Origin of the sequence: Saccharicrinis aurantiacus, from assembly GCF_001660705.2 — a bacterium.
Classification (GTDB): domain Bacteria; phylum Bacteroidota; class Bacteroidia; order Bacteroidales; family Marinilabiliaceae; genus Saccharicrinis; species Saccharicrinis aurantiacus.
In genome coordinates this window covers 1-57,671 of sequence record NZ_LYBV02000041.1, presented here as the reverse complement: position 1 = coordinate 57,671, position 57,671 = coordinate 1, and the positions used below count along the sequence as shown (strand labels likewise).

Annotated in this window: 34 protein-coding genes and 2 pseudogenes; 21 read left to right on the top strand and 15 right to left on the bottom strand. The window is 34.8% G+C overall.

Annotated features, from left to right (window positions below; genetic code table 11):
• Positions 1 to 627: 627 nt before the first annotated feature.
• The gene (locus A8B35_RS20965) at positions 628 to 2,265 is read right to left on the bottom strand and encodes a helix-turn-helix transcriptional regulator (protein WP_139314963.1); all 1,638 of its coding nucleotides are present in this window, start codon (positions 2,263 to 2,265) and stop codon (positions 628 to 630) included.
• Between the two features lie 421 nt (positions 2,266 to 2,686).
• Between A8B35_RS20965 and A8B35_RS20960 the strand changes: the two genes are divergently transcribed.
• The 4 genes from A8B35_RS20960 (at position 2,687) to A8B35_RS20945 (ending at position 12,215) form a co-directional block, all read left to right on the top strand.
• Positions 2,687 to 3,349 (top strand): T9SS type A sorting domain-containing protein, encoded by a 663-nt coding sequence (locus A8B35_RS20960; RefSeq protein ID WP_075603938.1) that lies wholly within the window; start codon positions 2,687 to 2,689, stop codon positions 3,347 to 3,349.
• Between the two features lie 515 nt (positions 3,350 to 3,864).
• Positions 3,865 to 4,968: a T9SS type A sorting domain-containing protein gene (locus A8B35_RS20955; RefSeq protein ID WP_075603937.1), complete on the top strand. Its 1,104-nt coding sequence runs from the start codon at positions 3,865 to 3,867 to the stop codon at positions 4,966 to 4,968.
• Positions 4,969 to 5,086: 118 nt separating this feature from the next.
• Positions 5,087 to 8,020, top strand: coding sequence for a hypothetical protein (locus A8B35_RS20950; RefSeq protein WP_083634632.1), 2,934 nt, complete (start codon positions 5,087 to 5,089; stop codon positions 8,018 to 8,020).
• A 487-nt stretch (positions 8,021 to 8,507) separates the two neighbouring features.
• A complete protein-coding gene (locus A8B35_RS20945; RefSeq protein WP_083634629.1) occupies positions 8,508 to 12,215 on the top strand; it encodes a T9SS type A sorting domain-containing protein in 3,708 nt (1,235 codons plus the stop codon).
• A 376-nt stretch (positions 12,216 to 12,591) separates the two neighbouring features.
• Here A8B35_RS20945 and A8B35_RS20940 read toward each other — a convergent pair whose 3' ends face one another.
• The 6 genes from A8B35_RS20940 to A8B35_RS20915 all read right to left on the bottom strand — a co-directional run bounded on the left by A8B35_RS20940 (position 12,592) and on the right by A8B35_RS20915 (position 26,883).
• Positions 12,592 to 13,158 carry a hypothetical protein gene (locus A8B35_RS20940; protein ID WP_075603935.1) on the bottom strand — a complete coding sequence of 189 codons (567 nt, stop codon included), beginning with the start codon at positions 13,156 to 13,158 and terminating at the stop codon, positions 12,592 to 12,594.
• Between the two features lie 279 nt (positions 13,159 to 13,437).
• Positions 13,438 to 15,132 (bottom strand): hypothetical protein, encoded by a 1,695-nt coding sequence (locus A8B35_RS20935; RefSeq protein ID WP_075603934.1) that lies wholly within the window; start codon positions 15,130 to 15,132, stop codon positions 13,438 to 13,440.
• 18 nt (positions 15,133 to 15,150) lie between these two features.
• On the bottom strand, positions 15,151 to 16,932 hold the full coding sequence (locus A8B35_RS20930; protein ID WP_171973248.1) for a RagB/SusD family nutrient uptake outer membrane protein: 1,782 nt from the start codon (positions 16,930 to 16,932) through the stop codon (positions 15,151 to 15,153).
• Positions 16,933 to 16,943: 11 nt separating this feature from the next.
• Entirely contained in the window at positions 16,944 to 20,036 is a 3,093-nt protein-coding gene (locus A8B35_RS20925) for a SusC/RagA family TonB-linked outer membrane protein (protein WP_075603932.1), read from the bottom strand.
• Between the two features lie 95 nt (positions 20,037 to 20,131).
• Positions 20,132 to 22,021 (bottom strand): right-handed parallel beta-helix repeat-containing protein, encoded by a 1,890-nt coding sequence (locus A8B35_RS20920; protein ID WP_075603931.1) that lies wholly within the window; start codon positions 22,019 to 22,021, stop codon positions 20,132 to 20,134.
• A 722-nt stretch (positions 22,022 to 22,743) separates the two neighbouring features.
• Positions 22,744 to 26,883 carry a hybrid sensor histidine kinase/response regulator transcription factor gene (locus A8B35_RS20915; protein ID WP_075603930.1) on the bottom strand — a complete coding sequence of 1,380 codons (4,140 nt, stop codon included), beginning with the start codon at positions 26,881 to 26,883 and terminating at the stop codon, positions 22,744 to 22,746.
• Between the two features lie 779 nt (positions 26,884 to 27,662).
• Between A8B35_RS20915 and A8B35_RS20910 the strand changes: the two genes are divergently transcribed.
• The 10 genes and pseudogenes from A8B35_RS20910 to A8B35_RS23940 all read left to right on the top strand — a co-directional run.
• Positions 27,663 to 27,998 (top strand): TfoX/Sxy family protein, encoded by a 336-nt coding sequence (locus A8B35_RS20910; RefSeq protein ID WP_075603929.1) that lies wholly within the window; start codon positions 27,663 to 27,665, stop codon positions 27,996 to 27,998.
• Between the two features lie 427 nt (positions 27,999 to 28,425).
• Positions 28,426 to 29,295: an SDR family oxidoreductase gene (locus A8B35_RS20905; RefSeq protein WP_075603928.1), complete on the top strand. Its 870-nt coding sequence runs from the start codon at positions 28,426 to 28,428 to the stop codon at positions 29,293 to 29,295.
• Between the two features lie 353 nt (positions 29,296 to 29,648).
• A complete protein-coding gene (locus A8B35_RS20900) occupies positions 29,649 to 30,461 on the top strand; it encodes an SDR family oxidoreductase (RefSeq protein WP_075603927.1) in 813 nt (270 codons plus the stop codon).
• A 137-nt stretch (positions 30,462 to 30,598) separates the two neighbouring features.
• Complete coding sequence (locus A8B35_RS20895) at positions 30,599 to 31,747, top strand: iron-containing alcohol dehydrogenase (protein WP_075603926.1); 1,149 nt, start codon at positions 30,599 to 30,601, stop codon at positions 31,745 to 31,747.
• 157 nt (positions 31,748 to 31,904) lie between these two features.
• Positions 31,905 to 33,023 (top strand): NADH:flavin oxidoreductase, encoded by a 1,119-nt coding sequence (locus A8B35_RS20890; RefSeq protein ID WP_075603925.1) that lies wholly within the window; start codon positions 31,905 to 31,907, stop codon positions 33,021 to 33,023.
• Positions 33,024 to 33,039: 16 nt separating this feature from the next.
• Positions 33,040 to 33,183 carry a hypothetical protein gene (locus tag A8B35_RS23435; protein ID WP_171973247.1) on the top strand — a complete coding sequence of 48 codons (144 nt, stop codon included), beginning with the start codon at positions 33,040 to 33,042 and terminating at the stop codon, positions 33,181 to 33,183.
• A gap of 66 nt (positions 33,184 to 33,249) precedes the next feature.
• Positions 33,250 to 34,161: pseudogene (locus tag A8B35_RS20885) on the top strand (oxidoreductase).
• Positions 34,162 to 34,426: 265 nt separating this feature from the next.
• A complete protein-coding gene (locus A8B35_RS20880; RefSeq protein WP_075603924.1) occupies positions 34,427 to 35,164 on the top strand; it encodes an SDR family oxidoreductase in 738 nt (245 codons plus the stop codon).
• A 709-nt stretch (positions 35,165 to 35,873) separates the two neighbouring features.
• Positions 35,874 to 36,782 (top strand): helix-turn-helix domain-containing protein, encoded by a 909-nt coding sequence (locus A8B35_RS20875; RefSeq protein ID WP_075603923.1) that lies wholly within the window; start codon positions 35,874 to 35,876, stop codon positions 36,780 to 36,782.
• Between the two features lie 429 nt (positions 36,783 to 37,211).
• Positions 37,212 to 37,352: pseudogene (locus A8B35_RS23940) on the top strand (transposase); the annotation flags it as partial.
• A 357-nt stretch (positions 37,353 to 37,709) separates the two neighbouring features.
• On the opposite strand, the gene A8B35_RS20870 reads toward A8B35_RS23940, so the two are convergent.
• The 3 genes from A8B35_RS20870 to A8B35_RS20860 form a co-directional block, all read right to left on the bottom strand.
• Complete coding sequence (locus tag A8B35_RS20870) at positions 37,710 to 38,324, bottom strand: fumarylacetoacetate hydrolase family protein (RefSeq protein WP_075603922.1); 615 nt, start codon at positions 38,322 to 38,324, stop codon at positions 37,710 to 37,712.
• 20 nt (positions 38,325 to 38,344) lie between these two features.
• Positions 38,345 to 39,112, bottom strand: a complete 768-nt coding sequence (locus tag A8B35_RS20865; protein ID WP_075603921.1) for a 3'-5' exonuclease — start codon at positions 39,110 to 39,112, stop codon at positions 38,345 to 38,347.
• Between the two features lie 153 nt (positions 39,113 to 39,265).
• On the bottom strand, positions 39,266 to 40,822 hold the full coding sequence (locus A8B35_RS20860) for a tetratricopeptide repeat protein (RefSeq protein ID WP_075603920.1): 1,557 nt from the start codon (positions 40,820 to 40,822) through the stop codon (positions 39,266 to 39,268).
• Positions 40,823 to 40,970: 148 nt separating this feature from the next.
• Between A8B35_RS20860 and A8B35_RS20855 the strand changes: the two genes are divergently transcribed.
• Positions 40,971 to 41,696: a superoxide dismutase gene (locus tag A8B35_RS20855; RefSeq protein ID WP_075603919.1), complete on the top strand. Its 726-nt coding sequence runs from the start codon at positions 40,971 to 40,973 to the stop codon at positions 41,694 to 41,696.
• Between the two features lie 137 nt (positions 41,697 to 41,833).
• Here A8B35_RS20855 and A8B35_RS20850 read toward each other — a convergent pair whose 3' ends face one another.
• Complete coding sequence (locus A8B35_RS20850) at positions 41,834 to 42,082, bottom strand: hypothetical protein (RefSeq protein ID WP_075603918.1); 249 nt, start codon at positions 42,080 to 42,082, stop codon at positions 41,834 to 41,836.
• Between the two features lie 107 nt (positions 42,083 to 42,189).
• Positions 42,190 to 42,408: a putative signal transducing protein gene (locus A8B35_RS20845; protein ID WP_075603917.1), complete on the bottom strand. Its 219-nt coding sequence runs from the start codon at positions 42,406 to 42,408 to the stop codon at positions 42,190 to 42,192.
• Between the two features lie 141 nt (positions 42,409 to 42,549).
• On the opposite strand from A8B35_RS20845, the gene sfsA reads away from it, so the two are divergent.
• Positions 42,550 to 43,242, top strand: a complete 693-nt coding sequence (gene sfsA / locus A8B35_RS20840; RefSeq protein WP_075603916.1) for a DNA/RNA nuclease SfsA — start codon at positions 42,550 to 42,552, stop codon at positions 43,240 to 43,242.
• A 742-nt stretch (positions 43,243 to 43,984) separates the two neighbouring features.
• Here sfsA and folD read toward each other — a convergent pair.
• Together folD and ffh are read right to left on the bottom strand one after the other, a co-directional pair.
• Positions 43,985 to 44,863, bottom strand: a complete 879-nt coding sequence (gene folD, locus A8B35_RS20835) for a bifunctional methylenetetrahydrofolate dehydrogenase/methenyltetrahydrofolate cyclohydrolase FolD (protein ID WP_075603915.1) — start codon at positions 44,861 to 44,863, stop codon at positions 43,985 to 43,987.
• Between the two features lie 71 nt (positions 44,864 to 44,934).
• Entirely contained in the window at positions 44,935 to 46,269 is a 1,335-nt protein-coding gene (ffh, locus tag A8B35_RS20830) for a signal recognition particle protein (RefSeq protein WP_075603914.1), read from the bottom strand.
• A gap of 309 nt (positions 46,270 to 46,578) precedes the next feature.
• Between ffh and A8B35_RS20825 the strand changes: the two genes are divergently transcribed.
• The 4 genes from A8B35_RS20825 (at position 46,579) to A8B35_RS20810 (ending at position 52,356) form a co-directional block, all read left to right on the top strand.
• Positions 46,579 to 47,700: a glycosyltransferase family 4 protein gene (locus tag A8B35_RS20825; RefSeq protein ID WP_075603913.1), complete on the top strand. Its 1,122-nt coding sequence runs from the start codon at positions 46,579 to 46,581 to the stop codon at positions 47,698 to 47,700.
• The gene (locus A8B35_RS20820; protein ID WP_075603912.1) at positions 47,690 to 48,589 is read left to right on the top strand and encodes a DMT family transporter; all 900 of its coding nucleotides are present in this window, start codon (positions 47,690 to 47,692) and stop codon (positions 48,587 to 48,589) included. Before A8B35_RS20825 ends, A8B35_RS20820 begins: the two co-directional genes overlap by 11 nt.
• Positions 48,590 to 48,642: 53 nt before the next feature.
• Entirely contained in the window at positions 48,643 to 51,537 is a 2,895-nt protein-coding gene (locus A8B35_RS20815) for a DEAD/DEAH box helicase (protein ID WP_075603911.1), read from the top strand.
• Positions 51,538 to 51,675: 138 nt separating this feature from the next.
• Positions 51,676 to 52,356, top strand: a complete 681-nt coding sequence (locus A8B35_RS20810) for a head GIN domain-containing protein (protein WP_075603910.1) — start codon at positions 51,676 to 51,678, stop codon at positions 52,354 to 52,356.
• Positions 52,357 to 52,579: 223 nt separating this feature from the next.
• On the opposite strand, the gene A8B35_RS20805 is transcribed toward A8B35_RS20810, so the two are convergent.
• Positions 52,580 to 53,830, bottom strand: a complete 1,251-nt coding sequence (locus A8B35_RS20805) for a hypothetical protein (RefSeq protein ID WP_075603909.1) — start codon at positions 53,828 to 53,830, stop codon at positions 52,580 to 52,582.
• Positions 53,831 to 54,634: 804 nt separating this feature from the next.
• On the opposite strand from A8B35_RS20805, the gene A8B35_RS20800 reads away from it, so the two are divergent.
• Positions 54,635 to 57,238, top strand: a complete 2,604-nt coding sequence (locus A8B35_RS20800; RefSeq protein ID WP_075603908.1) for a glycoside hydrolase family 3 C-terminal domain-containing protein — start codon at positions 54,635 to 54,637, stop codon at positions 57,236 to 57,238.
• Positions 57,239 to 57,671 lie beyond the last annotated feature (433 nt).

The window sequence follows — 57,671 nt, the reverse complement described above, 5'->3', positions numbered from 1 at the left end:
TTGATTAAGCTGTTTTTAAAACATTGATATATAGCAAAGTAAGTGAAGGGTTCAACATCCTCACTCTCCGCTGATACAGATGTCATAAATAGACACTAAACGGACAAGTCCCACAATATGAGAGTATTGTGGGACTTTTTTTATACGTCAATATTTGCTATGTCTGGCCTAAAATGGGATCACCGGCAAAAGTTGGGTCTGAAACAAAAAGTACATAGTTTTGCAGTATGTCCGAATTAAGCACACAATTATTAGTACTTATCCTACCGGAAGGAATACTTGATTATTTTAAAATTACTGACTTCAAGCAAGAAAAAAGTGGTCAATGTATTATTTCAATTTCATCAGTTTTTGAATTTTGGTTCTCAGCACCTTAGTTGAAAAAAGTCTAATATAACCAGTTGGGGTGCTGAGCACTTCTACTAAAAAACTGTTTTCATTAGAACAAACCCAATCTTATAGACCACCAACCTATAATATGTCCCGTTTTCTAACATTACAACAACACTTTATCTTTCAACAAATACAATACACATTGTAATTTCAATATTATATTCCGAACCTAACAAAGTATTTTCTCAAAATACATTTTGAACATTTGAGCTTGAAAAACATTACCATTATTAATCAAATCGAATGGATAAAGCTATTCAAGTTCATATCTTTTTCCATGTTAATCTTAGCTCGAAGGCGATGCCTTCCCATACGAATACTGCCCACTGATATACCAAGTAGATGTGACATTTCTTTACTCGTAAAGTTCAATTTTATGAGGGCACAAATTTTAAGATCTGCGGGACTTAAGCCAGGAACTTTTTCTTTTAAACGTTCGTAGAAACCTTCATTTACGGACATAAATCGAGTATTAAACTCCTCCCACAAACTTACACTTTGATGATTAATTGAGGTCAAAAATGAATTGGTGGTTTTATTATTTAAATTTTCCTTTAAGTAGGAGCTAAGTTTTTTAATTACCTCTTCTTTTTCAATCAACTGCAACATTGTACTAGTTAACTCCTTATTCTTAGTTTCTAATAGTGCAGCCGACTCTTTCTGTTTTTCCTCATTATCTAATTTTTCTCTCTGATGTTTTTTATTCATCATTCTGCTACGCAGGATTAATCCAATGATGATAAGCAGAAATATAGAGGAATAAAGAATAATCCTAAAACCTAGGATTTCTTTCTTTTGCTCTGCAAGCAATAAATTTTTCTGAACGAGTTCTGTATCTCTTTTTCTCAACTCTTCATTATAGCGATTACGGATGGTTAAGAACCCTTTATTTTTAGTATTTTTTGCACTAAATAGCCTATTATCTATTAGTTTAGATTTTTTTATATAATTATATGCATTGGAACTTCTGCCGGTTCGTATCAGCGAAAGTGAGAACTGTGTATAGAGTTGCGATTTATGAGAGGTTTCTTTATTAATCGAATCGTATAACTTAATGGCATTTCTATAGTAAGGCAATGATATTTGATAGTTACCAATACCTTGGTTTACATTACCCAAGGTAGTGTAAACATAAATTTTTGAGTAGATATATAAGATGTCTTGTTGCGTATTTACATCGGCCTTTAAAAGCTGTTGCTCACAATTTAAGAGTAAATCTAATGCCTCACTCGGCTTTTTTTGATGATAGAGTAATGTAGCTTTTCTTTCCAATAAAATAATCCGATTGGGTAAGGGTAAATCTATTGAATCGGCTATATAAAAACACGTATCAAGATAACACTTCGTGATCTCAATATTTCTTAAGCGCTGGTTAGTAAGAGCTAAGTTGTAATATGGGCGAATTAGCTCTGACGAGGTAATGATTTTGTTTTGATAAGCTTTTAAGTAATAGTTACATGATTTCCTAAAGTGCTCTTTCGTTAAGTCATACTGATCAAATGTATTGTTTAACAATCCTAATTCTTCATGCGCTTTAGCCTGAAAATAAATATCATTAATCTCTTCGGCCAAAAAGAGTGCCTCTCCAGAATAATTAAATGCCGAACTATAATTTAGGTTTACTCGTTCAACTGAACTGAGAGTGATTAAGCTTTTAATAAGTTTAACTGTATCCTGGTTATTTCTAGCATTACGATGCACCTTTTCCATCCTGTTTTTTATCACATCATATTCCATTTCTAATATCGATTCATTAGAAATTAAATTTGTTTCCTGATGCTGACTAAGTAATAAGTCCGGATTAATAATGTTATAAAGTAAAATCAACAAAAACGCCCTTGATATCCTTGAGTAATAGTATCTAAATATCATATTATCAACCTATTTCGATCATTATAATTTATTTCATAAAAACTAGCATGTTAATACTTTGTGACGCTGTTTTTTTTAAATGTTATAACTATGTAACGGTAATTTTTCTACTTATAAAAACATTGTATTTAACATTGCAAGCATACAATTCCACAGGCAAATATATGTTTTTTGAAGTTTAATATTCTTCGGATGATTAAAATGTTCTTGTATTTGAACTTCTTCTTAAAACACAATTAAAATATAAAGATGAAGAAATTACTATTTGTTTTCAGTTTGGCGCTTTTTAACCACAGTTTCTCAAACTCAAAAATACAGTATTACTAATAATTCTAATAATCCAACGCCTTCAGAGTTTAAATAGCCCGAAGGTGTTCATTTCAATAAATTCATTTTTTTTAAATCTTTAAATTACAGTATTATGATTAAAAATTTACAAAGATCAATTATCATTTTAAGCATCATTTTAGGTTTTAATACTAGCCTTTCAGCGCAAGGAGTAACATCAGTTTCTGTTCCCCAAGGAATACATTATGTAGGAAGCACTATTCCTGTAACTATTGAATACACTACAAGAACTGGTGAAGGTCTGCAAGATAAAATAGCTATTGCAGTTCAAGTTACACAGGTAGAAGGAGAAGCTCCTGTTTGGATTTTTGCACAAAAGCCTCAAGTAACACAAGGTACAACATCAATCACAGTAAATATTACTATTCCAACAGATGCAGGTGCTATTACCGGACCAGCATTTTTTAATGCAAAAATGCAACCCGTTGAAGGAGGTGCCACTATAGGTAGCCAAGTAAATTATGAATATACTTTGTCTGATATAGCATTAGATGTTGCGAAGAAAGAAACTGTAGATTTTACAGTATCACCTAATCCTGCATCTGAGTATTTAACTATCGCTACTCCTGAAGGAGCTACTATTGAAGTGATTAATTCAACAGGAGCTACGCTAAAGAAATTAGATAAAGCAAGTGCTTCAACAACATTATCAATTTCGGATTTATCCCCAGGAATTTACTTTGTTAAGGTAAGCTCATCAGGTGCAATATCAATTAAAAAAGTTTTAGTACAATAATTTAGCGTTTACAGTAGGTGCAGGGATCCCCAGTCTCTGCACTGTCTATAATTTTCTTAAAATAAAATAATGTAATATTAGTTACCTCACCCACTCCTATGTTATGCGAAATAGTGATCATATTATTTTATTGTTGTAGTGTGTAAAAACAACAAATACTATTTAGAACAGAAGTAATTATGAAAAAGACGTATAGCATAAACACAATAAGGTTAGTAATATCAGATGCGAGAAAGGTAATTCAGTAGTAATATTTTTCCGTGTCCGGCAAATGACAAGGCTATACAAATAGTCACTGCTTATTTGTATTATGCTTTAGGAAAAAACTCTGAACGACTTAGATATCCAAAAATCTAAATCTGATATTCACATCATTATTTCGAAATACAAGGAAATATCTACTATATAGATAAAAGACTACAAATTTCATCGTGTACTTGTAAAATAAAGACTTTAAAAAGGTTTTCATAAAAAATAAAATACTCATACTAATGCATAAATATAAAAGAATACTCATGCTTATATTTGCAGTTAGTTCTATCATAACTTCTGCAAAGGCTGATATTGTAAATTTTCTAACTGATGATAATTATGGTTTCGAAAATGGAGGTCAAGCGTTATATTTTCAACATGACACATGGAGTGTAACTCAAGAAAAGGCTGCCCCCTCTGGCAATTACAGTTTAAAATACGAAAGCGACGTGGCTGTTACGAGTCAGAATAAAGTTAATGGGGGATCAAATGGATCTACAATTTCATTACCCGCTGGAACCTATAAATTTAAAGTGAAGGTATGGCTACAGTCTGCTGCTGAGATATCAGGTTTTACCTTTGTTTTAAAAGAACCATTTACAACTTTTAATTACAGTTTTAATGGTATAGAACGTGAACAATGGGTAGAGCTCGAAATAGAACAAACATTTAATACTGAGGTGATCGATTCTGAATGTCTTTTTAAAATTGAAAGTTCACATGGTGGAAAGGGTGTTTTTTACATTGACGATTTTCAGATTTGGGGTGAAGCTATTATTCCACCAGTAGAAGTGCCCTATTCCAGTATTATAGAAACTGTAGAATCCAACAATATTAGCTTACCTGCTGCTGATTATAATATGCATTTGAAAGTATGGGTAGAAGAGTCTACCTCCATATCCTCCTTTTATACTCAGCTAAAAGAGCCTTTTGTTAGCTTAAAATGGGATATAGCAGCAGTTGCAAAAGGTGAATGGGTTGAGCTAAAACAAGAAATGAGCTTAAGTTCAGATTGCGAAAATACTTCATTTGTATTACAAGTGGCAAACAATCCAGACTACGGTGGAGGAATCGGAACATTTTACATTGATGATATCGTTTTTATAAAAAAAGATGATACGGGTGTCGATGATGACACTAAATTCTCGTACAGAGTATTTCCTAACCCTGCTTCTCAATTATTGCAAATAGAAAGTGAAATACCTGCTGACTATATTTTATATAATGTTTCAGGAAGGATAGTGAAAAAATCATCATTAAAGAGCCAATCGATAACTATTCCTGTATCTGATATCTCAAAAGGAATGTACCTGTTACAAATAAAAACTCAAAAGGGTATTGTGGTAGAATCTGTAATCATAAAATAAAATTGCTGCACAGATTCATAATATTTAAAAACAACACAAGTAGTACAAATAACTGAACAACATATTGTTACAATCTTAAATCGCACCAACTATAACTATTTCAATAAATATTAAACGCATGAAAATACTCTTCTTTTTAACTTATATTTTTTTCGCTTGTTCATTCACATTAATAGCTCAACATGGTAGCGGAGATAAACAAATCGATTTTGAAAACAACCAATCAGATTGGCGTAACAATAATCCGGAATATTGGAAATTAACAACAGAGAAATCTGTTTCAGAGAATACTAGCTTAAAATATGATATACAAGACGTATATTCATCTCAAGCCATAGTGAGTATTGATGTTGAACATACCATTAGAAAATTAAAAACTGCTATAACAACTAATGGAAATATAATTGTAGCAAGCAGTTATAATGGTGTGGTAATGGGAATTGACTATAGTGGTGTGATTCTATGGAAAAATGACCTGGGCAAAGGCATTATGAACCATGACATTTGGTGTGCAGATATTACAAATGATGGAGTTGATGAAATTTTGGTAGCCAGTGGTAGCGGTACTGTTTTTTGCTTAAATGCAGAAGGAAAAACGCTATGGCAATTTCAAGAAAATGAGTTTCCTATGATTTCTGTCTGTTCCGTAAAAAACACTCAAGGAGAATCCTATGTTGCTTGTGGTGGCGGCGATATGAATTTCTATTATCTATCTGCTACCGGAGAATTATTAAAAACAATGCCCTCATCTAGCTATTCTACCATATGGTTTAATCCAAAGTTTGATGATGGGCATATACTTCACGATGTTCATACCATAAATTTTTTGCGTGCCATACCACAAGCTGATGGCTCAGATGTATTAGCTGTAAATGCGGTTATTAGTCATGGCGAACCTTCAACTGATTTGTATTTATTTAAACCTTTAGAAGACTCCTTTTTTAAAAAGATAAAAACGCCACATGAGAATGGTCGTATTGCAGAAATGCGAGTAAGAGATATTGATGAAGATGGCAATTATGAGCTATTACTTGGCGCTGCAAACGCTAATCAAGAACCAAACATGGGCATATTAGATGTTACTACTGGTAATATAACAACTTTTTATGCAGGACAGGAAATGAACCTCGCTTTTGGTTATAGAGTTATACACCCCGATGTTATAAAAATAAATAATGAGACCTATTATTTTATATTAACTGGAAATCAAATAGGATTGATACCCGAATCTCTAGATGCTAGCAAACTAGAGGTGATAAACAGCAACTACTCTTATAATTCAATGTGGAAAGATCCAACTTGTAATAAAATTATTCTGGGAAGTTCGCAAAGCGGTGGAAGCTGTATTCATATCCTAGATTTAGATAATATTGATTGGAAACAAGAGTATGCTGAATTAACACCTCCGGGAAATATTACAGCTATCCTTTCAAATACACAAGAGGCAAGGGATGCGCTTATAGGTTATGAGAAACCATCTTGGGAAAGAGATCCATTAAAAGTGTATATAATGGATACACCTGATGGAGCTAGCGATGTTATTTCTAATATTAAAAATAATTATTCCAGTCCTGAGTTTCTAAATCACGTTTTCTCAAAAAACGTTGAAAATTGGGATCGTTCGGTACTAAACAACGCTCATTTTGAAGAAGGACGTGATCAACGAAAGATATATGATTTAACACAACAACAAGTTTTAGATATGCTGATTCCAGCATACGATAATGAGCCGGGAATTACTTTTCGTGGAGGTCATGGCAGAGATGTCTATTTCTATAACCCTGAAACCACAAAAAAAGTGATTGATGGAGCTAACAACAAAAAAACGGTTATTATTTATCCTGAGTTAGATGCTGATGAACCAGTATTTGAATTTGCAATGGATAATTTGTTTTATCCTTTGGCAGAATATTCACAGGGGAAAAATGCAAATATTTATATCCGTAGCAAACATGCCTTCTGGTATTCAACATCGTATACTCCGCACTGGTCGCGTTTTTTAACAGGCGAATTTGCTGATGTATTTGTGCCTTCGATGGAAGAAACAGAAGATATGTCGATGGACCAAACCATTGCCGGCAGAATGGGGATGTGGGCCAGCGGTGTAGTGAATGATTGGGGCTGCAGAGCTGCACGCGACAATACTAACTTTATGCGTTCTCGAAGTCATTGTCATCAAATGTTACCTAACCACTTTTTGCGCTATTGTATTTATAATATAGCTAGTGGTGCCAGATACCCACAAAATTTTGAAGTAGATGCAGACTATATGAGTTTCTTGTATGAGTTGATAGCGAAGGGTGCTTTATACGTACCTAAACGTTCTGAAATAGTTAGCTTTTCACCTGTACACCTGAGTATGGTAAACCCAGGGGATAAATTTTTACGAGAAGCTAATGATGGTAGTTGGACTGTTAGAGAAGATGCTGAGCTAAAAGGGGATGATGCTTATGTATTTGGACGTTTAACCGGAGGCTGGTCTGGAGCTAAGGTTTCAGATTGGGATTTCTCAAGTTACGCATCTGGAGCTAAAGATCGTCGTTTAAACTTTTTACCACCTTATAAAAACGGATTGGTAATGATCACCCCTGTTCAAAATGGTGTGTATGCTGATGAAGATGCACCACGAGGAAAACTAACGGATCATTTACATCCTATCTACAAAGACATCATGAAGGAGTACATCACCAATGGTCACAATTATATATCATCAGATGGAACGCAAACTTATAAGGCAGATGAATATTACACAACTGTAGCTGCTGAAATTAAAGAGAGTGCTAAACAGCTACCATTAACGGTTACCGGCGAGGTGGCATGGGTCGTTTCTCAAACATCACCTACACACTTGCGTTTAACTATTATTGATGGTGGTTATATAAATCCAAGTGATAAGAAGGCAACAGTAACTTTTAATACAGTTAACCCTGCAAGTATGACCGATATTTTAGATAGGACATCGTTTAACGTCAATAATTCATCTGTAGAAGTAGATATTAAGTGCGGTTTATTCCGTTTTATTGATATTGAGTTACAGGAAGAACTAAAATAACTATCACTTATTACTTTCCTGTAATAGAAAATTCTGAGATAATCATTACCCCAAACTAGAAATGGTTTGGGGTAATAAATTAAACATGAATTATGCGTTAGGATTTCGTCATGAGCATTAAATGCGCAAGAAAACAGGCACTTATTGATACGAGGCATAGCATCGCTATGGTGAGTTCAGATAAGTAAATGAAACGTCCTGTTTTGAAGCAGTTTTAATGCGCAATAGAACTTCTAATGCATATTTCAGGTTAAAACAGCCAGAATCCCAAGCAAGCTGTTTCCCTTCCCTATTGTTTTAATAAAACAATACCCTCTTATTGCTCGAATATCAATTCCATTATTAAAAAGCTTGATGAGTCGACCTATGTACTTGGTACGAAAAAGAATAGTCCTTAAACCTAAAAACTGCCTCTATTATAAAATATAACATCCTCTTTTTTATATAAAATATACAATTTTCAGTTATTATTTAATCTACATTAATTATGAAAAAATCTACATTTCTAATCATGTTTCTGATGTTTTTTACTATTCAGAAACAATTAATTTCACAAGCCATAAAAAGCTATGACACGGAACACACCATTAGAAAAATTAAAACGGCAAAAACGAAGAACTACTCCTACATTATTGGAAGTGCTTACGACGGAACACTGATAGCCATGAACTTTAACGGCGTAACAATTTGGGAAACCAATATTGGAAACGGTATTATGAATCACGATATATGCGTGAGTGATATTACCGACAATGGTAATGAAGAAATACTTGTCGCCAGCGCCAGCGGAACAACATATTGCCTAAGCAGTGGAGGTGAGATTCTATGGCAGTTTCAGCCAAATGAATTTCCTATGATTTCAGTTTGTGTTGTTAAAGATACTCAAGGCACACCCTATATTGCTTGTGGTGGTGGCGATATGAATTTCTATTATCTATCGGCTACCGGAGAACTATTAAAAACAATGCCCTCGTCTAGCTATTCTACCATATGGTTTAATCCAAAGTTTGATGATGGACATATACTTCACAATGTTCATACCATAAATTTTTTACGTGCCATACCGCAAGCTGATGGCTCAGATGTATTAGCTGTAAATGCTGTTATCAGTCATGGCGAACCTTCAACTGACTTGTATTTATTTAAACCTTTAGAAGACACCTTTTTTAAAAAGATAAATACGCCACATGAAAATGGTCGTATTGCAGAAATGCGGGTAAGAGATATTGATGAAGATGGCAATTATGAGCTATTACTTGGCGCTGCAAACGCTAATCAAAACCCAAATATGAGCATATTAGATGTTACTACAGGTACTATTACAACTTTTTATGCAGGACAAGAAATGAACCTTGCATTTGGTTATAGAGTTATTCAACCCGATGTTATAAAAGTAAATAATGAAACCTATTACTTTATATTAACAGGAAATCAAATAGGATTGATACCCGAATCTCTTGATGTTAGTAAACTAGAAGTCTTAACTGGTAAGTACTCTTTCAACTCTATGTGGAAAGACCCTTCTAGTAATAAAATTGTTTTAGGAAGCTCGCAAAGTGGTGGAAGCTGTATTCATATCATCGATTTAGATAATGCAAGTTGGAAACAGGAATATGCTGCATTAACCCCTCCTGGAAACATAACCAACATTCTTGCAAACACCCAAATATCAAGAAATGCGCTTAAAAGTTATGAGAAACCATCTTGGGAAAGAGATCCGTTAAAAGTTTATATTATGGATACACCAGTTGGGGCTAGCGATATTATTTCTAATATTAAAAATAATTATTCCAGTCCTGAGTTTCTAAATCACGTTTTCTCAAAAAATGTTGAAGATTGGGATCGTTCGGTACTAAACAATACTCATTTTGAAGAAGGACGTGATCAACGAAAAATATATGACTTAACTCAACAAGAAGTATTAAGCGCGTTAATTCCTGAATATGATAATGAGCCGGGCATCACTTTTCGTGGAGGCCACGGAAGGGATGTATACTTTTACAACCCTGAAACCACCAAAAAAGTGATTGATGGTGCCAACGGTAAAAAAACGGTTATCATTTATCCTGAGTTAGATGCTGATGTGGAAGAGTTTGAATTTGCAATGGATAATTTGTTTTATCCATTGGCAGAATATTCACAGGGTAAAAATGCGAATATTTACATTCGTAGCAAACATGCCTTTTGGTTTTCTACACCTTATACTCCGCACTGGTCTCACTTTTTAACGGGTGAATTCTCAGATGTTTTTGTTGCTGCCATGGAAGAAACAGAAGATATGTCGATGGATCAAACCATTGCAGGTAGAATGGGAATGTGGGCAAGCGGCGTAGTAGATGATTGGGGCTGCAGAGCTGCACGCGACAATACTAACTTTATGAGGTCACGTAGCTATAGTCATCAAATGTTACCCAACCACTTTTTACGTTATTGTATTTATAACATTGCATGTGGTGCCCGATACCCTCATAATTTCGAAGTAGATTCGGACTATATGAGTTTCCTATATGAATTGATTGCAAAGGGAGCCCTTTATGTACCCAAACGTTCTGAAATTGTTAGTCTTTCGCCGGTGCACCTGAGTATGATAACACCTGATGAAAAATTTTTACGCGAAGCTAATGATGGTAGTTGGACAGTTCGAGACGATGTTGAATTAACAGGAAATGATGCCTACGTATTTGGTCGTTTAACAGGAGGATGGTCAGGAGCACAAGTATCCGATTGGGATTTCTCTAGTTATGCATCCGGCGTAAAAGACCGTCGTTTAAACTTCTTGCCTCCTTATAAAAATGGAATGGTATTAATTACCCCTCCTCAAGAAGGAAAGTATGCCGATAAAACGGCTCCTCGGGGTTCTTTAACAGATCATTTACATCCGCTATACAAAAACATTACCAAGGAGTATATTACGGATGGACACAATTATTACTCTTCTGATGGAAATACAACCTATACTGCTAAGGAGTATTATCAAACCATAAAGAACGATATTGAGGAAAGGGCTAAAAAACTTCCATTAACAGTTTCGGGAGAAGTGGCATGGGTAGTTTCTCAAACATCACCAACACATTTGCGCTTAACCATTATTGATGGCGGTTACATCAACCCAAGTGACAAAACGGCTACTGTTACTTTTCATACGGTTAATCCTATAAAAATGACTGATATTTTAGATGGAACAAGCTATAGCGTCAGTAATTCTTCATCTATTGACGTGGATATTAAGTGCGGTTTATTCCGTTTTATTGATATCGAACTAGATAGCCCGCTTGGTGACATATCTGCTGTCGATGAAATTAAGTCAATGAGTGCACCATCAGGTATTAATACTACCGATGAAGTAAATGTGACAGTTCAATACGAAACGTCTGCTAGCAGAGATATTTATATTGGCTTACAAAACACTACCAAAGGAACAATGCATGGAGGCAAAACAACAACTGTCTCTAAAACTAATAATGGTACATTAACAGTTAGCATTACACCTAAAAATAATCCTTCGGTTAACGATACCTACCGATGGTTAGCCTACATGATGCCTGAAGGAGAAACATGGGAAGAGAAAATTGGAGGTAATACCACAAAACCTGTTGTTATAAGCAATTCTTTTACCGATGAAATAATATCTGTTGTTACGCCAGATGAAGTGTCGCTTGGTGAGGAGGCTAGCATAAACATTAACTATTCTGCTAGTGAGGATAGAGAGATAAATGTTGCACTTATAAAAAGAGGTCCATGGGCTTTATTAAAGCAAAAAAATATTCCCGTAAATGCCGGGCAGGATGAAATAAATGTAAACCTTACAATTCCGGATGAAACGGGTGAGTATTACTGTCGTGTACGCATAACAGCTAAAGGCTCTAATATGCAAATCCATCAGATAAATAAAGATTTTACAATTTCTGAGAATCATCTGAAAAACGCTGAAATTGACGCCCCATTAACTTCAACCGCTAAGCAGTTAAAAATATATCCAAATCCGGTAAATGAAATGTTACATATTGATTTGGATGCCAAAATAGAAAGTGATGCCAAACTATTTATCATTAACAATCTCGGAACAATAGTTTTAAGTCGTAGCTTAGTTAAATCGCACTCTATGTTAAATGTATCGAACTACAAAAGCGGTTTATATTTTGTTAAAATAATTAATGGAAATACAACAATTACACGTAAGGTTTATAAAAACTAAGGAATTGCTACTTTGACCAAGTAGATTTTCAGTTTATTAAACTGAGTTTGAGTTAGGAAATAGAATCCAGATTAATTAATATAGAGGGTGTTCAATGTAGATTGGGCATCCTCTTTTTGTATTGACACTATCTCATTAATTGTGTAACCAAGGGGTTTAGTTATACTATTGGGATACGATTTCTCAATAGCCCATATTTGGGTAATATTAATTATTATCTTTTGAATCCGGGTTAAACCCGAAATATAAATCGAAAATCATACAGGTTTTCAAATAGGTTCTCAATTTTCAGCTTTGATTAAATATAGGTTTAATGAAAAACTAAAAAGGCCATCTCAATTGAGACAGCCTCTTTGATATGATAAAAGAAAACTTTTTAGTTATAACGTTCTTCTGCTGTAATAACAGCACTTCCTTCAAAAACAGAAGAGCTTTCCTCTACAACAGGAGGGTTTTCTGTAAATACCCAATCTCCGTTAGCTTGTAACTGGTACACGATAGTGGTTAAAGTAGATACTTCTGTCGACTCTATTTTGAGCGTTCCTACACTCGTTTCTACATCTCCTAGAATAGTGTAGTCTTTATGTATTTCAACAACAGTAACATCTTCATGTTTAACAGAGTCTGTTAGAATATCTGTTTCGGTATAAACATTTTCAATATCTACCGAGAAGTTAATTCCATAACTTTGTTGATTTGTTGTATCACTATAAAGATTAGTTTCATAATTCGTTAGCTTCGGTAATTCAGCTGTTGTACTATTTTCAATCAATAAAGGCTGCTCTCTATAAACTTCCATAGAGAAAGGTGTCCCCCCTTCTATTTCTGTTAAACTATATATAGGTACCAATTTAATATCTGGCTGTAGCCAAGTTTCTTCCTCACAACTTACAAAAACAAGCATCAGAGTAAACACTGCTGTAAATAATATATTATTTTTCATCTGTTTAAATTTATTTTCAATGTTAATATGAAACCTGTCTGTCAGCAGACAGGCTTGCAAAATCAATTTAATCACCTTCTCGTTTGCCGATTTAGATAATCAAATTAGCATGTTTGTTTCATACTTTAAATACTAATGACCCTTGATAGGTAATGCCTATAATTCCTAAATAGAGGAGTTTAGTTATTTTTGCTACCTATACAAGCTTCATATATTTCTTTAATATTAATTAGTTCGCCTCTGCGTGAATAAACAGAGGCTTTCTCACATAATTATATATTACGGACGAGTTTGCAGAGGTACAAAACTTATATCATCCAAATAGAAAATTTGATCACCTGTAGCACTTCCATTATTTCCATCAGTAGTTTTAACCTGAATATTTAATTTACCAGAAGGTACTTCATCAAACATTACATCCTGACTCATTGTAACCCATTCACCTTTTGGTTGGTCTGAGAAATCCCACATTAAAAGCGTCCATGGTTTTTGTATTACAGCTCTAATAGTACTCATGGTTGTATTGGTATCTATAAATAATTTAAAAGATACACGGTACAAACCAGCCTCTGTTAATTGTCCGGCAAAATCTTCGCCAGCAAGAGACACAGCCTTAACCCCATCTCTAGCTGTATATTTCATACTTGCCGCACCTGAAAAAGGTCTTTCTGTATTACGTCCAAAAATTGGGTCTGCTTCACTTCCATTACCATTTCCTACCCAATAACCTACACAGAATGCCGATTTCCAGTTGGAATTGTAATCCTCATAACCTGCCCAGTTCGCATTTAAGTAATTACCTGCATAGTAATTGCTTGCTTCAATAGCTGCGAACGATTCTAACTGACGATCATCTCCAGAAAGAATAGTACTACCTGTATTATTATAAGCAACGGTTACTATATCTGTATTATAAATAGCCTCACCAAGGGTTAAACTAATTTCATTTTTTACTGCACCTCTTGCTGCAGCAATCACTTCAACTTGTTTATCAACGACCCAAGCATCGGCATTATTTACTATTACCGTAAAGAAATCCTCTTGATCGGTAAACGGAACTAATGCTCCTGAGATAGTTATGGCGATTGTTTCATCCTCTTGTACTTTAGGAGAATTTACTGCTTCTAAAAGTTTGGATGATTGCGTGGTTTCAATAAATAAAGGCATCTGAATTTCTGTTTCCGCCGATGGAAAGTCTCCTTTACGGATACCTTTAAGCTGCCCACTATACAAACCCATATTGTAATATGAAGCTGTGCGAGTTGAGTCGCCTCCTGAAGTACCATCTTCATATGAGGCTCCTTCTAAATACCACCATCTATCAGTTGGACGACCAACTTCGGTAATGTCAACAAAAGTTAGCTTCTCGCCAGATTCTATTGTAATTTTCTTCCATAAAGAAGAATCAGCCGGTATTTCATCTCCCGAATTAAAGGTATATAGTACTTCCTCAACACCATCTTCATTTTCCTTTTTAACTAAAAACGAAGGTTCTATCTCAGCATATACATCTACTACAAAAGAAGTATCAATTACCCATTCGTCTCCAACTTTGATAGCTTCTAAGGGAAACTCCCCTTTGAAAGAAACTTTCTCAGAAAAGGTGTTTTTTAAACGAACTGTGTTTAAACCTGGGTTATTAAATAACACATGAATAGTAGGGTCGCTTACTGATAAGCCTGCCTCTTCATTGATGAAAGAAGGTAGCAATGAATCTGCTTTTTCGTTCACATCAAATCCATTAATAAGATAATTATTACCTTCTTCAATAGTCCACGTATGGCTTGTTGCATTTAGCGAGGCATCCATAAAAGATATAAAGTAGCCTTGATTAACAGCAACATCATCGCCATGCGGAATACTTGAATACCATGTAACATCTGATAAACTATCTGGAGCTACATATTCGTCATCTTGACACCCTGCAAATAAAAGAAGTGCAAATAGTGCCATTATATTTAATGTATTTTTCATTTTTCTTAAATTTAGTTCTTAGTCAATCTCTGAATTTGATGTGGTTTCATCATTAGGTATCGGAAGCCAATCATGTATAGCCGGATTATAATTAAGGGCCTTTACATCGTACTCATTATCTATAACAGTTGTTTTCCCTGTATATCCTGGATCTACAACATCAACAATAGAAACCCTTTGCTCCGTTACCTCTTTATTATCTGACATTCTAATAAAAGTGAAATCTACACCATAATAGGTTCTACTTGCTAAATCTTCAAAACGTTCTTTTGCAATACCCCATCGGCGTAAATCGAACCATCGAGTAGAGAACCCTTCTAAATATGTTTCTAAAGGTTTTTCAACATACATAATGTGGTTCATCAATAAATCAGTATCTGCAAGGTAATCTTCTCCATCATAGGTATGTGCAATATCGGTACCTGCAGTACCTAATAAAACGAGGCCCCATCGTGCTCTTACTTGATTAATAAGATCAAGCGCCTTTTGTGTTTCGCCTGTGCGATGTAAGCACTCTGCCATATTAATATAAACCTCAGATAAACGATTTAATGAAACGTTTAGGCCAGACTCCCACCCCTCTTTTTCTATTAACGCTGGATCGTAATATTTCCTACACATACCAAATCCCCATCCATTATATGAGAAATTAGCCGCTTCGGCAACACTCTCTACACCACCATACCATGGCGACCTTGTATCTTCCACACAAGTAATTGAAGCAGAAGAACGTAAGGATACGTTACGCATGGTACGTCCTGAAGGAGCGGTTTCATCAACGTAGTAATTTCGATCGTCTAAAGGATCTAATTTCTCATTTTTGAATGTATGTACTAACCAAGCAGGAGTAATTGGTCCGCGTGTGCTGGCAGTTTGCTCAGCCCAACGATTGTGCATACTCACTTCTGACCAACGATTTAGTTCAACATCGTGATTTAAATTATAACTAATCTCGAAAATAGACTCACTATTATTCTCACCCTTAATAGAGAACATCTTACACTCTGCTCCAGGAATAACATCATTACCACTTACTAACTCAAGATTTTTGTTAGACATAACCTCATTATAAAAGAACATGGCAGAGTCTAAATTATTCTCATATAAATAACTATTCCCTAAAATAGTAGCTACTGTAGATTCCGTGGCTTTTCCTAACACATGGGTAGTACTTGATGATACACCTTTTAAGTTTTCAAAAGCAAAATATAAATCTGCTAAATAAAAATCGCGCACCTCTTTAGCTGGTGATAGTCCTGAATAATACTCTTCTAACTCATCAGGTACACTTCTTCCAATAATTACTTCTCCTTTGTTATAAGCTGAATACAAATAGAAATGAAATAAACCTCTTAAAAAGCGTGCTTGCGCCATTTGAAGATCTTTTTCTACCAATTCTTCTGCATCTGTTAACTCTAAATTATTAAGCGCTTTAATTACTTGATTAGCTCTAAATATGCCTTGATAACAAGCATTCCATTTTTTTCCAACTTCCTCAGAGCTATTATTATATGTGTTGTAATACCAATCTAACTTACCATTACCATTAGGTGTTGGTCTTCCGTACCCCGGCCAACCTTCATCTGTTCTGCATCCCTCGGCATCTAGACTAATTATAAAATGATTTAATAATGTTGAATATGTAGCTGTAATACCGGCATCAGTATCCTTTAGATTTCGCCAATAACTATCTGTTGTTAAACCGTTAGGGTCTACCTCTGTTAAGTAGTCTTCACAAGATGTAAATACTACAACCATCAGTAGAGCTACCATTAAAGACTTATATATATTTAATTTCATAATAACCATAATTAAAAATTAAGATTCATTCCTATAGAGTATACTGCTGTTACAGGATAGTTTCCTTTATCCAAACCTTTAGAATTAATGTTACCACCAATTTCAGGATCATAACCAGTATATTTTGTAATTGTAAATGGATTTTGTGCGTTTACAAAAAACCTTGCCTTACTAATACCAACTTTAGACAATGCTTTTTGAGAAAAGCTATACCCTAGGGTAATATTTCTAATACGTAAATACGATCCATCTTCTAACCAAAGATCGGTATAGCCTCTGTAGTTTTGACTAGCACTTTTTGCATCGCCCATGTAGGCAGGAATTGGGGTTACAGGGTTTGATTCGGAGTATTGATACAATAAATCTTTATGGCGTCCCCAACCAAAAGCTGTCGCTTTAGAACCATTCATAATTTCATGACCTATTGCTGCATACATTTGTATACTCAAATCTATCCCCTTATAATCGGCCGATAAATTACATCCTATTTCATATTCTGGTAATCCACTACCTACATATACCCTATCTGCACTTCCTATTTGACCATCACCATTATTATCTTTATAAATTAAATCACCCATTTGAGCAGAAGGAACTAGTTTTTGATATTCAGCTAATTTTTGATGGGTATCAACTATACCATCTGTAGTATACACAAAGAAGGCACCTGCCTCATAACCCTCTGCCAAAGCTGTTATTTGTGAAGTTTCTTTGGCTCCAGCAATTAAACCACTATCATCAGTCAACTCATAGGAGTTGTTTGAAATCATTTTGGTGATTTTATTTTCATTGGTAGTAAATGTTCCATTAATTCCATAATTTAACTTACCAACATGATCGCGCCATCCTATGGCGAACTCATAACCAGTATTGGTCATATCCCCTACATTTAGGGTTACTTTAGCATTACTTACACCACTTGTTGAACCTGGTAAGTTAATAGGGAATAACATATCTTCTTTCTCGGTATGGTAATATTCAGCAGAAAATGTTAGTTTGTTTTTAAAGAAAGCCATATCAAGTCCTAAATTATACATCACTGATGTTTCCCATGAAGCATAAGGATTTCCAAAAGAAGTTTGTGTCATACCTTGAGACAAATTAGATCCTTCAGGACCAAACGCATAGTTTTGTGAGGTAACACTTGCAGAGTAAGAGTAATCTGGAATACGATTATTACCAACAGTTCCTCTACTAACTCTCAACTTAACACCGTTCGAAAAATCTGTTAAAGGAGACCAAAAACCTTCGTCAGAGATATTCCATGCTGCAGAAACTGATGGAAAAAATCCCCATCTATTCTCCTCTGCAAAACGTGATGAACCATCATATCTTCCACTTACATTAAGCGAATACTTGCCTTTATAATTATAAAGGATACGTGCCAAAGTACCAATTTGCTTGTTCACATAATCTGTACCTGAGCCTACTTCAGAATTTATAGAAGTACCGTTCAGTACACTTATTGAGTTATCGAGAACACCCTCTCTACGAGCATAAAATTGCTCTCTTCTATTTTCTTTAATAGAGAATATTCCTTGTGCAGTAATCTTATGTTTGCCAAATTTAGCTTGATACCTAAGTCCTGATTCAGAAGTAATTCCCGTACTGATTATTGCATCGTTTCTTACGTAACTATCTTCGTTATTCGTAACGGGATCATCCCATATGGTTATTACATCTTGAAATGGTGCAAAACGCTTTCTGTATGAATTAAAAACATTATATCCAAAACGCGTAGATATATTTAATCCTTTTACAATCTCGTAATCTACATTTAAGTTAGCCAGTGCTCGTGTATTATTTGTATCATCGGTATTTTGTAAACTCTGAGTTACCCATCCTACTCTTTTACCATCATCTCCACCAATAGTAACAATCTGACCGCTGTTATCCGGGGAAATAGGTGCTTGTGTAGGCATATACTTAATGGTTTGGGTAATAATACCTCCTGGAGCAGCTTGTTTCTGCTCTGTTGTAAGTGCTAAACTGGCTTGAATATTCCATTTTCCCATTTTATAGGTAGTGTTAGCACGAGTATTGAAACGATTAAAATCTGAGTTAACGATAGAACCAACTTTCCCAAAATAACCTGCTACAACACTATAAGTTATCGATTTTGACCCTCCAGAAATATTAATATTATAGTCTTGAACAGCAGCATTATCTACAAATACATCATCGTTAATATTTGTATCGTATTGGAAAGATTTAGGGCTTTTAACCAAACTTAAATTGGCATCATTATCATTTGTTCCTGGATTACGGTTTTTAGATTCTATGATTTTAAAGTAAGTATCCTCTACGGAATTCATTACTGGGGTACTTGAACGGATATCCTGAATACCATAACTAGCATTAACAGAAACCTTTAAGGAACCTTCTTTTCCTTGTTTTGTAGTAATTAAGATAACACCAGCAGCACCCTCAACACCGTATATAGCGCAGGAAGCTGCATCTTTAAGAATATCCAGTGATTCAATTTCACTAGGACTAATACCAGGATTACCAATTTGTGGCACACCATCTACCACATAGAGAGGTGTATTACCACTTAGTGAACTGATACCACGGATTAATACTTCTGCCTGAGCTCCTGGTGCACCTGAGCTAGCTACAACATTTACACCTGCTACTTGACCTTGAAGAGCAGCTCCTAAATCGGAAGTTACCGTTTTAGATATTGTTTCAGAAGAAACATGAGCAACAGCCCCAGTTACCTCTTTTTTCTTTTGCGAACCATAACCAATAGCAATCACCTCATTTAGTGATATTAATTCTGATTTCATTGTTACATCTAACCTAGGGTCTGAAACAGTGGCTTCATATTGCTGCATACCTATAAATCTAAAAACAAGCACATCTCCTTTTATAGCTTTAATACTATATTTACCATCAATATTGGTAATGGTACCAACAGATGTACCTTTCTTAGTTACACTAACCCCAGGAATTGGTAAATTATCTGTTTCACTTACGATTACACCAGTAACAATTAGCTCTTGAGCTTGCGCTCCAATACTGCAAAAAAGCAGCACAAACAAGGTTGTGAGCAGGTATTGCCCCAGCCCTTTTTTCGAATTAAATAATCTTTTTCTCTTCATAGACTCTAAAAATTTTAGAAGCTTTTAATAATTAATATTTTTTTTTATCCTTCGGGTTTACTTAGGTGTTGACCAAGCTTTTAGTTTTATATTATTTATTGAAATTTGATTTCTTTCATGGGTGCTTTAGTTTCAATAATCACCTTAGCCTTACCCTTGTAAGTGTTATTTTCAAACACTATATTTTTTGATGTTTTAATAGAAATAGCAGGATTATGGGGATACAATTGAGGGAAACCTCCATTATTAACAATGGTATTTCCAGTGAACTTTAAACCATCAGTATTGGCTATTTCCAATATCCAGTTATCGAATTGATCTATTTTATTATTACTAATAACAATGTTTCTAAAAGCGATATTTTGATTATCATCATCGGTTTCGAAACGGATAATCCCACGATTTTGACCACCATGGGAACAGTCTTTAAACTCATTATTTGTAATGGTTAGATTCGATGAGCTTCCCGACTCGTACCAATATCCACTCTCAACTGGAATTAAAAGAGCTTCCTTCTCAGTATGAAAGAAGTTGTTTTTAATCAACGTTTTTTTAGGCGTCGATAACAATAATCCTCGAGCTCTATTTCTACTGATGTTACAATTCTCAACCAAGAGCTCAGGATATGCATCCAGATTTTCTAATAAATCACCCGCTTTTATATTCTTAGGTAAGGGCTCATTAAATGTGATAATCTGGTAACGACTATTTATATATTCGATACTTTTTATGCTTGCCTTACCATAAGGAAAAAATGAATCGGTTAACCTTACCAGACCAATGGTATCATTTGGTCTTCCAATAGTAAAACCTTGTTGCTGGTCATGCCCCATTCTTACGCCAAGGCGATTATCATCTAATATATCAACAACCTTTTGGTAAGTGCCATGTACATTTGAAGCGTCATCTAATTGATTGTTAAATGTGCAGTTACGAAGAATTACCTTTCCTCTACATCCCACAAAGTGAGTAGCGTCGGCAGTTGTTGATACCATACGACCGTGAGATGGCGTAACATTAAAATCATCCAGGGTTAAGTCTTCTGAATTTTCAGCAATAATACCCATTCCACCAGCGTGATGTACATTTACATTTTCGGCATTAAATGTTTTAGTATTAGTTACTCTAAACGCTGGTGCAACACGGTTATATCCTTGTTCACCTTTAGCAGAAAGAATCATTCCTACCTGTGGCAGCTTTCTTCTATGATTATAAATACGAACTAAACCAGGCTTAATCTCTTTAGCTATTAACCTATCTTCTAATTGAGTACCTCTTAATTTAGGTGCTCGTGGATCGATTTCGTACTTATAGTTAATTTTATCTAAGTTATGCTTAACCTTTAACTTCTTATAAGCAGTTAAAGGCGTGTACGATCTTGAACCAAATATAATCGCTTTACGAGTTGGATCATATAAAATGGTCTGTCCTAAAGTATGTTCATAATACTCTTTGATAAATACGAGCTGCTGATTTCTAATCACATATGGATAGTCATCGGAGATTTGCATATCAAAGGTTCCGTTTTTCTCATCATTCGCTACGATTAAACCTTCACTATGAAATGTATCATTCCAGTCAATCGACAAATTTTTAACGGTGATATTCGTACTCTCATCTACTAAAAAAGGAATCATAACGCCATGAAATATAAAGGTTGAACCTTGCCCGTCGATTGTTAGATTATCTAAACCTGTTATAGGAAAAGCTGTACGAACCATTACATTACAGTGGTTAGATATAAAACAATAAAACTCTTTACCTTTATCAGGATAAAAATGGTACGTTCCTTTTTCAAATTGCACCTCAGAACTCCCAAGCTCTTTGGCTTTCATCATCTTCGCTAAAACTGCTGGAGTGGCATCCTCTTTGATAGAGGTATCAAACATTACCTGCAAGAATCTTGGTTCTTTAGTTACGCAACTACTTATTGTTAATAAAATGGATAACAAGAAGGTTGAAATACAAATCTGTGTGATCTTCATATTATGAATGGTGTTTAATTTCATGATATAGAATAGCCATTACAGCGACTATTATTCTACGATTGTAAAGCTCTGTATTACTAAATTAGGAAGAGTCTGTTTTTGTAAAGCAATAGTCTCAGAAGGTTAATAACTGTTAATTACACACATATACATTATTTATGTATAACATTGATTAACAGAGTGTACTATGTTTACTCATAGAGACACTTAGGTACTCTATAGGTTAAAAGAATGAGCTTTTATTAACTTTTAGATACATTTTGAAAAAAAACATCTATTGAATGCAGAGAATATTGCGCATGATACGAACCGAAAATTTGAATAATTCAGGACACTGACTGGTAAGAAATATCAATTTCATTTAACTGGATTTTATAATCCTGTCTAAATTCTCATGAAACGCTACAATTAGGTTATAGATTTTCTAACGCATATTGTGGGTTTAGCCCGAAATATGCATTAAACATCCTATTACGCATTTAAACTACTTCAAAACAAACCATTTACTAACTTTCCTGAAATAACCATAGCGGTGCTATACCTCTTCTCTGTAAGATTTTGTTTTATTGTATTTTAAGAACCTTAAATACTTAGATCAGGTTTAATACCCTATTACTATGACTACTTGTATTTTTATAACGAACAAAAAAGCCTAGTTTCATAATTAGAAACTAGGCTTACTGTATATTAAATAGAATTTTAATTAATGCTAATAGATTTTACGAGAGCTTTTTAGCTTGTTCAGCAGCATATTTACCTGGTGTAACATTGTAGGTTTCTTTAAAGAGTTTACTAAAATGAGTTCTACTTTTAAAACCTATTAACAAACATACTTCACCAACTGGTAAACGCTCTTGAGCCAAAAGCCTAGCTCCTTTTTTTAGGCGATATGATTTTAGCAAGTCATACGGCGTTTGATTAGTTAAAGCTTTTACTTTTTGGTAAAAGTGAGTTCTATTAAGGAATAACTCTTTGGCAAATTGATCCATAACCAAATCCTGATCATCAATACTCGCTTCCATCAACTCATATAACTTATTTAAGAAAGCATCATCCTCGCTATTCTGTTTCTCATTACTTAAAGGATAATCCACCTGATAACGTTCACGTAATTTTTTACGACTTAATAATAATGTTTCTGCACGTGTTACCAAATGTAGCAAATTAAAGGGTTTTTTAATATAGGCATCAGCTCCCATTTTTAAACCTTCAATCTGATCCTCAATAGTTGTACAAGCTGTAAGTAAGATAACTGGTATGTGACTGGTTTTTATATCAGACTTTACCTTCTCACACAGTTCAAAGCCATTAAGTTGCGGCATTAATACATCACTCAAAATTAAATCGGGCCACTCTGTCTCCATAGCATTAACACAAGCCTGACCATTAGCAAACGATTTCACCTTAAAATATTTTGACAGTACACTTTCTACAAAATTTCGCATATCATCGTTATCCTCAACAAAAAACACGATAGACTCATTGAGGTCTTCATCTACCTTAAAGTTGAGTAACTCATCCACATCTTTGATGGCACTACCTGTGCGATAATTCTCTTCCTCACTAATAATTTTCTGTACCTTCTCATCGTATTGGGCATTCTTTCCATCCACGACAATTGGCAGAACAATAGTGAACTCTGTTCCTATTCCTAACTCACTTGACACCTTAATGCTTCCATAATGCATCTCAACCAAACGCTTTGAAAAAGCTAAGCCAATTCCTGATCCTCCTGTATAGGCACTATGTTTCTTCTTTGATTGATAAAAACGATCAAATACAAACGGCAGATCAACTTGATCAATTCCTTTACCTGTATCACTTACAGTGATCTCTAACTCATTACCTTTCACATGATAATTAATATTGATAGAATCGTTTGAATCAGTAAACTTAAAAGCATTATTAAGAAGATTATTAAATATCTTTTCAAGCTTATCTCTATCTGCCAATACAAACACGATATCAGTTACTTTCTCAAGTTTTAGTGTTTTATTATTATCACTGGCTAAATAAGTAAAATCATTCACTACTGATGATATAAAACCATTAAAGGTAAATTGACTGTAGTTCATCTTCAAAAGGTTTTTATCAGCCTTCTGAAAATCATGCACCTGATCAACTAATTGTGACATTTTTCCAGCCTGACGCTTTACCAAAAGCAATTGATTATTAACATCGGTATCTTTGTTAAAACGCTCTAATAATATATCAATAGGTGCAGAAATAAGTGTTAATGGTGTTTTAAACTCATGCGAGATATTAGAGAAGAATTTAAACTTAACGTCACTTACTTCTTCTGTTTTTGTTTTCTCCAGTTGTTCAATTTCTAAATTATGTTTTAAACTTTGCATGCTAATTATTGTCTTTATTATTCCAATAATCATGATGATCACTATAATTAAATAGCTTGCAATGGCCCATTTAGTTTTCCAAATGGGAGGGTGAATAAGAATTGATATCTTCTCAATATCAGTCCATTCGTCTTTAGCATTTGAGGCCATTACCTCAAGCTCGTACTCTCCCGGTGGTAAACCATTAAAGTGTAGGTATCTTTCGTCGGAAGAAATCTTCATCCATTTATCACTAAAAGGAGGCAGTCTATATTGAAGAAAATAATTTTCAGAATTTTGTAAGTGTAATGATATAAGCTCAATACCTATAATATTCTCATCATACTCAAGCTCAATAGAACGCTGTTCCTCTATACGCTTTTCTAATAATACTCGATCTCCAATGGTATCTCCTGGACTTACAATTGAGTTAAACAATTGTACATTACCAAACTCAAACTTTGGCAAATCATCAGACTCTTTAACAACCTTGGGATTAAAATAGAAAAAACCATTCTGACTAGAAGTAACTATCCTTCCATTGTCCATCATACAAGTACTATACCCGAAACCATCGTATGGCAGGCCATCCCTTTTGCGGATACGCCTAATGTTCATGTTTTTGGTATTAAGCAGATTGAGTCCACGATTGGTAGCAATCCATAGGTTATTATCATTATCACATACAATACTTTTAACCACTTCGTTTGATAATCCTTGTTTTTCAGAGAAAGAGATGAAACTAGGATGTTTTTCACTATTTATTACTTTACAAATACCTCCCTGCTCTGTTCCTATCCATAACTCTCCATTAGGAATCCGCACAATTGAAGTTACAAAGTTACTTGATATAGAATTGGAGTTCTGTTGATCTTTGGTATACTTGGTAATAACCAAATCCTCAACCAATCCACTATTTATTTTATCAATGCGCAATAGCCCTTCTGTATCCGTACCAACCCATACAAAGTCATGCAGAGGGTCAGCATAAACATAGCGAACTAAATCAAGCTTATCTTTTATAAAGAGGCTATTATTGTTCACATCTTCAACCTTTTCTACCTCTCCATTAAAACCAATAACTACTCTGAATAAACCGTTAATACAAGCTATCCACAAATTCCCCTTGTGATCTTCTGTAATAGACCGAATCCCCTTCATTTTCGGAAAACTATTTCCCTTAATTAGGCTAGCTTTTCTTTCACCAGGCTTAATTCGCAATAAACTATGAAGTGGGTAAGATGAACTTATCCAAACAATACCTCGAGAATCTACGAATACGAAAGACTCTTTTACCCATTGATCTTCTGGCAAGGAAAATGGAAGCGGTTCAAACAAATGAGTAAGGGTGTTAAATAAACCAAATCCTCCAAAATAGGCCGACACGAACACTCGATTATCATCATATGGTTCTACATTTAATATACGATTACTTGTAATGCCATATTTGTCATCCTCTTCTGACGAATGATAATAATATGGATTCTCGTTTATTGAAAAACGATATACCCCATTATTAAAAGACCCAAACCAACATCTATCATTAGCTCCAATATGAATAGTACTTGCTCTTATAGACTCAACTCCTAGATCAGACTCAACTATTTCTGGTTTAAATCCTGCAATAACACCTTTTACATTTGTTATTTTACATAGGCCATCATTGCGTTCTCCCACCCACAAATTATTGAACTTATCAATTCCCAGGGCACTTACCTCTATATCTTTTAAAACAGAAGACATTTCTCCAAACGGCTGATCAGTATTATCTAAATCATAATTAATAAACACCAGTCCTCTAGAGGCACTAATGACCATATTATTTCTATTTATTTTAATACATGAAGTACTTGAATAAATCAATTCTTTTAAGTGATGCGTAAACTCTCCTGTTTTTTTATCGAAAAGCAATGCGCCAATGGTAGACGAAATCAAATAGTTATTTTTATCTAATTCTATAACATCTCGTAACTTAATCTCTCTCGAAATATCTATTTGAGGTATATATTGATTCTTCAAAGTATAATCATGGTTAAAGATTAACACTCCATTTAATTCCGTTATACATAGAATACTTTCTTCTGTGATTAAAATCTTTCTAATGATAGGACCCGTTGTTTCTTGTTCGAATAAACTATTCGAATAAACATTCTCAATATGCCCTGTCGAATAATCATATATAGATAGTCCCTCATCAGTACCTATCCAAATATCACCATGTTTATCTTCTGCTAGACTTCGAATACGATTACTTAAAATTATTTTATCTCCCAGTCTATTCCGTGTCACCTCAAAGCCGTAACCATCATATCGATGTAGACCATCATAGGTTCCTATCCATACATAGCCTTTACTATCCTCAAGCACACACGTAACCCCATGATGTGTAAGACCTTCATCAACTGAAAGATGTTGAATGGCTTCAAAAGGCCTGCTAGTAGCTCCTAGGCATAATGAAAACGATAATAATAACGTACTAATAAAAGCCTTTATATAACTATTGGTAGCGGTTTTAAGTATATCCATTGATTATAAGCATTAATGAGAATCTATAGAGTTGGAGTGGACTACAAACATAACTTTTTTTAACTAAAAAATACTTTTACCTAATAGGTGGAGCCATCTTACTATTTAAAATGAACGTTATAAAATCAGAATCGTAAGGCATGGATTTTATAATTTAAAACTTTAAAAGAAAGATACCTTGCCCTGTTAAAGAATAACTAACAAGTAATTTTAAGAGTGCTTCAACATCAAGTTGCCTCTTTTAATGGTATTTCTGCCCAATATTTAAGCCGTATTCCTATAAAAATCCGTAACTCCTGATTTCTTAGCAACTATCATCGAAAACATTTCTATGCCCCTTTAACTTTATGTAGTATTTGTGAACAAGCAATATGGCAAACAAAAAATCAACTTAAAACAATTTGTAATTATCATTTTAACTACAAATATTTGAATACATTTTGTAGAAATCAGGGCAACGTTTATGGCATTTCCAAAAATGTTTTCTTTTTTTAGTGGGAAACTTGAGAAGCATGTTTTGGATTGCATTTGTAAACTAAGGACTTGGAGAGTGAAACTCTGCATTTCTAATATTGTTACTAGCTAGGATAGAATTCTTAATTAGTACCTGGATTGCGAGTAAACTTTTTAGTAAACTGTGATACTAAAAACTATAGATAGCCATAGTAAGTGGGAAAGGTTTGCAAACAAGGTTGCTGCATTTTAATTAATGCAGGTTCAGATGAATTCATTATTCTTATCTTATTTCTTCTTTGGACATAACTATTAACAGAAACTATATGACTGTAACAAAAGATTTCCTCCAATATGTACTAGATCTATTATCAGGATGGGGTAAAGTGCATGTAAAACGTATGTTTGGCTGTGTTGCTTTGTATCAAGACCATTTAGTATTTGCTATGATTGCTGATGATGTTGTATACATGAAAGTAGATGACTCAAACAGGCACAAATTTTCTAAAGCAGGTTCAACTCAATTAAAACCGTTTAAAAATAACGAATCTATGGTGGTTTCTTTTTACAACATTCCTCCCGATGTATTCGAAGATGCTGATGAATTTATAGAGTGGGCAAAAGAGTCTTTAGCTATCCAAAAGAAAAGAAAAAAAGACTAATCTTATTAACGTTAAATAAGTATCAACTAAGAGCAAAGTACCATCGATATTCCAAATCATAGTTGGTAGGTTCTGGCGGTCGTACATTAATTTCTGTCAGGTTGGAAAGGGTTTATGAAATCGTTGGATGAAGAAAAAAAATACAGAACTTGTTTTTTTAATACAATCTGATAAAAGAATGTAGCATTCTTTTAAAGCACTAGAAGTTACAAAAAAGTATATGTGCAAACTAACCTGTTATATTAAAAACCGGATGTGAATTTGATTACGATTTAAAATAAACCTTAACGAGATAAGTAATAACGCTGGTAGAAATACTATTTTTTTTGTTTTTCTGTAATTAGTATACAACATCCTGTAATTGCTATACAGTAGCGGAGTCTACTAGCTGTAGTTTTGTATCAGATAAATTTTTAAAGAATACAAAATGAAAAATGTAATAATCACAGGAAGCAGTAACGGATTTGGATATCTCTCAGCAAAGCTATTTGCAGACAAGGGTTACAAGGTTTATGCAACAATGAGAAATCCAGAAGGACGCAATTCTGAAAAGAAACAAGAACTGGAAAAATATTCTTCGAATATTAAAGTGGTGGACACCGACGTTGCAGATGACGAGTCGGTAAAAGTTGCAATGGACAGCATAATTAATGAAGTAGGTACAATTGATGTACTAATAAACAATGCTGGTATTATGCATATGGGTATTGCAGAAGCCTTTAGCATTGATCAGGCAAATCAATTGATGAATGTAAACTATTATGGTATAATTAGAACCACCCAAGCAGTATTACCAAATATGCGTAAAGAAGGAAAGGGACTAATCATTAATACAACATCTGCCTATGGTAGAGTATTTGCTCCTTTTGCAGCAACTTACGGTGCATCTAAAGCTGCTATAGAGGCTTACACACAAAGTTTAAAATATGAATTGGCTCCTACCGGTGTAGAAACTATTTTAGTTGAACCAGGACCATTTGGAACAAACTTGGTTGGTTCATTCTCACCTGAAGCAAGAACGGAAATTGTAGAAGAGTATTCTGAGGTGCAAGCAATTTTTGGAGGTATGATGGAAGGGGTTGCTACCTTATTACAATCAGACGGTTTCCCTCAGCCTAATTTAGTTGCTGAGGCTTATTTGAAACTTGCTGAAATGCCTCAAGGCTCCAGACCTACAAGAACCACTGTTGGACTACCACTAGGAGCAGATAAGGTTAATGAATTAACGCAACCAATACAAGATGGTTCCTTGCAAGCGTACAAAATGGATTATTTACTAGAAACAAAAGTAAATTAGAATAGTGATTATCTAATTTGAAGCTGATAAAATTATATCCTTATTTATAATTCAATCTTTTAATAGGTAACGTTATTTCAAAAATCACAGTAATATCTTTTATTATTACTGTGATTTTTTTTTGAAGCAATGATTTCCTTATTCTGTAATTAGTATACAACACCCTGTAATTACTATACATCCACGAAGTATTTCGTCAGTATTTTTGTATCAGTTAAATTTTTAAACAATACAAAATGAAACGAACATGAATTTTTATCATTCTAAATTAACATAGAAGAATGATTAAAATTTATGGGAGTTCCTGAATGTCTTCAAAACTTTGAACATACAGAAATCAAAAAAATTTAAACATGAAAACAATATTAATTACTGGTGCAAGCTCCGGAATCGGGAAAACCACAGCAAAGTATTTCAACAAAAAAGGATGGAACGTAATTGCAACCATGCGAACTCCTGAAAAGGAAGAAGAGCTTATCAAACTAGAAAATACTTTGGTAACCCGCTTAGATGTTACCAACCTGGAATCAATTGACAATGCTGTAAAAGAAGGGATTGAGAGATTTGGTAAAATTGATGTTTTACTAAACAATGCCGGTTATGGAGCTTTTGGTCCGCTGGAGGCTTTCACAAGAGAAAAAATGATTCGCCAACTAAATACTAATATTATTGGAGTGTTAGATGTTACCCGTGCACTTCTTCCCCATTTCAGAGCCAACAAAGATGGTGTTATTATTAATATCTCATCTATTGGAGGTAAAACAACTTTCCCATTGGGCTCGCTTTATCATGGAACAAAATTCGCTATCGAAGGTATTTCCGAATCATTACACTTTGAGTTGGAGCCTATTGGAATTAAAGTGAAAATTATTGAACCAGGTATTATTGCAACTGACTTTGGCGGGCGTTCCTTCGATTTTAATAACGATGAAACCATGTTAGAATACCAGCCTGCAATAGAAAAACTGATGAAATTTCATAACAGTGTAGGTAATATTTCGTCACCTCCAATTGTGGTAACCAAACAAATTTATGCGGCTGTTACCGACGGAACAAACACCTTAAGATACGAAGCTGGTGCAGATGCCGTAGAATTACTTGCCAATCGGAGAAAGTTAAATGATAAGATGTTTATTGCGCGTATCAAACAACAATTTGGCTATTAAATAGATAGCAAGATATAAGTAGGATCCCTCGATTAATCACACAATTAGTAATTAGTATACAGGTTTTTGTAATTAGTATACACTGAGGCTATTAGGGCTACCTACATTTGTATAATATTAATTTAAAAAAGAAAAACATGAATTTTACATTTGGAATAGGACCACAAATTATATTCGGCGAAGGTGAATCACAAAAAATTGGTGAAATAGTAAAAAGCCTAGGAGCTGAAAAGGTATTTGTTATTTATGACCAGGGTGTCAAATCTACCGGAATAGTTGATGATATAATTACTAACTTGAATGGAGCGAATCTTAAAGTTACAGAATTCGGAGGTGTAGAAGCAAATCCCTCAGATATTACAGTTGAGAAAGCTGCTGAGATAGGTAGAGTTGCTGAAGTTGACGCAATAATTGCAATAGGAGGAGGAAGTCCAATGGATACTGCAAAAGCAGTCAACATGCTTTTGACTAATCCATCGCCAATAAACCAATATGAGGACTTCAGTGTACCTGTTTTGCCTACGAAACCCTTAATTGCTATTCCAACCACATCAGGGACAGGTAGTGAGGTTACGGCATTTTCAATAATATCTAATGCCAAAGAAAAAAGAAAATTTATTGTTGGAGGACCACAAGCCCTACCTGCAATAGCTTTAATAGATCCTGAATTAACTTATTCGTTACCAGCATCCATTACAGCATCTACAGGAATAGATGCGCTGACTCATGCAATTGAAGCCTATCTTTCATTAGGTAAAAATATTTTGACTGATCAATTTGCTTTAAAAGCGATAGAGTTAATATATAAAAACTTAGTAACTGTTTATGAAGATGGGGCGAATAAGGACGCGAGAGCAAATGTAATGCTGGGAAGTTCGATGGCCGGAATTGCGTTCGGTAATGGCGGACTTGGGTTGGTACACGCCTTTGCACATCCATTTAGCGCATACCATAAAATACCGCATGGAGTAGCTAATGCAATTGCACTTCCGTATGGAGTAAAATTTAACTCAGTTAGCTCAGCTAAAGCAGTAAAAGAGATTGGTTTAGTAATGGGATTAGATATTGCCAATTTAAGCGCTGAAGAAGCATCTAAAATAGTAGTAAACGAGTTAAAGGAACTTAATAAAAAACTCAATATTCCAACGCTTAGTGAAACTGGGGTTAAAAAAGATGACTTAAAAACTTTAGCAGAGGCTACTATGAATGAGCAAGTTCTTTTGATGGCAACTCCTAGAAAGTTCACAGTTGATGAAGCATTAGAGTTACTAAAGGAAATGTATTAATGGGTGTTTCAAAATAAACATTCTGTGTTTACTCAGGTGGAACAATCAACTTAATGAAAGAAGTCGACGTTGCTGAACTGCTTGCCAATCGTATAAAGTTAAATGATGCAATGTTCATTACCGACAACAAACAATTCGCATAATAATAGATAATAAAATGAATGCAAAAGAAGTATTTAACACCTCATTACTAGGTGGTATCGAAGTAAAAAACAGATTTATACGTTCGGCTACAAACGACCCGAATGCAGAAAACTTTATTCCCAATAAAGCAATATTTAATAAATACGAAGACCTTAGCAAAGGTGAAGTTGGGACGATTATAATGGGTTACATGGCATTTTCAAAGTCGGACCATTACGCGGGAAACTCACTTGAATTAGGTGCTGATACGGTAGCCGAGTTTAAGAAAGTAACCGATATGGCTCACGGCTACGGAACAAAAATGGTAGCTCAAATTAATCATGCAAGCACGCAGTTATATTTTCAACCGGAAGGTACTGTTTATGGCCCATCTGAATATACCGACCCGATGAACGGTATTAAAGCCACAGCCTTTTCGAAAGAACAAATTCAGGAGTTTGTAAAAGAGTTTGGACAGGCAGCTGCCTATGCCAAAGAAGCAGGGTTTGATGGCGTGCAAATTCATGGTGCACACGGTTACATGCTTAACAAATTTATGAGCCCTTTGTACAACCAACGTACAGATGAGTATGGCGGTGATGTAAATGGTAGAATGAAAATTGTACTTGATATTTTAAGCGAAATAAAAAGTACCTGTGGCAAAAACTATCCGGTGTGGATAAAGCTAAGCAGTACCGATTTTGAAGTGGACAATAAAGGTTTAAACGAAAAAGAATTTCTGGTAATTGGCGAGCAACTTGCAGCAAATGGAATTGACGCCATAGAAGTTAGTGGTGGTTCAATGGCAGGGATTCATAGTTCAGCGCGGTCAAAAAAATATGCAGCCTATCATCTTGATGCAGCCAAAAAGCTTAGCGAAAAAGTAGATACACCTATAATTCTTGTGGGCGGATTAAGAGATCTTGATGAAATGAACAACATTCTTTCGGAAACAAAAATTGAAGCTTTCTCAATGAGTCGTGCTTTAGTGAGGGAATCTGATTTGGTTAAACGATGGAAGAATGGAGATGGAACAAAAGCAAAGTGTATTGCGTGTAACAGTTGCTTTAATCCCAACGGAATTGAGTGTTTCTTTAACCTAAGCAAGGAAAAACAGCAGGAATATAGGGAGATGATGCAAGCTCAGAGCTAAACAAAAATTTTAATGAATGATGACGAATAAAACATTAATAATTGGAGCTGGCGGTCAGATTGGAAAAATTTTGGTCGACCTACTGCGAAAGAACGAAAATACCAAAGGCAACATTTACGAACTTTTTAGTGGTAAAGAAAGCATCGATTCCGTATTCTAAATGCACTCACAGTAATATAATTGAAAATTGTGTTAGTCAGGTAATAATATCAAAAAGTTTAATCAGATGGAAAATTGGTCAATGAAGAATGTTGGTTCTTTATCCAACAAAACAGTAATAGTTACAGGAGCAAATGCAGGCCTGGGTTATGAAGCAACACTTGCTCTGGCTAAAAAAGATGCTACCGTAGTTATGGCGTGCCGAAATGCGGAGAAAGCAGAAAAAGCGAAGCAAGCTATTTTGCAAAAAGCTCCGAAAGCAAAACTGGAGATTATGACACTAGATTTATCTAGTTTAAAGTCGGTTCATACTTTTGCCAATAACTTTTTGCTTAAGCATAAGCGATAGGATATATTAATGAATAATGCAGGAGTTATGAGTACTCCTTACTCAGTTACCGAAGACAATTTTGAATTACAGATGGGCGCCAATTATTTTGGACACTTTGTACTTACTGGTTTGCTTTTAGATGTTTTGAACACCACCACCGGGTCAAGAATTGTAATGCTTAGCAGCAAAGCTCATGAAAGTGGGAAGATTGATTTTGACAATTTGAATGCTGAAAAATCGTATTCAAGAATGGGAGCTTATAGTCAGAGTAAATTAGCGTGTTTGTTGCACGCTCAGGAACTAAATCGACGTCTTATAGCAGCGGGCTCAAAAACTATTGCAGTTGCTGCACATCCTGGTGGCTCAAATACCGATTTGGCACGACATATCCCTAAAGCACTTTATTTCATTCTTTACCCACTACTTCCTTTGGTTACGCATAAACCCGAAAATGCAGCATTGCCTCAGTTAATGGCATCACTGGATAACAACGTGCAAGGTGGAGATTATTTTGGGCCAACTGGTTTTGCCGACATGAAAGGTAAGCCTGGAAAGGTGAAGGCTAAACCGCATGCTTATGATAAAGCAATAGCAAAAGAGCTGTTTAATGTTGCGGAAAAACTAACTGGTTTTAACTACAAATTCTAGAATTAGAATCTAATGTGAAGATCGAAGTATATGCATTGTTAGAAGTGAATAACATCATCAAAAACAATGGATTTGTAGCTACTAGTATAACAAGTTTTATCGAGACACAATCTTTCACTAACAAGATATCATAACTTGATGTAACCCAAGAAATTCAATAACTTAAAGGAAAAAATCATAAAAGAAACCAAAATCAGATCATAATCTCGCCAAACGGGCGGGTCAAATTTAAATCAACTAGTAAAAATTAAAAAGGAGAAATATTATGAATAATATCGAAGGAAAAGTAGTAGTAATTACAGGCGCTAGCAGTGGATTAGGTGAAGAGACTGCTCGTTATTTAGCAGAAAAAGGTGCATCGGTAGTTTTAGGTGCCCGTAGAGTTGAAAATCTGGAACGCATTGCATCTCAAATTAAAGCTAAGGGAGGGCTAGCTACCTACTTAAAGATGGATGTAACAAATATCGAGGAAGTAAAGGCACTTGTTGCTAAAGGTGTAGAAGTTTTCGGCAAAATAGATGTCATCATCAATAATGCAGGTATAATGCCTTTAGCTCCTTTGGCAGCGTTGAAAGTTGATGAATGGAATCAAATGATTGACGTTAATATAAAGGGTGTCCTCAATGGAATTGCAGCTGCGTTACCACTATTTCAGGCTCAAAGCTCTGGCCACTTCATTAATCTTGCTTCTATTGCTGGTCTTAATGTCAACCCCGGCTCTGTTGTATACAGTGGGACGAAATTTGCTGTTCGAGCTATTAGCGATGGCTTAAGAAAGGAAGTGGGAAAAGATATTAGAACGACAATAATCACCCCAGGATTAATTGAATCTGAACTACAATTTGGAAGCTCGGATGAGGCAACTTCACAATTTATACAGCAAGTTTATAAAGATGCTATTCCTGCAATTTCTATTGCAAAAGCAGCGGCCTACGCTATTGATCAACCTGCAAATGTAGATATTAACGAATTGATTATTAGACCAACCGTTCAAGAGGTCTAAGTTTACATGCATGTAAATATTCTAATACAGAGTAGAATGGTCCTATATCAAAACACTTAATATATTAAGAAGATTCCAATAAGTCATAGACCACATTAACGACCTATTCAATAAAATGATGAAGTCCGATTTTCAGAATTCAAGGTCTATGACTTTAATTATCTAACGAAAACTTTGATCTGCTGTTCCAACTTAAGGACGTGGGTACAATGTGGAAAGGCTAGCCATAAAAACGCTTCAATATGCCTATGGCAATTAGTAGATAAAGAATGGAAAAGAAATAATACCCTATGGATTGGAAGTAGTATTTACAGAAGGTGCATCCTGAGAGTCTAAGGCAAAGAATATATCTGCACAGGGTATTCAAGAGATTTCTGAACTGTTTGAAATGATGGATGCCGGGTCTGATTTATTTATCCTTAGTTTCACAAATAAATATTAAGGTTAAATCCTGCGCATATGCCTAAAGGATTACGGGGAATGCATAACACATCGAAAAAATATCGTTGTAATTGCCTTTTTCTTCTTAACTGTTCTGAATTGGGATATAATTGGGTTTCTAAATTTATATTTGTAGAGATAAAAAAAAGAGCCTCCATTTAAATGGTTATTTATTTGAAATTATGAAACGAGCATTTATAACTATTCAGGTTCATCCGCCAAGGCGGAGCATGCAATGAGACACCTTAAAAATTTTAAATCTAATCGAATGAAAAATATACATCGTTTAAAAACAATTAGTGAGGCTCATGAATTTATGGGTCTGGACAAACCCAAGCATCCTTTAGTAAGTGTTTTTTATCACGAAAACATGTATTCAAACAAGGAACTGATTGAGAAAAATGTTGCTGCCGATATGTATCTAATAATTTATAAAATGCATAGCGACGCTTCGTTTGGCTATGGGCGAAATACATACGATTTTCAGGAAGGAACGATGATGTTTCTTAAACCGAGACAGGTTATATCTATACCCGAATGGGAATTTAACGATTCAGACGGAGGCTGGTCTTTGATGTTTCATCCCGATTTTATTAGAAAATCGCCACTCGGAGAGCATATGGATGATTATTCATTTTTTTCATACGATGTTCACGAAGCACTTCATTTGTCGGAAGATGAAAAACATATCATGGCAGACTTGCGTGATAAAATAATAAAAGAATATAGCCTCAACATTGATAAGCACAGCCAGAAACTAATTATTGGCAGCATTGAGCAGATACTGGATTACTGTACCCGTTTTTACGACCGCCAGTTTTATACGCGCCAAAACCTGAATAAAGATTTAGTAAGTAAGTTTGAGCATCTCCTAAAGAAGTATTACCATACTGGTATGGCGTTAAAACAAGGCGTGCCTACAGTAAAGTATTGTGGCAATGAACTAAACATGTCGGCAAATTACCTTAGCGATTTGCTTAAAAAGGAAACAGGTAGAAATGCGCAAGACCACATTCACTACTTTGTTATGGAACAAGCAAAAAGCAAGCTACTTAACTCGAGCGATACAGTTTCTGAAATTGCTTACGATTTAGGCTTTGAATACTCGCAATATTTTTCTCGTTTATTTAAAAAGAAAACAGGGCTTACTCCAGCTGAATACCGGAGTGTAAATTAAACTATAGTTAAACCTCCTTTAAAGATGCTATCTATCTCATTACAGATATGGATAGCTTTTTTTTGTAGATGAATTTCTAATATTCCAATAACAAAAGATGATTTCTTAGTAAATGTCAACTAAATTAATGTTGCCTCATATTAAAGAGGACTAATAAAACAACCTATGGCTAAGTAAGGACAAATATATTATTTTGAAGATGGCAGCCATGTAATCAAAAAAAAACGCTTAAAAGTTACTGATAGTATACAGTAAACAGATCGCTTTGAGTGCATCTTTATGCTTCAGAATACTTTCTGAGTATATGCAGACCAAGAGTTTGAAGGGCTCTAAATCCATTTAAAAAACACTTTCGGGTATAATTAAGCACAATACAGGGCTAATTATATCCGAAAGTATATTAAATCATAGCGAGATAAATGGTGCAAACTAAATTCCTATTTCTATTTTTCTAAAAATATTAGGCGTATGGTGTATACAACAAATACAATAGAAGGTGTAGACCTACAAATGCGAAGGGTGACCAAAACGAAAATAAGTATGCTTCCAAATTCTGCCAAGGGTAAATGACCGACTTGACGCAGGGGCAACACAAGTCGCCCTTGTTTGAATCTAAAAGCATACTTTTGGATGGTTTTGGTTGAAAAATAAGAAGGACACAGTTATATGGATGTTTCTAATACACCTGGTTTTTGAAAATGCATAATTGAAGGAATCCCTTTTTCTAAATCAATTCTTAAAGTACCAAAACACTGGCACTAAAGTGACGATGTAAATCAAACAGTTCAAAGAACAAACACTTTAATTCGCGTTCTCTACATTTTCTATCTTGCAAGTGATTAAACCAAATATTAGATAAAAAGCCAAGAACCAACGCACATAAAACAGCTAGAACTTCAATAATGTTATTTAAAGGTTTTGTGCTTTTTATTTAATCAAGAAATCCATCATTTTATCATCCTCCAAAAATACCTCAAAGCGCTCACCAATAGTCACTCTACCTACTCCTGCTGGTGTTCCGGTATAAATAAGATCTCCAATTTTTAGCGTGAAAAACTTAGAAACATAGGCAATGATATCATCTATTTTAAATAGCATATCATTGGTATTTCCATCTTGTCTTAATTCACCATTAACCAATAATTTAAAGTTGATATTTTGCACATCTTTAAACTTCGACTTTGGCACAAATTGTTTAGAAATACCCGCAGAAGCATCAAAGGCCTTGGCCTTTTCCCAAGGTAAACCCTTTTCCTTCAATTTTGATTGCAGGTCGCGAGCAGTAAAGTCGATACCCATTCCTATTTCATCGTAATATCTATGTGCAAACTCTGGCGCAATATGCTTACCTAAACGATTGATTTTAACCACCAATTCTGCTTCGTAATGGAAATCCTCTGCAAAATCAGGCACGAAAAATGGATCATTATTACGTAATAATGCTGTATCTGGCTTAATAAATATTACGGGTTCACTCGGAATCTGATTCTTTAGCTCCTTAGCATGGTCGGCATAATTTCTACCAATACAAATAATCTTCATAGCAATGCTTTTATTACGGACTACATTTGAAAGTTTCGCAGTTTAATTTCTGTGAAGATCTTCTTCGTGTATAATGGAAAATCTCCTTGCATAATCCAACCATAATAGCCCGGATCACTCTTTAATATATCTGTCACTTTTTTGCCTTTGTGCTTTCCAAAATTCACACATTCGTCGCCATCTTCATCGTAGGCTAAACGTCCGGCAAAATCCGCAGTTTTTCCATAAGAAGAGAATTCTGCCAAATAATCAATATCATTCTTTAAATCCTCGTACCTATCTAATTGGGCCAATAGAATCTCGTAGGTAGCTCGTGTATCAGCCTCAGCACTATGTGCATCTGTAAGCTCTTTATCACAAAAGAATTTGTATGCCGCTTCTAGGGTTCTTTTCTCCTTTTTATGAAAAATAGTTTGCACATCTACAAACTTTCTTTTTTTCATATCAATATCCACATCGGCTCTTAAAAACTCTTCTGCTATTAAAGGAATATCAAACTTATTTGAGTTATACCCTCCTAAATCACAGCCTTCAATAAACTTGGCAACCTTTTTAGCAACCTCTTTAAATGTAGGGCTATCCTTAATGTCTTCATCATAAATACCATGTATCTCTGATGTTTTTTTAGGGATATGCATCTCCGGATTAATGCGATATTTTAAGGTCTCTTCAGATTGATCTAAATTGATTTTAATAGCAGCTATTTCAACAATTCTATCCTTAGCTACATTAATTCCGGTAGTTTCTAAATCGAAAAAAACAATTGGGTTCTTTAAATTAAGTTTCATCTTATCCTTTTATCGTACCATGGATAGTTGATCCATTTGGTAAACTTATTTCTTGTTAAATTATAAATTGCTAGGTATCAAATATTGATATTTAACATTCCATTTTTAGCAATTTCAGATACAAAAATAACTTTATTAATGGGTCAAGCAATACTATTTGTCTTTTTCTAACGCATCCTCCTTTAAAGGCAGGATAAATAACATTTTCTCAGGAATAGTGGCATATAACATATCGCTAATATTCAAGCTTTCTGAGTAAGTTAGTTCTCCATCCTTATAAAAATTCAATAAATAATCACCAGGATTTAGGGCCAGAACAAAATTTGAAGAATCTCCAGAACAGCTATACATTCCAAGAAGATCGGTATTTGTAGTATCCATCAACTCCACATGCATAGAAGATGTAATTAAAGACGTACCCTCTGAATTTTGCTCAATTACACTTCCCTTTATAATAATGGGCTGAGGTTTAACTTTTTGAAAAATGAGCTTATATAAATCTCTCTGACCATAGCCTTCTGGTCTAATGGCAGAGACATAGGCGTAACGGTGATTCTTAACCCACGAAATAGAATAATTATCGTATAAATCGTTAATTGGATAACCCATATTGACAGGCTTACTCCACTCCTTTTTTTCATTGTAATCTGAATAAAAAAGATCGGCCCCACCCATTGAGTTTTCGCCGGTTGAAGAAAAATATATTCTTTTATTGCTATAACTCAGAACTGGGAAATTCTCATCGCCACTTGTATTAATGTTTTCTGAGAAAACACGCGATTCTCCAAATTCACCATTCGGCAACTTAATGGAGTAATAAATATCAGTATCACCATTCTCATTTTCTGCCGCAAACAAAAGTGTATCTCCACTAGTGGTTAAGGATACGCCAAATACCCCTTTCTTCTTTTCTGTAAGGTGTTCAAACTCCACAATGTCATTATACCTATTGTTACCCTTATACTTTGAAGATGCAAGTACCTCAGTTCCCTTTCTATTGTGGAATACAAACAGTTCTTCTCCATCAGGGTGATAGCCCGATACAATTTCATCGTACTCTGAATTGATAGCGCTCCCTAACGATTTCCCTTTTGTCCATTTATTCTTATCTCTAACGGATATATTTGCATTAAAATAATTGACACCCGCATAGGAATGATAACGCTTATCATTTGAATAAACCAGTTTGTCCTCGTTCTGTGTAACAAAGGGATTTAATTCATTCTCTTTTGTATTGATACCTGAACCTAGGTTTACAAACTCAACATCAACTGGACTTTTAACAAAGGCTTGCGCATTTAAACACCACTTAATGTACAAATCAGCTTCAATATATAATTCTGACTTTTCATTTTCTAATTTCTTAACCCTCTCAAAACCTTTTAAAGAATTCTCGAATTGATAATTATAAAATTGAGCCTTAGAATGATTTAATAAGTTAATAGCTGTGGTATCGTTAGTAATCAAAAACGAAGTATACTGCAGTGCTGCCGCTTTATCAACATTTGATTCTAAATAACACAATACCAAGTTACGGTGTAACTGTTTATTGGCAGGCATACGTCGTAAAGCACGTTCAAAGTCCTTAATGGCGCGTGAGAAATTGCCAACTTTAAGATATTGCTCTCCCCGCTTTTCATATTTCTGTGAAAATACAGAAGATGGTAAGCTTAAAGTTATTACGAGTAGAAGTTTTGCTAAATTATTCATTTTAGGTGCGATATAAGGTTATAATTACTTGAATATACATTTCTATTAGTTAATATACATTCTTCTATTGATTAATATGAACTTTTTTTACTTCAACATTGTTTTCACTTCAATTAAACTACAATCAACAAACTAATATTTAAACTACATGAAACGTCGTAATTTTATTAAACTTGCCGGAGCTGGCGCTACTGCTTTAATCATATCGCCTACTCTAGCCAATTGCGTTAGTCCGTCAAGTGCTAATTTTAAAGGACATACATTAAACGAATTACCCTACGCCTATAATGCACTAGAACCATATATTGATGCCGAAACAATGGAGTTGCACTATAGCAAACACCATAAAGGTTATTTTAAGAAGTTTACAGCAGCTATTGAAGGTAGTGAACTTGAAAAAACTCCCATGCACTTAATATTTAAGCATATTCATAAATATGATGATGCCGTTAGAAATAACGGAGGTGGTTATTACAACCATAGTCTTTTTTGGAGTTGTTTAAATCCAAATGGAGGAAGCCCTTCGGCAGAATTAGCTAAGGCAATTGATGATGATTTTGGAGGAATGGATCAGTTTAAAAAAGACTTTTTCACACAAGCTAAAACGCAATTCGGAAGTGGTTGGGCATGGTTGGTTCTTAATAAGGCTGGTAAATTAGAAGTTGGTAATACGGCCAATCAAGATAATCCTTTAATGCCGGATAGTGATATTCAAGGAATTCCATTAATTGCTTTTGATGTTTGGGAACATGCTTATTATTTAAAATACCAAAACCTACGTGGCGATTACATTAACGCTTTTTGGAATATTATTAATTGGAATGAAATTAATGAGCGATATGCAAACGCCAAATCGGGCAAATGGTTGGGGTAATATAGTTGTCAGTAGCAGAAGGCATAAACAACAATCTGTATACTTAAATACAAAGAGGGCATCACAGCCCTCTTTTTGTTGCTCAATATTTTGAAGATGCAGTTTTAACCACTTGCTAGAAACTGAACACTAATAGCTTACTCTATATCTTCGATTATACGTTCTAGGAATTCGTATTCATCTTCGTTTAATATTTTACCATTAATGTGGCGCATTTTAATTCCATTAACCACTTCAATTCCTAAATCATCTGCCTCAAAAAACTCATACTCCTCTTTGGCATGCATATTCTGGTGATTAAACGACATTTCACTATCCTCAATTTTTACAGTTAGTAAATATCCAGTAATGGCATTTTCATATATTTTGTAGTATATCTTACTCATTGTATTCTTCGCATTTAAAATCTGAGGCAAATATAACAAGCAGTATAGGAATCGCAACATTAAAAACCGTAAACAAGGCATATAAAAAAAGGGCTTCTGCCCTTTTACTAAATATTTGTCTTTTTAAATTCTTCAATTATACTGATGGCCTTCTCTTTATCAGCATCTTCAACAAAAAGCTCGGCATTACCAGGAATCCCTGAACCAAAACCCGCTTTCATAGCATTTTCAAATTCATTTTTTACTAAACACTCAATATTAGATTGTTTTAGCAAGTCCTTATATATCTCAATATCTACTATGTGACCATAAATTACTTTTTCCATAATAATGTAGTTTTATGAGGTGAATAATGTAATTAATATAGCCATATTAATGCGAATAAACAAAATGCAGACTTCTCGCTGCTTTGTGGCAGAGCTTAATGCTTTTACTACCTTTGCGCCATTCACATTTTACCAATAATTATGAAATTTGAGACTCCACTAATAAAAGGGACTTTGCTTAAACGCTATAAACGTTTTTTATCAGATATAAAGTTAGAAGACGGAAGTATTGTTATTGCGCACTGCACCAATTCTGGCAGTATGAAAACATGTATTGAAGAAAATGCACCTGTTTATGTATCGCCGGCAAAAGATCCTAAACGAAAAACAAAGTATACTTGGGAAATGATTTTCATAAATAATGGATGGATAGGTATTAACACAGGGCATCCGAATAAAATAGTTTATGAAGCTGTACTTAATGGCGAAATTGAAAAACTGAAAGGTTACACCCATGTGAAGCGCGAAGTAAAATTTGAGGATAGTCGCTTTGATGTATATGCTGAGAATGATAAGGAGCAATGCTTTATTGAGGTAAAGAATGTATCGATGAAGGAAGGTGAATGGGCTTTATTTCCGGATGCTGTTACTACACGCGGGCAAAAGCATCTGAGAACTTTAATGGAAGTTAAAAAGCAAGGAATGCGTGCTGTGATGGTGTATATAATTCAGCGCGCTGATGTGAGCAAGTTTGGTCCTGCTAAAGAGGTTGACCCAGTTTATGCAGCCACACTTAAAGAGGCTTATGAAAATGGTGTTGAAATTATTCCGCTCATTGCGGATGTGAGTCCGGAAGAGATTAAGATAAAGAAGGAAATTCCATTTTTCTTATAAGATTATTTGCTGATAAAAACAGGCTCAAAATAGCTAAAAAACACCCCTTTATAAGTAGCTGATTATCAACATTAAGCAAGGAGCTAAAATTGCGTACCTATGGAGTTTTTTTTCCATACGTATGCAATATTTTTTCCTTACCTATGGAATTTTTACTGCATAGGTATATAATATTATAATGAATCAAATATTAGCTTAAAATACTTGGTAATACATCAATGCTGTCCTAATTAAATTTTCACTCAAGCCGTGAAGGCTTCTACTTTTTTCTACAGTCAAAAAAGTAGACAAAAAAACCGTCGACTACACCCACTTCACTCAAAAAACTAGGTTTCATGACTGAAATTGTTTTAAACTCGCACTTTTTCGTGCCTCAAAGCGCTCAAACAAAAAACAATTTTTAACCGTCATTTCAATCCTGTTTTTTGGCTCACTGGCTGAGGCCGATACTAAACAAGGCGTGCAGCACATTTTATAAAAGCGTCTAGGGCGCGATTGGTATTACTTATTGTTTTTGCTGATGCGGGCTGGATAGAAGTGGCAGCCCTTTATTTAGACGGCTTTATAAAGCTTAGTTGGCGGATGCGACCGCAGGAAGCACACGCACGGCTTAGCTGAATATAGCCGCCTAAATAAAGGCTAAAACGGATAGCCAGATTATGCCGCCATTAGAAACAAGAAAGTCCGTAAACTTATGGTATACATAGCTTACGGACTTTTATATTTTAGATGAAATACTAGTTTAGTAAATCTCCTTTTTAGCGGCTTTTAATGTATTTAAAAGTAGAGATGCAATTGTCATTGGACCTACTCCACCCGGAACTGGCGTGATGAAACTACATTTTGGTGCAACTTCATCGTAAGCAACATCTCCTTTCAGTTTCCAACCCGATTTGGTTACATCGCTTTTAACACGTGTTGTACCTACATCGATAACTACGGCGCCTTCTTTTACCATATCTGCCTTAACAAACTCAGGTGCTCCGATGGCTGCAATTATAATGTCGGCTTGTAAACAAATTTCTTGCAGGTTTGCTGTGCGACTATGACACACGGTAACAGTAGCATCGCCTGGATATCCTTTTTGAGATAATAAAATACTCATTGGACGGCCTACAATATTACTACGACCGATAACTACAACGTGCTTACCTGATGTTTCAATTTTATAGCGCTCAATAAGCTCCATAATACCCTGTGGTGTTGCTGATATAAATGCTGGCGAACCAATGCTCATGCGACCCACATTTTGGGGATGAAACCCATCAACATCTTTACGATAATCAACTGCATCGGTAACTTTTTCTTCAGAAATATGCTTTGGTAATGGTAGCTGAACAATAAATCCGTCTAAGTCGGCATCGTTATTCAACTCTTCTACTTTGGCTAATAATTCTTCTTCAGTAACTGTATCTTCAAAACGAATTAAAGTTGATTTAAAGCCTACATACTCACAGGCTTTAATTTTAGCGGCTACGTATGTTTCGCTACCTCCATCGTGCCCCACTAATATGGCTGCTAAATGTGGAGCTCTATCTCCGGCTGCTTTTATACTTGCTACTTCTGCTGCAATTTCATCTTTTACCTTCTGAGAGGTTGACTTCCCATCAATAATTTGCATGTTGTATGTTTTTTTTCGATGAATAAAAAAAGGGAACGTATGCGTTCCCTCTCCTATTTACTATGTTGTTATTATCTTTTACCGAAAGGCATGTTTTGCATCATGCGCCCCATGTTTTTTCCTTGGGTCATCATTTTCATTACCTTGCGTGTGTCGTCGAATTGCTTAATTAAACGATTTACTTCCTGAATGTTTGTTCCTGATCCATCGGCAATTCGCTTTCTGCGGCTTCCGTTTAAGATTTTTGGATCTTCGCGCTCTGTAGGTGTCATTGAATATATAATGGCTTCAATACCTTTAAAGGCATCATCATCAAAATCCATTCCCTTAAGTGCTTTACCCATTCCTGGGATCATGCCAGCTAAATCTTTCAGGTTACCCATTTTTTTGATTTGCTGTATCTGATTTAGGAAATCGTTAAAGCTAAATTGATTTTTAGCAATTTTCTTTTGTAGTTTACGAGCCTCGTCAGCATCAAACTGCTCTTGAGCACGCTCTACAAGAGAAACGATATCACCCATACCTAAGATACGGTCGGCCATACGACTTGGATGGAAAACATCTAAAGCTTCCATTTTTTCGCCCATACCCACAAACTTAATAGGCTTATCTACTACGCTTCTGATTGATAGGGCAGCTCCTCCACGTGTATCACCATCTAACTTAGTTAGGATAACACCATCAAAATTTAATCGATCGTTAAATTCTTTGGCAGTATTTACAGCATCCTGCCCCGTCATAGAATCTACTACGAAAAGAATTTCTTCAGGATTAATGGCTTTTTTAATGGAAGATATCTCCTCCATCATTTGCTCATCAACTGCTAAACGACCGGCAGTATCGACAATTACTAAATCGTGTCCGTTTGCTTTTGCAAAGGCAACACCATCTTTAGCCAATTTAACTGGGTCATTATTTCCTTCTTCGGTATATACTTTAACGCCAATTTGCTCTCCCAACACTTGTAGTTGGTTAATCGCAGCTGGACGGTAAACATCACCCGCAACCAATAAAGGATTCTTTCCTTTTTTAGTTTTTAAGAAGTTAGCTAATTTACCAGTGTGGGTTGTTTTACCCGAACCCTGTAAACCAGCCATTAAAATTACGGCAGGACTTCCTTTTATATTGATATCTACAGAATCGCCTCCCATTAATAATGCCAACTCATCGTGCACTATTTTAACCATCATTTGCCCTGGTTGTACTGCATTTAGTACATTTTGGCCCATGGCTTTTTCTTTTACTGTTTCGGTAAAAGTTTTAGCAGTTTTATAGTTGACATCAGCATTAAGTAACGCTCTACGTACTTCTTTTAAAGTTTCGGCAATATTAATTTCTGTAATCTTACCTTGACCTTTTAAAAGTTTAAAGGAACGTTCCAGTTTTTCCGACAGATTCTCAAACATTGTATTGTACTTTTAAATTTCAGATTGCAAAAGTAAAAAAATAATTGCTTACTCCGTGCATTATTGTTTATTCGTTAAACAATATTTACTTAAACTATTCATTATTCTGTTTATGCAAATATTATTACTCTCAAAATCTGAATCTTATAAGCTTTAGAATTTAATTAGCTTATTTGACATGATACTAAGGATCTGTAACTTTTAATAAAATATTGAGTAGTATTAATAAAATAGTAGTAAAAATAGACGTTTAGAGATTAAGATCAATCCAACAAAATATCTATTTTTGCGGCTCAATATAAAATAGACATGGATATATTTCTGATTAAGCTTCTTATTCCTTTCGCTAGTTTAGTTTCTTTCTTTATTGTTTTTGCAACAATACCAACAATTATCAAAGTAACGCGATCTAAAGGAATGTTTGCAGACTCAAACGGTAGAACCTTGCATAAAACTGCTATCCCAAACTTAGGCGGCATTGCCATCTTCATGAGCTTTTTATTTACCTATTCTATATTTTCTGATTGGTTTTCGTTCACTAAAATACCGTTTTTAATTCCATCCATATTAATCATTTTTGCAATTGGAATAAAAGATGATATAATGATTACTGCACCCATTGTAAAGCTAATGGGACAGATTTGCGCGGCCTTTATTATTGTTGCTTGGGGCGATGTAAGAATTACTTCTTTTCATGGTTTTTTTGGTATTGAACCCGATTACTTAACCAGTATTACTTTTAGTATTTTCTTATTTGTATTTATAATAAACGGCTTCAATTTAATTGATGGAATTGATGGACTTGCCTCTACAGTAGCAATCATATCCATTACATCGTTCATGGTATGGTTCTATATAAATGACGATTATCATATTCCTGTTTTCTCAGCAGTATTGATTGGAGTGCTTTTGGCATTTATGTATTACAACGTTTTCTCAAAAACCAATAAAATATTTATGGGTGATACAGGCTCTCTTATATTAGGTTTTTTAATAGTAATTGCGGCAATCCGATTTTGCGAATTTAATATTCCTGAAAACAGACACAATCTTAAATATACAATGGATTCTGCACCAGCAGTTGCAATAGGTATATTAATTGTTCCTATAATTGATACAATTAGAGTTTTTATTTTTAGGCTTTCAAGAGGGAATTCACCATTTACGGCAGATAAAAATCATATACACCACCGTATGTTGACATTGGGTTTTACCCATTTACAAACTTCACTAATAATCGGAGGGGTTAATATTGTTTTTGTTATTTTATCATATACCCTTAAAGATTTAGGTGTTTTAAAGCTTTCACTACTAATATTTACATTAGGACTGGGGTGTAGCTATATACCAGCAATATTTATTTTACGTAGAAAAAAGAAAATAAAATATATTGCTGCAGAGTATAGAAGAGAAAATATAGATGATAAATAATCTGATTGGCGAAAGTGCCGCACTGGCTACTGCTGTTTGTTGGACCATAACGGCTATTGCTTTCGAACTTGCAGGTAAGAAGGTAGGATCGTTACCTGTAAACCTTATTCGACTTGTAATTGCATTCTTTATTATAGGAATATTCTCCTATTTCAGAAAAGGAATGTTTGTAGCCACTGATGCCAGCAACGAGCTTTGGTTATGGTTAAGCATTAGTGGCATTATTGGTTTCGTAATTGGCGATTTATTACTATTCCAGGCCTTTGTAGTAATTGGGGCTCGCTTATCAATGCTTATCATGGCATTATCCCCTCCTATGTCGGCTCTACTTGGGTATTTTATACTAAACGAGAATCTTAGCCTCATGAATATGTTAGGGATGGCAGTAACAATTGCTGGAATTGCCATAGTGGTTCTTAACAAAGAAAAGCAATCAGATCAGGTACAAGTCTCCTATCCTATTAAAGGTATTTTGCTTGCAATTGGTGGTGCATTTGGACAAGCATTAGGTTTAGTTCTATCAAAATATGGAATGAAAGATTACGATCCTTTTTTAAGTACTCAGATTAGAATTATTGCTGCAATTGTTGGCTTTGCTGTTCTTTTTAGTGTATTAGGTATTTGGCCAAAAGTATTTTCGGCTTTAAGAAATAAACCTGCCATGTTAAGTATTAGCATTGGCTCGGTATTCGGACCATTTTTAGGGGTATCACTTTCTTTATTAGCCATCCAATATACCACAACGGGTATTGCTGCTACAATTATGTCTATTGTACCCATATTAATTATTGTACCTTCAATTGTTATTTTTAAGGAAAAGGTAAAAGCAAAGGAGATTATTGGTGCAGTAATTGCTGTGTGTGGAGTAATTTTATTTTTCGCTTTTTAAGGTAACATTTAACTTATTTCGCTAATCAATAACCTAGATAAATTTAATTATTAATGGATCATTTTATTGTTGTTCTAACTGAAAATAGAAACCTAGGAATAATCGCTTCGGCATACTTTGCCGAGGATAATGAAGGTTCGCCTTCTTTGGTTTTAAAGGAGAAAGTAAACACACATTCTCCTGAGCAACATAAAAAATTCACTTTTACTACTGAGCAACTCACAGTACTAGCTATCCTTGATCAAATTACTGATCGATATTTATTTAATGAGTTCTCAAAGGATACCAGCATCAAGCAATTTTACGAGAAGCTCGATGATCAAAAGCTAGAAGATACTATAAGGCCACATATTGAAGCACAAATGATGGCTTGCTTAAACGTTCTAGCGCAAAATCCATCCATAAAAATATATCTGAAGGATAAGAAATATAGTAATATTTATAAGTCTGATCGACTTGAAATATATCCTCAGAAAGTAGATCCTATATTCTATTTTAAATTAGATGAAAAAGGAATAAACTACACCCTAAAAATTAAAACGGAAACTGAAGATGTCAGTTTAACTTATAAAAAGCCAATTGTTATAAGCCATTCCCCTTGTATTCTTTTAATCAGAGAAAAGTTGTATCGATTTGAGAATACAGATAGTAAAAAATTTGTGCCTTTCTTCGAAAAATCGTCTGTTCAAATACAGGCAAGAAGTGTAGCCACCTACATGAAAACGTTTGTAGCTGCATCAGTAAAAAACCATGCCGTGAACGCTGAAGGTTTTAATATAGTTACAGAAGATATTAAACCCGTTGCCAAATTAGTGATAGCCTACAACCTCCAACAAGAGCCCATATTAACACTGGAATTTGTATACGGAACTAAATCACATTTGGCCAACAGCAAGTCTAACGTTGTTGTTGATGTGAAAGAGGCCAATGAAAAATATACGCTTATAAAACATAAGCGTGATGATGATTGGGAGCAACTCATTATAAAAAAACTATTAGATCTTGGATTATTAAGTCTTGAAGGACATGCCTACTATCCTAAAGGATATGGACAGCCTTACGAGTTTTATCCCATAATAAACTGGTATAACTTAAACCGCACAACATTAAATGAGCTTGATGTAAGCTTAAGCGACAAATCATTGGATAAGGAGTACTATTTTGGAGAATCGAGCTGCGTATTAAACACCAGTAAAGATGGCGATTGGTACGATTTACAAATGATTATTAAGATTGGCATCTATGATATTCCATTCTTAAAATTCAGAAAATATATTATTGCGGGTAAAAAAGAATATGAATTACCCGATGGAAAAATATTTGTTATCCCTGAGGAATGGTATAGTAAATATGGCGACATATTAACGTATGCCGAAGTGTTTGGAAACAAACTGAGGTTAAAACCTATTTTTCATCATCTTACAGGTAAAAAGAACAATACAAATGCTGAAGTTTTAATACAACAAAACAGTAGTACAGTGCCTGCCACATTAAAGGCTAGTTTACGCCCCTACCAACAACAGGGGTTTAGCTGGATGAATTACCTTAACAACAATGGCTATGGTGGTATATTGGCCGATGATATGGGATTGGGTAAAACCTTACAAACCATTACGCTTTTATTAAATATATACAAACCTTCAGAGCACAACCCAGATAACACACATCCAATTAGTGAAGGTATTGAAGGCTTTAACACATCAAATATTGCGGCTAGTTTAATTGTAATGCCAACATCGTTGATTCATAATTGGCTTAACGAATTTAAAAAGTTTGCCCCATCGTTAAAGGTTTATGTTTACAGTGGTCAAAAGCGACTCCGATCGAAGGAAATTGGCAACATCATACGCCACTATCATGTTGTTTTATCATCCTATGGGGTTATACGTAACGATATAGAATACATCAAACATTACAATTTCGAGTATTTTATTTTAGATGAAAGCCAATATATAAAAAATCCAACATCAAAAATATATCAGGCCGTAAGCCAAGTAGAATGCAATAAGAAACTGGTTTTAACGGGTACTCCTATCGAGAATTCGCTAACGGACCTTTGGGCACAAATGAATTTTGTTAACGAAGGCTTGTTGGGCAGTCTTCCCTTTTTTAAAAAGCAATTTGTACATACCATAGAGAAATTAAACAACGAAGGTCAGAAAGAGAAATTGCAACAACTAATTGCTCCCTATATTCTCAGAAGAACAAAAGAGAAGGTAGCTAAAGAATTGCCTCCTGTTAGTGAGCAGGTTTTACTTTGCGATATGACTCCCGAGCAGCAAAAGGTATATGAGGTTGAGAAATCAGGCATTCGCAATCAGTTACTAAAAACATTTGCGAGTGAGGGTATTGAAAAATCAACCTTTTTGGCTTTACAAGGACTAACTAAACTAAGACAAATTGCCAATCACCCTAAATTGGTTGATGAAGAATACACGGGATCTTCTGGTAAATACAACCTCATTTTAGATCATTTAAATAGTATTATTAATGAGGGCCATAAAGTACTTATATTCTCTTCCTTTGTAAAGGATCTGGAATTAATAGAAACACAAATTACTAAGGACAAAATTAGCTACAGCAAGCTAACTGGCAGCACTACCAATAGGCAGAAAGTGGTTGAAGACTTTGAGCATGATGATAATTGTAAAGTGTTTTTAATATCGCTGAAAGCAGGCGGTGTTGGCTTAAATTTAATTAGCGCTGATTATGTATTTCTGTTAAACCCGTGGTGGAATCCAGCTGCTGAATCTCAAGCAATTAATAGAGCCCATAGGATTGGACAAACTAAAAATGTATTTGTGTATCGCTTTATTAGCGTTGGCTCTATTGAAGAAAAAATAATGCGACTGCAAGAACATAAATCGGAATTGGCCAATACATTTATCAACTCTAACAACCCATTTAAAAATATGGGTGAAAGTGAAATTAAAGAGTTGTTCAGCTAATTCTTATAAAACAATTTATCAATAATAATTACTTTTTTTGTTTCTTTGCTAGCCAATAAGCCCATGCCCTTACCTTTAGAGTTCTGAATACTATTTTTATTAAATAGAAGTTATAACAATAAACAATATAAATTAACCATGAAGAAATTACTATTTATAGCTGCCATTATCACCTTATTTTCGAGCACATATACTAATGCACAGGATGTTAAAACTCAAAGTAGAAATATTGGAGCATTCAACACAATTACAACTACAAAAGGAATTAACGTAACTTTAATTGAAGGCGATAAGGAAAAGATTGAGATTGAAATTGAAAATGCAGCTGTAACTGATGTAATTACTGAGATTAAAGGGCGTGACCTAAAAGTTAAGCTTAAAAACAAAATATATAAGGATGTAGCCGTTCAGGTATACGTAAGCTACAAAACTATAAACCAAATTAATGCTGAGTCGGGTTCGTTTATTACATCAGAAGATGTTGTTAAGGCCGATTTACTTACTGTTAAAGCAGGTAGTGGCGCCTCAATTGTATTAGATGTTGATGTTAGAACATTAAAAGCGTCATCGGTATCATCTAAAATAGAATTAGTAGGTGAGGTTGACTTTCAAGAGGTTAGTGTAGTAACTGGTGGAAAGTATATTGCCGATAAATTAATCAGCCGAGAAGCGATTATAAAAACCGGAACCGGTGGTGTTGCTTGGGTAAATGCAACTGAAGATTTAGATATGAAAACTACTACAGGTGGTAAAATCATATACAATGGCAACCCTGCCAAAATAAAAAGTAAAGGTAATATCCAAAAAGACTCGGAATAAGCTATTTTAAGTTTCTGAAATAAAAATATACAAGAGGCCATTTCACAACAAGTGATTTAGCCTCTTTTCTTTGGTTTCTAGTACGTATGTTCCTATTGGTAACAGGATGAAACTGTAAGCGATTTGAAAAAGCAAACTATCCAAAGCTCCAGAGAGTCGAACTTTTTTAATGAGCTACACCTCCAAGCCTATTCTTATATCCTATGCTCCTAGTAATAGCCAGTTAGTATTTACTTATTAGGTCTTCCATATTTGAATAGGTTACTTTGTCCATAATTCTCATAAGGTCAGACACGGTTATATTGTTAATTTCACTAATTGCTTGCAAGATTTCAGAGATTTGTTGAGGATTATTATCAAATAAATCTTTAAACAATTTAAAAGCTCTACCATATTGACCTACTTCGTTAGAATAGATATACCTATCACCATATATTTTTCCTGTATCTACAGATGCAATCGGATTGTTACCTCTCCAATCGAGAAGGTTACCATTCTGTTGATGTTTTCTTGCATCAGCTAATCTATTATCAAGAAAATAACGTTGAGCTTCATCAGGTGAAATCAATGAGCAAAATTTATAAGCAATATAATCTGACAAACCATCTCTAAACCATCTAAAATCATATCCATTAAGTTTATATTTAACTATTAAACAACCTTCTACTATTTCATGCGAAAATGTGTTCCCAATTTTATTAATCATTTTTAAATTGTTAATACTGTCTGTCTCATACAAAGCCATTGTCCATGGTATTTTTCTACTATTACCTATTGTACATGTGTTTCTGGAGTTTATAGTTGTGAGAAACAGGTTTTCTCTTTCAATATCGTAAAACCCAAAATCATAAGTTAAAAGACTGTCTAATTTTTCAAAAAGTTGAAGAGCCGTAAATGCATCATCTCTTAAGGTTGGATTATCATAAAATGTGGTAAAATGTTGCCCAGAAATAGAATCCCCAGATTTTATGTCAATTATTGATAAATTCTTTATGCTTTTAATTCTATTAATACCAAACACTTCTTCATTAACATAAGAAGCCCTTGTTGTTATGCTGCTATTTACTGGAAAATAGTTAATCAGCTTATATAAACGAAGTCTATTAGTTTCTTTAAAAATAAATGTAATATTACCCCGGACTTCATCATTATGAAAATATTGACAAGCATCTACACATATTGTAGAGTCATTAAGATTCTCAACTTTATTAATTTTCACACGATCAATCTTTCTTGATTGGTTCGAATTTATATAAGAATAAAATTCAATTAAAGATGAATTTAAATCAGAATCATTGGTTCTAAAATCATTTGATAAGCATGGTTCGATAATGCTATAATCATGTTGATTGATAGCTTCTTTATAGCATTGAATAAGATTCTTAATGCTATTATTTTCTATAGAAGGTTTGCAAGAATTTAATAATACTGCACAATAAAAAAGTGCAATATAGAGTGCAATATTTATTTTCATCACGATTCTTTTTTAATTGGCTACAACTCATTTATATCCTCACCCCCTCCCCATACAAAACTACCGTATGTTCTGTATACTCACCGCAAAAGGCGATATACGTATCAGCAAGAATATCTAATTCGATAGTAAAAATAGATAATTTTATTTTATGTTCAGCTACATATGTTAATTTAGGAATGAGCATACACTGCCAATAGTAAAATTGATGTGCCTGTATATCGTAAAGGGTGAATCTCGCTAGCGAGATTGGGTATCCTTGATGCGAGATTCACCTCCGGAGGTGCGAGATCGCCTTACCTGCATGCGAGATTCACGAAGTACCCATGCGAGATTGGCTTCCCCCTATGCGAGATTCACTTCCCTTAGGGCGAGATTGAACTTTCTTTATGCGAGATTGGGTATCCCCGATGCGAGATCGCGCTAATCCAATTACAAATCTCTAATTTTTCTACCATGTATATTTTACCCCTCTCTAAGGCAAAAGAACACCCCTTATCAAATTACATCTACAAAAAAAGCTACATTAATGATATACAAAGCACTGAAGCTGCAATTTGGGATTTTTCACACCTATATTAAGCAGACTTGGTATTGAGGTTTTCTGAACCCTACAATAGAGGCATGTAAAGTTCTAGCTAAGTCAAAAATAGGCCTTGTTAAGTTCTGACTAAGTACAAAGCAAGCTGATTCCATTTTAAAATATCGAATTTTACAATAGTCTAAAATGAGTAAACCGCCTGTTGCTAACTTTATCACTTAAGTTGAAAACAGCGCTTAAAACACTTACAAATAATTTGAATTATGAAAGCAGTAAAAAGCATTTCTTTATTCCTGATGCTACTTTGCGCAATTGGAGTGAATGGCCAAACCTGGAAAGATCCTAACGCAAAGGTTGAGGATAGAGTTGAAGATTTATTATCTAAAATGACATTGGATGAAAAGATAGCCTATTGTGGTTCCCGAATTTCGGGTATTGAACGCTTGGGCATCCCTTATTTTGAATGGTACGGCGAAGCCCTTCATGGACTTAAAGCTTGGAATTGTACGCAATTTCCACAAAATATTGCCATGGGAGCCACATGGAATCCGGATTTGATGTTTGATGTAGCCACAGCAATATCTAACGAAGCCCGTGCCTTAAAAAATGCAGGACAGAAAGAGGTAATGATGTTTTCGCCAACGGTGAATATGGCACGCGATCCACGCTGGGGAAGAAACGAAGAGTGCTATAGCGAAGACCCACTTTTAATGTCGGAAATAGCCCGAATGTACGTACGCGGTATGCAAGGGAACGACCCTAAATATGTAAAAACAGTAACTACTGTAAAGCATTATGTAGCCAACAATGTAGAGAAACGTAGAGAGTTTAGCCACTCGTTGGTACGCGATATAGATTTATACGAGTACTATTTCCCAGCGTATAAAACTTGTATTATTGATGAGGAAGCAACTGGTATTATGACCGGATTAAATGGTGTAAACGGCACACCATGTTCGGCAAACAATGCTTTAGTAAATGGTGTATTACGTGATGAATGGGGCTTTGAAGGATATGTAATTGCCGATTGGGCTGCAGTTCAGGGTTTAGAAAAACGTATGCGATTTGCCAAAACACAAGAAGAAGCTGCTGCCATGGCCATTAAAGCCGGAGTTGATCAAGAGTGTTTCAGACACAAAACAAAGGCTGCTCCTTTTGTTAAGGCATTAAAACCAGCCATTGAACAAGGTTTGTTAACCGAGGAAGAACTTAATGTATCTGTTAGAAGATTATTAAGATTACGCTTTATGACGGGTGATTTTGATGATCCATCGCTTAACCCATACTCTAAAATACCAAGCTCAGTACTTGAGTCTGAAACACACAAAAAATTAGCGCTTAAAGCAGCTGAGCAGTCTATTGTACTATTAAAAAACGATGCTGCATTGCCTCTAAAGAAAGATATAGACAAGCTTGCTGTTATTGGTCCGTTTGCGAATCGTTGTTGGTTGGGTATTTATTCAGGTAATCCTAAAAACAAAGTAACACCCCTTGATGGCATTAAAAAAAGCGCCAAAGGTAACGTAAGCTTTGCCGAAGGTTGTTCTGTTACTGGAGCCGAGGACGACGAACAGAAGATTAAAGAAGCGGTTGCTTTAGCTAAAAAATCGAATACGGTAATTATGGTTGTTGGAAATGATGAATCAACAGCTACAGAAACACGCGATCGTCTTTCGTTGAGTTTACCGGGTAAGCAGCACAAACTAATAAAAGCAGTTCAGGCGGTTAATAAAAACGTAATTTTAGTACTTATTCCTAGCGGATCTACTTCTATTGGTTGGGAACAAGCAAACCTTCCGGGAATTGTATGTGCGTGGCCAAATGGTCAGGAACAAGGTACTGCATTGGCTAATGTATTATTTGGCGATGTTAACCCAGGTGGTAAGCTGAGTACAGCATGGGTGAAATCGGAAAAACAACTACCCCACTTTCATGATTATAACGTAAAAACCTGGAAAGATGATTATGGTCCTGAAGTAGGACGTACTTACATGTATGCCAACTCAAAACCATTGTATCCGTTTGGTTTTGGACTTAGTTACACGCAGTTCGAAGTTTCTGATATGAAACTTAGCAGCAAGAAGGTTAAAACCATGAAAGACCTTGTGGTAACAGCTAAAGTTTCGAATGTTGGAGATATGGATGGAGACGATATCTTACAAGTTTATGTTCGCGATGTTGAAGCCAACCATACAGTACCGGTAAAAGCCTTAAAAGGATTTGATAGAATACACGTACCAGCCGGAGAAAGCAGAACGGTGTCTATCAAGCTACCTTACGAAGCTTTTTCTCATTACAATGTAGATGCTAAGGAGTTTCAGGTTGAAGAAGGTGACTTTGAAATTATGATTGGGCAATCGAGCGAGGATATCGTAGCGAGCCAAACACTAAAAGTTGAAGGTGGAACTATCCCTAAAATCAGTGTTGGACAAAAAAGTGGTTACTTTAATGCCAAGGATGAAAACCGCAGCAAAAAATGGGATTACTTATATGAGGAAGATGCCTTAAGTAGCAAGAAAGAAAAACAAGATGAAGATTCTTCACATAAGTGGATAGAGTATGAGATTGTTTTTGTTGATCCAGGCGTTTATGTAAGTACTTGGGATGCGGAACTTAGTTTTGCCGATGCCAGCAAAGAAGCTATTGTGGTTACTTCGATGGAAGGTGTTGAAATTGCATCGCATACTATTTTGAATAAGCAACGTAAACTACAAATTAAGATTCCTATTCCACCAGAATACGGAAAGCCAGTTCGTTTAAGAGTTAAAACTGTAAGTGGCGAAGTAAAACATGATTCTCTTAAAATTATTCCTCCAGGAGGAAAAGCTCCTTTTGTTATTACAGAAGTTGTAGCAAAATCGGAATAATACCTTAATACTAATCACTTAGGTAAGACGGATTAATTTCGTCTTACCTTTTTTTGTGCGCTTAAGAATCATAAATCTACTCTAGTTTAAAGTATACTATAAAGTTTGTCTGATTGATAAATATAATTGGTAGTAGTTAGGTTTTTTCAATCTCGTCCTAAACATGTTTATATAACGTGCTGCACGCCTTGTTTAGTATCGACCTCAGCCAGTGAACCAAAAAACAGGATTGAAATGACGGTTAAAAATTGTTTTCTGTTTGAGTGCTTTGAGGCACGAAAAAGTGCGAGTTTAAAACAATTTCAGTCATGAAACCTAGTTTTTTGAGTGAAATGGGTGTAGTCGACGGTTTTTTTGTCTACTTTTTTGACTGTAGAAAAAAGTAGAAGCCTTCACGGCTTGAGTGAAAATTTAATTAGGACAACATTGATTT

Coding starts and splice junctions, on each gene's coding strand:
- A8B35_RS20965 (WP_139314963.1), bottom strand. CDS start 2,265: ATGATATTTAGATACTATTACTCAAGGATATCAAGGGCGTTTTTGTTG.
- A8B35_RS20960 (WP_075603938.1), top strand. CDS start 2,687: ATGATTAAAAATTTACAAAGATCAATTATCATTTTAAGCATCATTTTA.
- A8B35_RS20955 (WP_075603937.1), top strand. CDS start 3,865: ATGCTTATATTTGCAGTTAGTTCTATCATAACTTCTGCAAAGGCTGAT.
- A8B35_RS20950 (WP_083634632.1), top strand. CDS start 5,087: ATGAAAATACTCTTCTTTTTAACTTATATTTTTTTCGCTTGTTCATTC.
- A8B35_RS20945 (WP_083634629.1), top strand. CDS start 8,508: ATGAAAAAATCTACATTTCTAATCATGTTTCTGATGTTTTTTACTATT.
- A8B35_RS20940 (WP_075603935.1), bottom strand. CDS start 13,158: ATGAAAAATAATATATTATTTACAGCAGTGTTTACTCTGATGCTTGTT.
- A8B35_RS20935 (WP_075603934.1), bottom strand. CDS start 15,132: ATGAAAAATACATTAAATATAATGGCACTATTTGCACTTCTTTTATTT.
- A8B35_RS20930 (WP_171973248.1), bottom strand. CDS start 16,932: ATGAAATTAAATATATATAAGTCTTTAATGGTAGCTCTACTGATGGTT.
- A8B35_RS20925 (WP_075603932.1), bottom strand. CDS start 20,036: ATGAAGAGAAAAAGATTATTTAATTCGAAAAAAGGGCTGGGGCAATAC.
- A8B35_RS20920 (WP_075603931.1), bottom strand. CDS start 22,021: ATGAAGATCACACAGATTTGTATTTCAACCTTCTTGTTATCCATTTTA.
- A8B35_RS20915 (WP_075603930.1), bottom strand. CDS start 26,883: ATGGATATACTTAAAACCGCTACCAATAGTTATATAAAGGCTTTTATT.
- A8B35_RS20910 (WP_075603929.1), top strand. CDS start 27,663: ATGACTGTAACAAAAGATTTCCTCCAATATGTACTAGATCTATTATCA.
- A8B35_RS20905 (WP_075603928.1), top strand. CDS start 28,426: ATGAAAAATGTAATAATCACAGGAAGCAGTAACGGATTTGGATATCTC.
- A8B35_RS20900 (WP_075603927.1), top strand. CDS start 29,649: ATGAAAACAATATTAATTACTGGTGCAAGCTCCGGAATCGGGAAAACC.
- A8B35_RS20895 (WP_075603926.1), top strand. CDS start 30,599: ATGAATTTTACATTTGGAATAGGACCACAAATTATATTCGGCGAAGGT.
- A8B35_RS20890 (WP_075603925.1), top strand. CDS start 31,905: ATGAATGCAAAAGAAGTATTTAACACCTCATTACTAGGTGGTATCGAA.
- A8B35_RS23435 (WP_171973247.1), top strand. CDS start 33,040: ATGATGACGAATAAAACATTAATAATTGGAGCTGGCGGTCAGATTGGA.
- A8B35_RS20880 (WP_075603924.1), top strand. CDS start 34,427: ATGAATAATATCGAAGGAAAAGTAGTAGTAATTACAGGCGCTAGCAGT.
- A8B35_RS20875 (WP_075603923.1), top strand. CDS start 35,874: ATGAAAAATATACATCGTTTAAAAACAATTAGTGAGGCTCATGAATTT.
- A8B35_RS20870 (WP_075603922.1), bottom strand. CDS start 38,324: ATGAAGATTATTTGTATTGGTAGAAATTATGCCGACCATGCTAAGGAG.
- A8B35_RS20865 (WP_075603921.1), bottom strand. CDS start 39,112: ATGAAACTTAATTTAAAGAACCCAATTGTTTTTTTCGATTTAGAAACT.
- A8B35_RS20860 (WP_075603920.1), bottom strand. CDS start 40,822: ATGAATAATTTAGCAAAACTTCTACTCGTAATAACTTTAAGCTTACCA.
- A8B35_RS20855 (WP_075603919.1), top strand. CDS start 40,971: ATGAAACGTCGTAATTTTATTAAACTTGCCGGAGCTGGCGCTACTGCT.
- A8B35_RS20850 (WP_075603918.1), bottom strand. CDS start 42,082: ATGAGTAAGATATACTACAAAATATATGAAAATGCCATTACTGGATAT.
- A8B35_RS20845 (WP_075603917.1), bottom strand. CDS start 42,408: ATGGAAAAAGTAATTTATGGTCACATAGTAGATATTGAGATATATAAG.
- sfsA (WP_075603916.1), top strand. CDS start 42,550: ATGAAATTTGAGACTCCACTAATAAAAGGGACTTTGCTTAAACGCTAT.
- folD (WP_075603915.1), bottom strand. CDS start 44,863: ATGCAAATTATTGATGGGAAGTCAACCTCTCAGAAGGTAAAAGATGAA.
- ffh (WP_075603914.1), bottom strand. CDS start 46,269: ATGTTTGAGAATCTGTCGGAAAAACTGGAACGTTCCTTTAAACTTTTA.
- A8B35_RS20825 (WP_075603913.1), top strand. CDS start 46,579: ATGGATATATTTCTGATTAAGCTTCTTATTCCTTTCGCTAGTTTAGTT.
- A8B35_RS20820 (WP_075603912.1), top strand. CDS start 47,690: ATGATAAATAATCTGATTGGCGAAAGTGCCGCACTGGCTACTGCTGTT.
- A8B35_RS20815 (WP_075603911.1), top strand. CDS start 48,643: ATGGATCATTTTATTGTTGTTCTAACTGAAAATAGAAACCTAGGAATA.
- A8B35_RS20810 (WP_075603910.1), top strand. CDS start 51,676: ATGAAGAAATTACTATTTATAGCTGCCATTATCACCTTATTTTCGAGC.
- A8B35_RS20805 (WP_075603909.1), bottom strand. CDS start 53,830: ATGAAAATAAATATTGCACTCTATATTGCACTTTTTTATTGTGCAGTA.
- A8B35_RS20800 (WP_075603908.1), top strand. CDS start 54,635: ATGAAAGCAGTAAAAAGCATTTCTTTATTCCTGATGCTACTTTGCGCA.